This is a genomic window from Sulfitobacter pontiacus, from assembly GCF_040790665.1.
Classification (GTDB): Bacteria; Pseudomonadota; Alphaproteobacteria; order Rhodobacterales; family Rhodobacteraceae; genus Sulfitobacter; species Sulfitobacter pontiacus.
On record NZ_CP160849.1, the window covers coordinates 1,193,646 to 1,249,669 of the forward strand.

The following is a 56,024-nucleotide window of genomic DNA, read 5'->3' on the forward strand; positions in this document are numbered from 1 at the left end:
CAGATGTCTTGGCCGCAGGCTTGGGCTTGGCCGTTGATGGCTTCGCCGTTGTCCCAGCCGGTTTTGTCGCCGTTGACGATCCGGTTTTCTTGGCTGTGGTCTTCGGCTTGGCGGCGGCAGCAGACGCCCTTGATGTCGAAGATGTCTTCGGGGTGTCGTCACCTGAGCTGGGTGTTTTCGCTTTCGCCACGCTTAAAAACCTTTCCGATTCTGACCTGATATCAGACGTATTGCACAACCTTAGACGGCATCTAGGTCGACCTTCAAGCTAACCTGTTCCAATCCACCGCAGTTTCAAGCGTAAAACGCAGTGACGTGGCGGTTGGTTCAGGGGCGATGAGTATCTGCTGAACCACTGTGCGGTCCAGCGCCTCGGCCACTGCGGGGCTCAGGGCGATGATGGTGGACCGTTGCAAGTCATGTGCCTGATCAGCGAATTGGGCGGCGGTGCGCGGAGAAAACAGCGGCACGATCGACGGGCCATCTGCCAGCGCGGCTTGGGCGTCGCGCGTCAGGGGCAGCGCCTGCTGGTCATAAAGCACCACAGCGCGTGTCGGCAGACCGCCCTGCGTTAACCGTTCGGCAATATCCCCGCGCTGGTGCGTGCCGCGCAGATGCAGCAAGGGCGTTGCGGGGCGATGTGCCATGATCATCGGCAGCAAACGTGCCGCATCGGGGGCGTGAAACGCGACCTGCCAGCCCTTGGCCGCAGCCGCCTGCGCCGTCGCCTCGCCCACACAATAGGCCGGCAGGGTGCCCCCCTTCGGGCCATGCGCCACCCCATTGGCCGAGGTAAAGATCACCCCGCCGATACCGCCCAGATCAACAGGCGCGGCGGTCGGTAGAATGTGCAGTAGCGGGCTGGTCACCAACCGCACCCGCGACAGCAGCGCATCCGGCAGGCTGGCCGCAAACGCCGCGCAGGCGGGCGCAGGGCGGGTCAGGATCAACGCTGGTTTTGTCATCTGACGCTTGGGCCCCAAGGATTGTTCCACCTGCCCCAAGGTGTTACTTGGCCCCTGTCACCCTTGCAACGGAAACAGCCATGTTACTTCTTGGATTGGAAAGCAGCTGCGATGATACCGCCGCCGCGCTGGTGCGTCAGCTGCCGGGGCAACGCGCCCAAGTACTGTCCTCCGTTGTTGTGGGGCAGACCGAGCTTCACGCATCTTTCGGCGGTGTCGTCCCCGAGATCGCAGCCCGCGCCCACGCAGAAAAGCTGGACCTTTGCGTCGAAAAGGCGCTGGCCGAGGCGACGCTGACCTTGGCGGATGTTGACGGTTTCGCCGTGACCGCGGGACCGGGTCTGATCGGGGGCGTGCTGTCGGGGGTGATGTGCGCCAAGGGGCTGTCGGCCGCGACGGGCAAGCCGATGTATGGCGTGAACCATCTGGCGGGCCACGCCCTGACGCCACGGCTGACCGATGATGTGCCCTATCCCTATCTGATGTTGCTGGTGTCCGGCGGGCATTGCCAGTTCCTGCTGGTGCATGGGCCGGACCGGTTTGAGCGCTTGGGCGGCACCATCGACGACGCCCCCGGCGAGGCTTTTGACAAGGTGGCGCGCCTGATCTCTTTGCCACAACCGGGGGGCCCCGCGATTGAGCAAGCCGCCAAGGCGGGCGATCCGAAGCGTTTTGCCCTGCCGCGCCCGCTGCTGGACCGACCCGATTGCGACATGTCCTTTTCGGGGTTGAAAACGGCGGTGCTGCGCACGCGGGACAAGGTGATCGACGAAAAAGGCGGGTTGAGCGTTCAGGATCAGGCCGATCTGGCTGCCGGTTTCCAGGCTGCCGTTACCGATGTACTGGCCGAAAAGACCCGCCGCGCCTTGCGGAAATATTTGGATCACGCACCTGCTGTGCGCAGCCTTTGTGTTGCGGGTGGTGTGGCCGCGAACAAGGCAATAGGCCGCGGATTAGAGACTGTTGCCGCCGAAGTAGACTGCGCCTTTATCGCGCCGCCGCTGTCGCTGTGCACCGATAATGCCGCGATGATAGCCTTTGCCGCGATTGAGCAAAGCCATCTGCGCGCGCCCGATGATCTGACCCTGTCGGCTCGCCCGCGTTGGCCGCTGGACACAAGCCAGCCCGCCATGTTGGGCAGCGGCAAAAAAGGAGCGAAAGCATGAGCATTGCCGTTCTGGGAGCCGGTGCCTTTGGCACTGCGTTGGCGATCTCTTTGGCGGGTAAGGGCGCGGTGACGCTATGGGCGCGGGATGCGCAGGGCATGGGGCAAAGCCGCGAAAACACCGCTCGCCTGCCCGGTTGCCCACTGCCCGAGGGCCTGTTCGTGACCGAGGATCTGGCAGAGGCCGCCAAGGCGCAGACATTGCTCGCCGCTGTTCCGATGCAAAAACTGCGCGGGTTTCTGCGCGATCACGCTGCCGCATTGGACGGCAAGACCATCGTCGCCTGTTGCAAGGGGATCGAGCTAAACACCGGCCTTGGCCCTGTCGCCGTGATCCGCGAGGTGCTGCCCCATGCGACCGCAGCGATCCTCACGGGGCCAAGCTTTGCCGCGGATATTGCGCGGGGGCTTCCCACGGCGCTGACCATCGCCTGCGCCGATAAAACCACCTGCGCGACCCTACAACAGAGCCTAACAACGGCAAACCTGCGTCTTTACCGCACCTCTGATACCGTGGGTGCGGAATTGGGGGGCGCGCTGAAAAACGTTGTGGCCATCGCTTGCGGTGCGGCGATCGGGGCGGGTCTGGGCGAAAGCGCGCGGGCTGCGGTGATGACCCGTGGCTTTGCCGAAATGCAGCGGCTCGCCGCGCATCACCACGCGGATCCGGTGACCTTGGCGGGCCTGTCCGGTTTTGGCGATCTGACGCTGACCTGCACCTCGACCCAATCGCGGAACTACCGGCTGGGGCTGGCCCTCGGCCGGGGGGAGCCCTTTGACAGCGCCACCACCGTCGAAGGTGCCGCCACCGCGCGGGCGGTCGATGCGCTGGCCCATGACAACGGGCTGGATCTGCCGATCACCGCCGCCGTTGCAGGTCTGGTCGAGAACCGCTTAGATGTAGCAAGCGCGATGAAAGCGCTTTTGACCCGCCCTTTAAAGGAAGAATAACATGCTGGTTGCCCTTATTGCCAAAGACAAAGCTGGCGCGCTTTCCGTGCGTCAGGAAAACCGCCCCGCCCATGTGGAGTATCTGAAATCCACTGGCGTCGTTGCCCAGGCCGGTCCGCTGCTGGATGATGCCGGCGATATGATCGGGTCTTTGGTCATTCTGGATGTCGCCGACAAAGCCGCGGCTCAGGATTGGGCCGACAATGACCCCTATGCCAAGGCCGGGTTGTTCGCCGATGTGCAGCTGATCCCGTGGAACCGGGTGATCGGGTAATGGCCTACTGGCTGTTCAAATCCGAACCCTCGACCTGGGGCTGGCCGGATCAGGTCGCCAAGGGGGACGCGGGCGAGGAATGGGACGGCGTGCGCAACTATCAGGCGCGCAACTTCATGCGCGAGATGGCGGTTGGCGATCTGGGGTTCTTCTACCATTCGCAAGGCGAGCGCGCGATTGTCGGCATTGTCGAGGTCTGCGCCGCCGCGCATCCCGATCGCTCGACCGAGGATGCACGCTGGGAATGTGTCGATATCAAAGCCGTGCGCCCGTTTGAAAAACCGGTGACGCTGGACGATATCAAGGCCGATGGCCGGTTCGATGATATGCCGCTGGTCAAAAGCCCGCGTCTGTCTGTCCAGCCTGTCACATCAGAGCAATGGAGCGCGATCTGCGCCCTTGGAAACACCAAACCCTAGAGCCTACTACACGATTTAGGCACACACTTTGGACATAAAAACGCCCGCTGAACCAAGCGGGCGTTTTCAGTTCGACAGGGACAGATTTACGCGTAAACGGATTCTTTGCCGAAGTGTTTGGTCAGCATATAATAGACCACCGCGCGGTATTTGTTCCGCTCGGATTTGCCGTAGGTCTCTACGGCTTTGTGGATACCGTCCATCAGCTCGGGGCTATCCGAGAGACCAAGCTTTTTGATGAGGAAGTTGTTCTTGACCAGCTCAAGCTCGCTTTCCTGCGACGCGGCGATGGTCTGCGCGTCAGCGTTATAGATCGACGGACCGCAGCCGATGGTCACTTTCGTCAGCAGGTCCATATCTGGCGTCATGCCGCATTTTGTTTGCAGATCGTCGGCATATTTCGCGATCCATTCATCTCTTTTGCCCATTCGTGGTCTCCAACCGTTGATTTGACCGATGTTTCCGGCCTTGTTTCAGACCCTAAAGCGGTTTTGACGCGCGCAAAAGAAATTTTTCCCCCCTGCGTTTGTCTGTGCGGTTTTCGGCATGTCTTGATTGCGGCTCGCCCCGCGTCAAACGCTTGTACCGAAGCGATTTTTCCGCAAAACTACGAGGATGAAGACCGCCCTTGTCACCGCTTTCGCCCTTTGTCTTGCGCCGTTTCCTGGCGCCGCGGGTCCGCTGCCCGACCCCGTTGATCCGGCCAGCTTTGCGCCCGTCGATCTGGACGAGGCGATCCTCGGGCAGTTGCTGTTTTACGATCCGATCCTGTCGGGCAACCGCAATATCGCCTGCGCCACCTGTCACCACCCTGATTTTGCCACCAGCGATGGCGTGTCGCTAGGTCTGGGCGAAGGTGGGGTCGGGCTGGGGCTGGAACGACGCGGGGATCCCGACAACATGCCGCCCCACCGCATCCCGCGCAATTCGCCCGCGTTGTTCAATCTGGGCGCAAAGGAATTCACCGTGCTGTTCCACGATGGCCGGATCGAGGTTGACGCCGAGATGCCCTCGGGTTTCCGCACGCCGCTGGACGACGATATGCTTGACGGTTTTGCGTCTTTGCTCTCGGCCCAAACCATGTTTCCGGTGCTCAGCCCCGACGAGATGGCCGGCCAGAACATGGAGAATGACGTGGCCAAAGCCGTGCGTCAGGGTCTGATCACGGCGCAGGATGGGGCGTGGGATATTCTGGCGCGACGGGTGGCGGGTTTGCCCGACTATGCGCAGCGGTTCCAATCGGTCTATGATCACATCAACAGCCCTGACGACATCGGATTTACCGATATTTCAAACGCTATTGCCGTGTTTGTGGCCCATGAATGGCGGTCAGACAGCTCTGCCTTTGATGCCTATCTGCGCGATCCGTCAGCCCCGTTGGACGCCGATGCGCAACAGGGCATGGCGCTGTTTTATGGCGCTGCGGGCTGTAGCACCTGCCACGCGGGGGCGTTCCAGACTGACCATAGTTTTCATGCGATGGGGGCACCGCAGCTTGGCCCCGGCAAGGCGGCCGTGTTTGAAACCCATACCCGCGATACGGGGCGCATGGGGGTGACCGGCAATGGGGCCGATGCCTATGCCTTCCGCACGCCGTCCCTGCGCAATGTGATGCAGACCGGCCCTTGGGGGCATGCGGGCGGGCACAGCCAGATAGAGAAGTTCTTGCGCGATCATATGGATCCGGCCCGTGCGGCGAAACGCTTTGCCCCCGGCGCGGCTGACAGAAACGGGGTCCGCCTGCCGCCGCTGGACGGGGATGACTGGCGCGAGATGGATGACCCCGCCGCCCGCGATGCCATCACCCAAGCCGCGATGATCCGCACGCCCAAAGGGCTGAATCCGGGTGATATCGCCGCGTTAGTGTCTTTCTTGCGCAGTCTGGATGACCCGCAGGCGCTGTCGGGGCGCTTGGGTATCCCTGACACGGTGCCAAGCGGGCTGGCCGTGGGCGGTGCGCCCTGATCAATCGGGCTGCGTCACCGTGATCTGATCGCCTGCCGTCACGCGCATGGGGTCGCTTTGCGTGCCATCGGGCCAGCGGACCTGCACCGTTGCTTCTGCCGCATCGCCGATGCCGAAATGCAGCGGTGCCAGCACCGCCCCCGCATGACCGCCGCCGATGGTGACTTGCTGGCTTTGCACGGCGTCGCCCACCGTCACGATCACCCGCGCGCCCACGGCAAAGCGATTGCCGCCCGCGCCCCGCACCGCGATGCGCACAAAGCGGCCTGCCTCGGGCGTCACATTGCGATACATACGCATCGGCGCGCGCCGGTTCACCACGGCAAGATCCAACAGCCCGTCGCCATCAAAATCCGCCAGTGCCGCCCCCCGTGACCGCGCGATATCGGCCACACCTGAGGTGTCGCCAACCTCGGTAAAGCGGCCATCGGCCCCTTGGATCAACAGATTATTCGGATCGCGCATCGCCATGCCGGGCATCTGGTCGACATTGCCCTTGGCGATAAACAGATCGGCGCGGCCATCGTTGTTCACATCGGCGAAACTGGCGTGCCATCCGGTAGACGGGCGGCCATCGCCGGGCACATAGGGGCGCTGCGCATAGGTGCCGATGTCATAGGGCGCGCCGCGATAACTCCCGTCCGCTTGCGCCACCTGCATCAGCTGGTCCCCCATAGAGGTGAGCATCAGCTCGTCCCGTTGGTCGCCCGTCAGGTCACGGCTGGCGATCCCCATCCCCCAAAGCGAAACTTTGGCCCAGCCATCCGCTTCGGTCAGGAACCGCTGTTCGGCGATGTCCCACATCTGCTCGGCCCCGCCGGAGACATAATAGTGTCTATCATTGGAGATTCGCAGCGATTTGAGCCCACGCGCATCCTCTGCGGCAAGCATCGACAGGGCGCAATACCCCGGCGACAGCTCTTGCGCGGTATATCGGGGCGAGGTGCCGCCCTTGGGCGCGAGCAGCGTGTTGCTATCACAAGCACCAAACGGCCCGTCGGGATTGGCGCGGTCAACATAATGGCCGACAGCAAGCGTGGGAAAGGATGCGCCATCCTCCCACCAGGCGGTGAAGGCGGTGGTCCATTGATCGGTTTGCGGGATGCCCCATGCCTCTGTCACATCGGTGAACTGGCAATCCGCGCCGCCCTGAAGTACGCGGTCCGGCCCGACGCGCATGACATATAGATCAAGCAGCCCGTCGCCGTTCATATCGACAGGATAGGCCCCGGTGGCCCCCGTAATCTCGGGGTCGATCACAGCTCGTTCAAAGGCGATTTTCCCCGTGTCAGAGACGTTTTTGAGCAGCAAAAGCGGTGCAGTGCCACCTGCGGCCACCAGATCGGGCAGCCCGTCGCCCGAACAGTCAAACGCCGACACACCGCCGCCGACAAAATGTTCCCACCCGCCGGTATAATGGTGGTCCGGCAGGCCCGCGCTGATGTCCTGAAACAACGGATCGGCATGGGCAGCAGAGGCAAAAACACAGGCTGCCGCCATCAAACGATGGATCACGCAGCATTCTCCCCCAGCAGGGCGTCGGTCACATCGGACAGAGCCAATGCAGCGGCCCCTTTCGCCCAGACGGACCCGCCCCAAGCGTGGATATCGACAGGGGTCGGCGCGCGGCCTGCGGGGAGGATCATAGAGTTCATCTCGCTTAACACATCGTCAACGTTCAGATAGTCATAGCGCATCCGTTCGCCGCTGAGAATGATCCGTTCGGGGTCAAACAACTGCACGATATTGGCAAGCCCGACGCTCAGGAACCGTCCGGCGCGGTTAAAGATCGCCAGCGCGGCCTCGTTGCCTGCGTTCGCTTCGTCATACAGGGTTTCGATCATCGACACGGCAGAGCTTTCGGCGCGCGGATCGCGTTCAAATGCTGTGCCTGCCTCGCGGATAATGGCGTAATCGGCGACATAGGCCTCAAGACAGCCGCGCTGCCCGCAACGGCACAGGGCCCCGTCCAACTGCACCTTGGTGTGGCCCAGCTCCATCCCCGGGCCAAGGGCGCCGCGGAACAGTCGGTTGTTCAGCACCAGCCCCATGCCGACGCCGCGTTCAATGGTCACCACGGCAAAATTCGAAATCCCCCGACCGGCCCCGAACCACAGTTCTGCGAGCGTCAACAGGTTGGTGTCGTTGTCCAAGGACACAGGCAGCCCCAGCGTTTTCGACAGCAGATCGCGCAGCGGCATGTCCGTGTCCAGCATCACCGGCGACCATTTCACGATCCCGAGGCTCGCATCCACCAGCCCGGGCAAGCCGATTCCCACGGCGCTGATGTCGGACATCACGCGTCCCGATTTCTGCAACAGCCTGTCCATGAGGGAACTGACTTCGGTCAACATATCCTCGGTAGACTGACGCAGCGACGCACTGGCGACATGGGCCTCGGCGATGATCGTGCCCGCAAGGTCCAGCAATACCGCGGTATGGCGTTCGTCCGACAGCTTCATGCCCACGACGAAACGGCTTTGCGGGGCGACCCGCAGGGCAATGGGCGGACGGCCACGGCTGGGGCCGCGCTGGCTGTCCTCTACCTCTTGCAACAGACCGCGCGCGATTAGATCAGAGGTGATGGTGGTCACCGACCCGGGGCTGATATTGAGCTTGCGCGCCACATCCATGCGCGGCATCTGCCCGTTCGCGCGGACCTGTTCAAACACCTGTTGGCGCAGCGGGCGTGTATCATCCTGCGGCAAGGCCAGCAGCGGGCCACAGCCTGAAGACACAAGTTTTGACCCCTCCGACCCAAGGTCGCGAATTAGTTCGCTCGCCAAACTTTATCCTCCCGATGTATTTTGAAATTCCCCTGCAACAGGTTAATCCCTCTGTCTCCCACAGGAAATAAGCCGTGTTTTGCCAATCTGTGTCAAATTCTTTGTGTCATAATGTAAAATTTATTTTGACAACTGAATTAAAGTGCGCAACCTCATACTACGACGTCACCGATGCCACCAAGGACATCGGATCATTTCATCTGGGAGGAAAGAAATGCGTAAACTCTTTATGGCAGCGGCCGTCGCCACTGCTGGCTTCACTCAGACCGCAGCAGCCGAGGATATCACCGTCGGCGTGAGCTGGTCGAACTTCCAAGAAGAGCGCTGGAAAACAGACGAGGCCGCGATCAAGGCCGCGCTGGACGCTGCCGGTGCGAAATATGTCAGTGCCGATGCGCAATCGTCGTCGGCCAAGCAACTGTCGGATGTGGAAAGCCTGATCGCCCAAGGCGTTGATGCGCTGATCATCCTTGCCCAAGACAGCCAGGCCATCGGCCCCGCAATCACCGCAGCCGCGGACGAAGGTATTCCGGTTGTGGGCTATGACCGCCTGATCGAGGACCCCCGCGCCTTTTACCTGACCTTCGACAACGTCGAGGTGGGCCGTATGCAAGCGCGTGCCGTGCTGGAAGCGATGCCAAAGGGCAACTATGTGATGATCAAGGGCTCGCCCACCGATCCGAACGCCGACTTCCTGCGCGGCGGCCAGCAAGAAGTGCTGCAATCCGCGATTGATGCGGGCGATATCACCATCGTTGCCGAAGCCTATACCGACGGCTGGCTGCCCGCCAACGCGCAGCGCAACATGGAGCAGATCCTGACCGCGCAAGACAATAACGTTGATGCGGTTGTTGCCTCTAACGACGGGACAGCAGGCGGCGCCGTTGCCGCGCTGACCGCGCAAGGCATGGAAGGCACGCCCGTGTCCGGCCAGGACGGCGACCACGCCGCGCTGAACCGTGTTGCCAAGGGCACGCAGACCGTCAGCGTCTGGAAAGACGCCCGCGATCTGGGCAAGAACGCCGCCGAAATCGCTGTTGCCCTTGCCGGCGGCACCGAGATGGCAGACGTGGACGGCGCGCAGGAATGGACATCCCCTGCGGGCACAGCCCTGTCGGCCAAGTTTCTAGCCCCCGTGCCGGTCACCATCGACAACCTGAACGCGGTTCTGGACGCCGGCTGGATTTCGAAAGAAGCCCTGTGCCAAGGCGTGACAGACGTCGCGGCCTGTAACTAAGACCAAAACGCACACCCCGCCCCTGATGCGGGGTGTGCCACCCGTTTGCTTCAGCCCGGCTGCCGCGCTTTGCGGCCCCGCTGATTGACATTGCGACCCAATCCGGAAGCCAATCACATGACAGATACGACCACCGAAACCGGGGCAGATGTACATCCGTCGCCGACAGCGCCCAAGCGCTCTTTTCTTAGCCAGCTCGAAATCGATACCCGTCTGTTAGGGATGATCGGTGCGTTCATTCTGGTCTGCCTCGTGTTCAACGTGCTGACCGACGGGCGCTTTCTGACGCCGCGCAATATTTTCAACCTCACGATCCAGACGGTCAGCGTTGCCATTATGGCGACCGGTATGGTCTTTGTGATCGTGACCCGTCACATCGACCTGTCGGTCGGCGCGATGCTGGCCACCTGCTCTGCCGCGATGGCGATGACCCAGACCGATATCCTGCCGCGTATGCTGGGCATGGGGCTGGGGCATCCGATGATCCCCTGGATCGCCATCGTCGTCGGCCTGCTGTTCGGCACCATCATCGGCGCGTTTCAGGGCTGGCTGATCGGGTTCCTCACGATCCCTGCCTTTATCGTGACCCTTGGCGGCCTGCTGATCTGGCGCAACGTGGCGTGGTATATGACCGACGGTCAAACCATCGGGCCACTGGATGAAACCTTCCGCAAGTTCGGCGGAATCAACGGAACCTTGGGCGAGACGTGGTCTTGGGTCGTCGGGCTGATCGCCGTGGTTCTGGCGCTTTGGGCGCTGTGGTCGTCACGCCGCAACAAGGTCAACCACGGGTTTCACGTGAAACCGGTTTGGGCCGAGGTGCTGGTCGGTCTGATCATCGCCGTGGGCATTCTGGGCTTTGTCGCGATCCTGAACGCCTACGAGGTTCCGACCGCGCGTCTGATGCGCGAGTTCAAGGCCCGTGGCGATGTGATGCCCGAAGGCTATACCGCGTCTTACGGCATCCCCTATTCGGTGTTGCTGCTGATCGCGCTGGCGATTGGCATGACCGTGATGGCCAAACGCACGCGGCTGGGGCGCTATATCTTTGCCACGGGCGGCAACCCCGACGCGGCAGAGCTGTCGGGCATCAACACCCGTCTGCTGACGGTCAAGGTTTTTGCCCTGATGGGGGCCTTGGTGGCGCTGTCCGCGGTTGTTGCCTCTGCCCGTTTGACCAACCACTCGAACGACATCGGCACTTTGGACGAACTGCGTGTCATCGCGGCGGCTGTCATTGGCGGCACGGCTCTGGCAGGCGGTATAGGAACGATCCACGGGGCTATTCTGGGTGCCTTGATCATGCAATCGCTGCAATCGGGCATGGCTATGGTGGGCGTTGACGCACCGCTGCAAAACATCGTCGTCGGTGCGGTTCTTGTCTTCGCCGTCTGGATCGACATCGTCTATCGCCGCCGTATGGGAGGGAAATCATGACACCGCTTGTAGAGCTCAAGAATATCTCGCTGTCCTTCGGGGGGGTGCGTGCCGTCGATAACGTTACGCTGGACCTGTATCCGGGCGAGGTCGTCGGCCTGTTGGGGCACAATGGCGCGGGGAAATCCACGCTGATCAAGATCCTCGCTGGAGCCTATCAGATGGACGAGGGCGAAATCTGGATCGAGGGCAAGAAAGCCAGCATCCATTCGCCCCGTGACGCCCGCCGCCACAACATCGAAACCATCTACCAGACACTGGCGCTGGCCGATAACCTTGATGCGCCCAGCAACCTGTTTCTGGGGCGCGAACTGACCAATAAACTCGGCCTCGTGGATGATGCGCGGATGGAGGCAGAGACCCGCAAGATCATGGCGCGTCTCAACCCCAATTTTAAGAAGATAAGCGAGCCTGTTTCAGCGCTTTCGGGCGGTCAGCGGCAATCGGTTGCGATTGCCCGCGCGGTCTATTTCAACGCCAAGATCCTGATCATGGACGAACCAACCGCCGCCCTTGGGGTGCATGAAAGCAAGATGGTTGCCGATCTGATCAAAGAGCTGAAGGCCCAAGGGCTTGGCATCTTCCTGATCAGCCACGACACCCGCGAGATGCTGGAGCTGTGCGACCGTGTGTCGGTGATGAAAAACGGCGCGCTGATCGGCACCGAAAAGGTCGGCGACGTGACCGAGGATGACATCCTAAGCATGATCATCATGGGCAAGGCGCGCGACGCCGCATAGGCGCTGACAAAGGGGAAAACCATGTTTCTGGGGCTTGATCTGGGCACCTCTGGGCTGAAGGCCCTGCTGGTGGACGACGCCGAAAACATCATCGCGGAAAGCGTGGTGCCCTTGCAGGTGTCGCGCCCCCACGATGGCTGGGTCGAACAGGACCCGCGCGATTGGTTCACCGCCTGCGCCGATGCGATTGCAGGGCTGGGGGTTGATCTGGCCGCCGTGCAAGGTATCGGGCTCAGCGGGCATATGCATGGCGCGACCCTGTTGGATGGTGCGGGCACGCCGCTGCGCCCCTGTATGCTGTGGAACGACACCCGCGCCGCAGCGCAAGCCGCCGCGATGGATGCTGATCCCCTCTGGCGCGCGGTCACGGGCAACATCGTATTCCCCGGTTTCACCGCGCCCAAAGTGGAATGGGTGCGCGACCATGAACCCGATATTTTCGCGCGGATCGACAAGGTGCTACTGCCGAAGGACGCGCTGCGCTTCTGGCTGACCGGCGAAGCCGTTTCAGAGATGTCCGATGCCGCAGGCACAAGCTGGTTGGATACCGGCGCGCGCGACTGGTCCGACGCTTTGCTGGAACGGTCTGGCCTGACGCGGGCGCAGATGCCATCACTGGTCGAAGGATCGCAGGTGTCAGGGCACCTAAGCGGCTCTATCGCTGCGCAACTGGGCCTACCTGCGGGGATCCCCGTTGCGGGGGGCGGTGGCGATAATGCCGCCTCGGCCATCGGGATGGGTGTGGTGAAACCGGGTCAGGCGTTTGTCTCACTTGGCACCTCGGGCGTGCTGTTTGCCGCAACGCCGGGCTATGCTGCGGCACCTGAAAGCGCGCTGCACAGCTTTTGCCACGCGCTGCCGGACCTGTGGCACCAGATGGGGGTGATCCTCTCGGCCACGGATTCGCTGAATTGGCTGGCCAGTGTTTTGAACGAGGACGCGCGGACGCTTACCTCTGATCTGGGCGCGTTGCAGGCCCCCGGCCGCACGATCTTTATGCCCTATCTGGGCGGAGAGCGGACGCCCCATAACGACGCCAATATCCGGGGCGGTTTCCTGCATCTGGCCCATAACACCGACCGCGCCGCCATGACCCGCGCGGTGCTGGAAGGGGTCACCCACGCCCTGCGCGACAGTTTCGACGCGATGCGGCACACCGGCACCCACATCGACAGCCTGATTGCCGTCGGTGGCGGGTCGCGATCCGATTACTGGCTGTCGGCCATCGCCACCTCGCTGAACATGCCGATCCAGCTGCCCGCCGCGGGTGACTTTGGCGGTGCCCTTGGGGCTGCGCGCTTGGGTCGTATGGCCGCCACCGGTGCCGGGGCCGAGATCGCCGTGCCACCCCCCATTTCCCGCGTGATAGAGCCTGTTCCGGCCCTAGTAGATGCCTTTTCGGAGGCCCACGCCCGATATTCAGACACGTATAGCGCCGTAAAACATTTGCGCTAAGACAAGAAGGACCATCCCCATGACCAGCTTTTTCGACGGCATCCCGACGATCTCTTACGACCCGCAAGCGGACCATGATTTCGCCTATCGCAGCTATAATCCCGACGAGATGCTGATGGGCAAGACCATGGCAGAGCATCTGCGCTTTGCCGTCGCCTATTGGCATAGTTTCGCATGGGAAGGCGGCGACCCTTTTGGCGGCCAGACCTTCCTGCGCCCGTGGTTCGACACCACGATGGACGCCGCCCGCGCCAAGGCTGACACCGCGTTTGATATGTTCAAGATCCTCGGTCAGCCGTATTTCTGCTTCCACGACGCCGATGTCCGCCCCGAGGGCGATACCTTTGCCGAAAGCACCGCGCGGCTGCACGAGATCACCGATTACTTTGGCGAGAAGATGGAGCAGACGGGCACCAAGCTGCTTTGGGGCACGGCCAACCTGTTTTCGAACCGCCGCTATATGTCGGGTGCCGCCACAAACCCCGACCCCGATATTTTTGCCTATGCCGCCGCGACGGTGAAGGAATGTATCGACGTCACCCATAAGCTCGGCGGCGAGAACTATGTGCTGTGGGGCGGGCGCGAAGGCTATGAAACGCTGCTGAACACCGACCTGAAACGCGAACGCGAACAGGCGGGGCGTTTCTTGCAGATGTCGGTCGAATACGCCCGCAAGATCGGCTTCAAAGGCGCAATCCTGATCGAGCCTAAACCGCAGGAACCGACCAAACACCAGTACGATTACGACGTAGCCACCGTCTATGGCTTCCTCAAGGACTATGGGCTTGAGAACGAGGTGAAGGTGAACATCGAACAGGGTCACGCCATTCTTGCCGGGCATTCGTTCGAACACGAACTGGCGATGGCCTCGGCGCTTGGGATTTTCGGGTCGATCGACATGAACCGCAACGACTACCAGTCAGGCTGGGACACCGACCAATTCCCCAATTCCGTCCCCGAAGTCGCGCTTGCCTATTACGAAGTGCTGAAAGCGGGCGGTTTCACCACCGGCGGCACCAACTTTGACGCCAAACTGCGCCGCCAGTCGCTGGACGCCGAGGATCTGATTTTGGCCCATGTCGGTGCGATGGATGTCTGTGCCAAGGGCCTGAAAGCCGCCGCCGCGATGCTGGAGGATGGCAAGCTCGAAGCGGCGCGTGACGCGCGCTATGCCGGTTGGGGCTCTGAACGCGGCCAAGGCCTGCTGAGCAGCGATCTGGAGTCGATCAACGCGCAGGTCAAAGCCGATGCGCTGAACCCGCAGCCCGCCTCGGGCCGTCAGGAAGCGCTGGAAAATCTGGTAAATCGCTATCTTTAAGCTGTTACATGGCGCTGTTAGGGGTCTAGGCTGACCGATAAGGGGGCCCAAGATGTTCAAACGCTACGCCATTTACTATACGCCGCCGCCGGGGGATTTCGCCCGGCGGGGCGCGGCCTGGTTGGGCTGGGATGTGCAGGCCGGCGAAGCTGTGGCACATCCCGATATCGCGGGGCTTGATATTGCCAAGCTGACCCAGCGACCACGCAAATACGGGCTACACGGGACGGTCAAGGCGCCGTTCTTTCTGGCCGATGCGACCAGCGCGGCCCAGTTGACCGATGGCCTCGCCGCCTTTTGCAAAGGGCAAGCGCCGGTGCAGTTGGACGGGCTGGAGCTGTCGCAGATCGGGCGGTTCCTGGCGCTGGTGCCGCAGGGCGACATGACCGCGCTTGGCAGTCTTGCGGCCTCGGCCAATGTGGTGCTGGACGCCTTCCGCGCACCGCTGTTAGAGGCGGAGTTCACGCGCAAGAACGCCCCCTATCTGACCGATCAGCAGCGGATTTACCTCAAAACCTACGGATACCCCCATATTATGGAGTATTTCCGCTTTCACATCACCCTCACCGGACCGCTTGCGCCCGATCAGATCGACCCCGTAAAAACGGCTCTGCACCGCTATTTAGGGGCGGATACCCCTGCCCCCTTCACCATCGATAGTCTGACGCTTTGCGGCGAGGATGCGCAGGGACGTTTTCACGAGGTCGAACGTTTCGCGCTTGGCAGCTGACCCACGAAAAACGCCGCCCTGCATTCCTGCAAGGCGGCGTTTTGTCAGACGGTATGCACCGGCTTAGTAGCGGTAATGCTCCGGTTTGAACGGGCCTTCGGGTGTGACGCCGATATAAGCGGCTTGTTCACTGCTCAGCTGGGTCAGTTTCACGCCGATACGATCAAGGTGCAAACGGGCGACTTTTTCGTCCAGATGCTTGGGCAGGATATAGACCTTGTTCTCGTATTTGCCGGTGTTTTCCCACAGTTCGATCTGCGCCAACACCTGATTGGTGAAGGACGCGGACATGACGAAGGACGGGTGACCGGTGGCGTTGCCAAGGTTCAGCAGACGGCCTTCGGACAGCAGGATCAGACGGTTGCCCGAAGGCATCTCGATCATGTCGACCTGTTCCTTGATGTTGGTCCACTTGTGGTTCTTCAGCGCGGCAACCTGGATTTCATTGTCAAAGTGGCCGATGTTGCCAACAATCGCCATGTCCTTCATCTCGCGCATATGCTCGATGCGGATCACGTCCTTGTTGCCGGTGGTGGTGATGAAGATGTCGGCGGTGTCCAGCACGTCTTCCAGCAGGACAACCTCGAACCCGTCCATCGCCGCTTGCAGCGCGCAGATCGGGTCGGCTTCGGTCACTTTCACGCGGGCACCGGCACCGGCCAGCGATGCAGCAGAGCCTTTGCCAACGTCGCCATAGCCACAGACAACAGCGACCTTACCGGCCATCATCACGTCTGTCGCGCGGCGGATACCGTCGACCAGCGATTCACGGCAGCCGTATTTATTGTCGAACTTGGACTTGGTGACGCTGTCGTTGACGTTGATCGCGGGGAAAGGCAGCTGGCCTTGCTTAACCAGATCATAGAGACGGTGGACGCCTGTGGTGGTTTCCTCGGACACGCCCTTGATCTGGTCGCGCATCTTGGTGAACCAACCGGGAGATTGCTCCATCCGCTTTTGGATCTGCGCCTTGATCGCGACTTCTTCTTCCGACGATGGCACGGGGATCACATCTTCGCCAGCTTCGGCACGGGCGCCCAGCAAGATGTACAGCGTCGCATCGCCGCCATCATCAAGGATCAGGTTCGGGCCGTCGGGGAACTGGAAGGATTTATCCAGGTAATCCCAATGCTCTTCCAGCGATTGCCCCTTGATCGCGAAAACAGGCGTGCCGCCTTCGGCAATCGCCGCCGCCGCGTGATCCTGGGTCGAGAAGATGTTGCACGACGCCCAACGGACATCGGCCCCCAACGCGACAAGCGTTTCGATCAGAACAGCGGTCTGGATCGTCATGTGCAGAGAGCCCACGATGCGCGAACCGGACAGCGGTTTGCTGTCGCCGTATTCCGCGCGCAGGGCCATCAGGCCGGGCATTTCGGTTTCTGCGATATCAAGTTCCTTGCGGCCATAGGCGGCAAGGCTAATGTCTTTAACGATGTAATCGTTGGCCATCGGGGCATCCCTTTTCAAAAGATCGGCTATGTATCGTATATTTGAAAAGGGCCGTAGCACTTTGATGCGGTGATCTCAACGGTGGCGGTCAAGCGCCACACGAAACGGTTACTCTGCCGAGGCGACGATCATCTCGTCCGTGGTCATCCCCGCCATCCAGTTTGCCCCCTGCGCGGTGACGCAGGCCATGCCGTTCGACAGGGTTTTTACAGCAGACCATGTGCCTGTGTCATCCGAGGCCCAGATTTGCACCGCGCCGCCGTCCTGTCCTTCAACCGGCGTTTCGCCGTACCAATCCACCAGCGACGCCTTAAGCTCTTGCGCGGGCATGCAGACATCGCTTGCCAATGCGGGTGCGGCCACGGTCCCGAGGCCAAGTGCGAGTGTGAGAGCAGAAATAACAGGTTTCATGATCGTCTCCTTCGTGGGAAGAACACCGCGAAACCCGCAAATGTTCCACGTGTCAAAGGCAGAGCAATAGAATGGCGCAGCAATCCCGTGCATGGCAACGTATGTTATCCGGCCGCAGGCTTGACCTGCTGGACCCGACGCCGGTCGATATAGAGATCGAGGATATCGCCCATGGGCTGGCCTTTGTCGCGCGGTGGAACGGGCAAACGCGGGGGGATTTTGCCTATTCCGTGGCCGAACATTCGCTGCTGGTCGAGACGATTTACGGCCGGATGAACCCCAAGGCCCCGCCAAAGTGGCGGTTGGCCGCGCTGCTGCACGATGCACCGGAATACGTGATCGGCGATATGATCTCTCCGGTGAAGGCGGCGGTCGGGCCGGAATATGGTGCGCTGGATGACCGGTTGATGTCCGCGATCCATATCCGCTTTGGCCTGCCTGCGGCGCTGCCGAAATCGGTCAAGCAGCAGATCAAGCGCGCCGATAAGGTCAGCGCCTGGATGGAGGCGACGCAGATCGCCGGTTTCTCGGAGGCCGAGGCGTCCAAGTTCTTTGGCCGGCCCAACCCCGATCTGATGGAGGGGTTGTCGATCGTGCTGCGCCCGCCGGTGGACACGCGCAATGACTTCACCGCGCGGCATCTGGATTTGCTGGGCGCGCTGTGATGGTCAAGGTCCGCCCGCCAATCGCGCTGGATGCCGGAAATATGGCGCAACTGCTGAACGAGATCATCACCATCGGGGGCACCACTGCGATGACCCGCCCTGTCACCGGCAAGGATCTGACCGAATGGATGGCCAGCAACGCCGATCAAAGCGCGTGGCATGTGGCGCTGGACGATCAGGAAAACGTCGTGGGGTTCCAGTGGATCAGCCCGCATCCCGATCTGCCGCCCGAGGCCTGCGACATCGCGAGCTTTGTGCAGGTTGGTCGTACCGGTCTGGGCATCGGGTCGGCGCTGTTTGATGCCACCGCGCAGGCAGCGGCACGGCTGGGCTATGTCTGGATCAACGCCACGATCCGCGCCGACAACCACGGCGGGCTGACCTATTACCAAAGCCGCGGATTTCGCGACTGGCACTATGACGAAGGGGTCTCGCTTGCCTCGGGTCAGGTCGTGGACAAGATCAGCAAACGCTACGACGTGTAACGCGTTACTGCGGGGACCGTTTGGCCAGGATGCGCTGCAAGGTCCGGCGGTGCATGTTCAGCCGCCGTGCCGTTTCGGACACGTTTCTATCGCAAAGCTCGTAGACACGCTGGATATGTTCCCACCGCACACGATCCGCGCTCATGGGGTTTTCCGGTGGCGGCGGCATGTCATCGCCCGTGGCCAGCAGCGCGTTCACGATGTCATTAGCATCAGCGGGTTTTGACAGGTAATCTGTCGCACCGATCTTGACCGCGGCGACGGCGGTGGCGATGGCACCGTAGCCGGTCAGCACCACAACCCGCGCATCGGGGCGTTTGTCGCGCAGCACCTCGACCACATCCAGCCCGTTGCCGTCCTGTAACCGCAGATCGACCACCGCATAGGCCGCGGGCCGCGCGGTCGCGATGGCCACACCGGCGGCGACGGAACCTGCGGTTTCTACGTCAAAGCCGCGCTTCTCCATCGCCTTGGCAAGGCGGCGCAGAAACGGTTCGTCATCATCCACCAGAAGGAGGGACCGATCCTCGCCGAGATCAAGCGCATTTTCCTGAACCATATCATGCTCCGCTGGTTGAATGTTGTACCGGGACTTTATCCAGATATGTGGCGGTGGCCTAGCTTGGTCAAACTTTTACTGATGTTCCACAAAGCAGGCGACCTTGTCGGCCAGCTGCTCTGGCGGGACATCGCGGCGGAAGAAATCGACGAAACCTTCGCCCGGCATCACCAGATAACTAAAGGTCGAATGGTCCACGAGGTAGTCATCGCCTTCATCCTCATGCGCCTTGTAGTAGGTGCGGTAGGCATCGCTTGCCGCTTTGACCTGTGCGGGCGATCCGGTCAGCCCGATCATCTTGGGGTGCATGTTGGCGGCAAAATCTCCAACAACTTCAGGGGTATCGCGGGCAGGATCGACGGAAATGAACACCGGCGTCACGGACATACCACGCGCCTCCAGCTCATCCACGGCGCGGGCGTTCCGGTCCACGTCCAGCGGGCAGACGTCCGGGCAGAAGGTATAGCCAAAGTAAACGAGGCTGGGTTCGGTGATCACATCCGCGTCCGTCACGGTCTGGCCTTGGGCATTCACCAGTTCGAACGGCCCGCCCAATTCGGCACCACCGGCCACGGCAGAGTTCTTGCACTGCGCGTATTTGTCGCTGTCGCCATCGGTCCGGTATACCAGCATCAGGGATACCGCCAAAAACGCCAGCACGACCAACACCGCGCCAATTGCCAACACTCTTCTCATATTCATTCTCCTGCGCGGTTAGGCGCTCTTGATCCCGGTCGGACACAGACCTACGCTTTCCCTTTATCAACGTAACCGACATTTTGAAAAGGTGCGCCGATGACGCAGGCCGCTAACATTCCCGTGGGTAAAGGCCTGGGCAAGGGCGCGCGTGCCAACTGGATCCGCCTGCGCACGATGATCGTGCTGCGGTGGGTGGCGATTGCGGGGCAACTGACGGCGATCACCGTCGCGCAACGCATCTTTGGCCTGCAGTTGGAACTGGGGCTGTGCTATTTCGCGATTGGCGTGTCGGTGATCGGCAATCTGATCGCCATTCTGGTGTTTCCCGAAAACAAGCGTCTGTCTGAGTATGAAAACCTGCTGATGGTGCTGTTCGATCTGGTGCAGCTGGCCTTTCTGCTGTTCCTGACGGGCGGGCTGCATAATCCGTTTTCGCTGCTGTTGCTGGGGCCGGTGACCATCTCTGCCACAGCGCTGAGCCTGCGGTCGACCATCGTGCTTTGTGGTACAGCCATTGGGCTGGCGACGGGGCTGGCGCTGTTTCACCTGCCGCTGATCACTCAAGATGGGGGCGTGCTTGAGCTTCCGGGCATCTTTATCTTCGGCATCTGGATCGCGCTGGTGATCGCGATTGTGTTCTCTACCGCCTATTCCCGCCGCGTCACGACCGAGATCCATTCGATGGCAGACGCCTTGGCCGCCACTCAGATGGCGCTGGCGCGCGAACAGAAGCTGACCGATCTTGGCGGCGTAGTTGCCGCTGCCGCGCATGAACTGGGCACGCCCCTTGCCACGATCAAACTGGCCAGCAGCGAGCTGTGGAATGAACTGCAAGACCAGCCCGATCTGGCCGAGGATGCCGCGTTGATCCGCGATCAGGCCGACCGGTGCCGCGATATTCTGCGCGACATGGGGCGGGCGGGCAAAGACGATCTGCATCTGCGCCAAGCCCCCTTGATGACGGTACTTGAAGAAGCCGCCGAACCGCACCGGATGCGCGGCAAGACGTTTACCTTTACCCTCGGCCCTGATGCCGGGGACGCCGCCGACCAGCCCGCGATCCTGCGCCGGCCGGAAGTTATTCACGGCCTGCGCAATCTGATGCAGAACGCAGTAGATTTCGCCGCCACAACGGTCTGGGTAGAGGCAAACTGGTCTGACACGGTGATCTCGGTCCGCATATTTGACGATGGTACGGGCTTTCCGCCGCATATCCTTGGCCGCATCGGTGACCCCTTCATGCGGCGGCGCCCTTCGGACCGCAGCAACGCGCGGCGCCCCGAATACGAAGGCATGGGGCTGGGGCTGTTCATCGCCAAGACCCTGCTGGAGCGGTCCGGTGCCGAATTGCGCTTTGCCAATGGCCCCGACAGCGCCCCCAAGACGGACACCCCCGTGGGTGCAGTGGTCAAGGTCACATGGCCGCGTGCGAAACTTGACGCCCATCACGGGGAAACGCCCCTACCCACCGGAGAGAACACGCGCTTCACGTGATCCCTGCGGCAGCGGCGTGGGGGCACCAAAGACGATCTCGGCGATTTTCCGCGGTAGGTCTCACGGCCATTCACACGGCGGTTAATAAACTGTTAACTATTTGGGCGCTTAACTGAGTGGAACCCTAAAGAATTGAGTCCCGCTGTGGCTTCCACCTTCGACATTGCGCTCGTGATCTTTGCCATTCTTTCGAGTGGCTATATCGCGTATCTCTGGCTCGATAACGCAGAGACCGCCGACAAGGCCGATCCGCGGGGGGAGCCCGAGCTGTCCTATCTTTTTGACCACGGGGTGCTGCAGCACGCCTCTGGTACGACAGCGCAGTTTTGCCCGCTAGAGGCGGGGTTTCACGAATGGTCCGACTTGCATCACAACGTGTCAGGTCGCTTTGCGATGTTCCCCGACAAACCCCCTTCGACGCCTGAAGGCCAGTTGATCGTCGCGGCCACCGACCCCAAGATTCACACGCTGATCCGCATCACCTGGGAAAAGCATCTGTGCCGCGTGGTGGTGCTGGACCCCAATGATATGGGCGTCGATCTGCGGTCAGAGGCAGAGGTCACGCTGACGCGGCTACGCTCTACCGTGTCGGTGCCGCTTTGGCATACGGACCATGCAAACCGGCTGCTTTGGTACAACGATGCCTATCACGAGTTGTTTAACGCCTGTCACCCCGGTCAGGCGATTGAAACCCAGCGGCTGTTTCCCAGCGATTTCAGCAACGCGACCCACCGTCTGTCCTTGCGCGACCAGATCACGGGGGTGAAAGACTGGTACGCGGTCACCCACAGCCAATCGCGTAGCATCAACTGCTATCAGGCGACCTGCATCACCACATTGGTCCGCGCCGAAGAGGCGCAGCGCAATTTCGTGCAAACGCTGACCAAGACCTTTGCCCAGCTGTCCATTGGTCTTGCGATTTTTGACCGCAAAAGTCAGCTGGTGCTGTTTAACCCCGCGTTAATCGACCTGACCGGATTAGGGGCGCAGTTCCTGAGCGCGCGCCCTGCGATCCAGACCTTCTTCGACAAGCTGCGCGAGGCGCGCAAAATCCCCGAGCCCAAGGATTATGCCACCTGGCGCACCACCGTGTCCGAGCTGATCAGCGCCGCCCATGATGGCCGCTATGAAGAGATATGGTCGCTTGAGTCAGGGCAGACCTTTCGGGTCAAGGGCAGGCCGCATCCCGACGGAGCCACGGCCTTTCTGATAGAGGATATTAGCGCCCAGGTCAGCCTGACCCGCACCTTCAGGGCAGAGCTGGAACAGGGGCAGGCGATGCTTGATACGCTGGACGATGCCATCGTCGTCTTTTCGTCGTCGGGTATCCTGACCTTCTCTAACACCGCGTATAAAGACCTTTGGGGTGTCGATCCCGACATGACTTTTGCCGATATCTCTATCCACGATGCCATTCAGGGCTGGCACCGCCGGTCCGCCCCCAATCTGCTGTGGCAAGAGATAGAGGATTTCGTGACCAACCGCGAAGATCGCATGAAGTGGAGCATGCCGCTGTATCTTGCCAATGGGACAGAGCTGACCTGCCTGTTTTCCCCCATCGTGGACGGGGCCACGCTGATCCGGTTTCACCAGCCGAAAAAGCCGGTGGCAGAGATTGAAAACCCCGAAGCCGAGAAACCGCCGCAAGACGCCTGACGCCCCGCTTTCGCCTTGCGGCGCACCACCACGCCCAAGTAACCTTGGCGCATGGCATCACACGCACTTGATCTTACGCTGCATGACGCAGACCAAACCGCCCGATTGGCCGTGACCCTCGGGCGCGCGCTCACTGCGGGCGACGTTGTTTTACTGACCGGCGACGTTGGCGCGGGCAAGACGCATTTCGCGCGGGCGCTGATCCAGTCGCTGCTGGCGGTGCCCGAAGACGTGCCCTCGCCCACGTTCACGCTGGTGCAGACCTATGACGCCCCCGCCGCCGCGATCTGGCATGCGGATCTGTATCGCCTCACCTCTGTCTACGAGATCGAAGAGCTGGGACTGACCGATGCGTTCAGCGATGCCATCTGCCTTGTGGAATGGCCCGACAGGCTGGGTGATCTGCGCCCCGAAGACGCGCTTGATCTGACGTTGACGGTCACCGGCGACGACACACGGCGGCTCTCTGCTACGTGGAACGACGATAAATGGCCCGAAAAGCTGGGGGCCTGGCGCAAATGAACGACCGTATGACCGCTATGGACCGCTTTCTTGCCGATGCGGGTTGGGCACAGGCGCGGCGCGATCTGCTGGCCGGGGACGCATCGAACCGCCGCTATGACCGTCTGACCCGTGATGATGGCCGCACCGCCGTGCTGATGGACGCCCCTGCCGACAAGGGTGAAGACGTGCGCCCCTTTGTCCGCATCGCCGATTGGCTGCGCGCCCAAGGGGCCAGCGCGCCCGAGGTTTACGCGCAAGACGCAAGCAACGGCTTTCTGCTGATCGAGGATCTGGGCGATGACCTGTTTGCGCGGCTGATGGTCCAATCGCCCGCGATGACGCGGCAGCTTTATACCGCCGCGACGGACTGTCTGCTGGACCTGCACAAGGCCCCGCCCCCCGATCTGCCGCTCTGCGATGCCGATTGGCTGACAGAAGCGGCACAGATGGTGTTTGACTGGTACGCCCCCGACAGCGGCGCCGCGGCGGAGTTTAATGCCCTCTTCACCCCGCTGGCCCGTGCGCTGGACAATAGCCCCCGTGTGATCATCCTGCGCGATTACCACGCTGAAAACCTGTTGTGGCGACCCGAGAGGACGGGCTCTGCCCGCGTGGGGCTGCTGGATTTCCAAGACGCGCTGCAGGGCCACCCCGCCTATGATCTGGTGTCGATCCTGCAAGATGCGCGGCGCGATGTGACCCCGCAGATCGAGGCGGCGATGATCGCCCGTTACATCCGGCAAAGCGGACAGGATGATGCCGCCTTCCGCAGCGCCTATGCCTTGCTTGGCCTGCAACGCAACCTGCGGATCTTGGGGATCTTTGCACGGCTTTGCCTGCGCGACGGCAAGGCGCATTACGTCGATTTCATCCCCCGTGTTTGGGGCTATGTGCAGCGTAACCTTGATGATCCGGCGCTTGCACCCTTGGCCGATGTGCTGCGTCCCTCCCTCCCCGCACCGACCCCCGAGTTTCTGAAGGATTTGAAAGCCAGATGCGCCACGCCCCAGATGCCGTGATGATGTTTGCCGCCGGCTTCGGCACGCGGATGCAACATCTGACCAAGGACCAGCCCAAGCCGATGATCCCTGTCGCGGGCAAGCCGTTGATCGACCACGCGCTTGATCTGGCGCGCGGTGTCGTGCTGCGGCGGATCGTCGTGAACCTGCACTATAAGCCCGACCCGCTGCTGGACCATCTGGCAGGGCGCGACGTGCAGACGATTGTGGAACAGCCCGATATTCTGGAAACCGGCGGCGGGCTGCGCAATGCGTTGCCGCTTTTGGGCGACGGGCCGGTGTTTACCATGAACACCGATGCGATCTGGGCGGGCCCCAACCCGCTGTCCTTGCTGGCGGACGCATGGGACCCCGACAGGATGGATGCGCTGCTGATGGGCGTGCCGGTGGCGCAGGCCGTGGGGCATGGGGGCGACGGAGACTTTACGATGGGCACCGACGGCGCGTTGAAACGTGGGCCGGGGGTTGTCTATGGCGGGGTGCAAATCATCAAAACCGGTTTGTTAGAGACGATTTCAGAGCGTGCATTCTCTCTCAACCTCTTGTGGGACGTGATGCTGGACCGCGGGCGGATGTACGGGCTGTCCTATCCCGGGCGCTGGTGCGATGTTGGCCACCCCGGCGGGATCACCCTTGCCGAAGACATGCTGGACGCCGCCGATGTTTGAACCGCAGGACGCACCGCGCGTTTTCGGGCTGGCCCCGGGCGTCGACTTCCCCAAGGAACTGGTGCGGGGTTTGCTTTCGCGGCTGGAAGGGCAACCCGCCCATGCCATCGGGCGGATCGATCTGGTGGTGAACACCCGCCGGATGCAGCGGCGTTTGCGCGATATCTTTGACGCGGGCCCGCCCAGCCTACTGCCGCGCATCCATCTGATCGACAACCTTGATACCCTTGGCAGCGGCGTTGATCTGCCGCGCCCCGGTCCGGCTCTACGCCGCCGGTTAGAGTTGATTACGCTGGTGTCAAAGCTGCTGGATCAAGCGCCTGAACTGGCCCCGCGCGCGTCGCTTTATGACCTGTCGGACAGTCTGGCGCAGTTGATCGACGAAATGCAGGGCGAGGGCGTGCCGGTCGAGGCCGTGACCGAGCTGGATGTGAGTGACCAATCGGGCCATTGGGAACGCGCGAAACAGTTCCTCGCCATCGCGCACCAGTATCTGGGGGAAAGCGTCACCCGCCCCGATCCGCGCGCGCGGCAACGTCAGGTCGCACAGCGCCTGATCGCAGAGTGGGAGCAGAACCCGCCTCAGCATCCGGTGATTGTCGCAGGCTCTACCGGATCGCGGGGCACCTCTGCCCTGCTGATGGAGGCGGTGGCAAAGCTGCCGCAAGGCGCGCTTGTGCTCCCCGGTTTCTGTTTCGACATGCCGCAAGCGGTCTGGACCGATCTGGGCGAGGATCAGGAAAAGATATCGCAGGATCATCCGCAATACCGGTTCCGCGACCTGCTGCGCCAGCTTGAGATGTCGCGCAGCAAGATCGAGGCCTGGACCGACACGCCGCCGCCCTCTGCCGCGCGCAATGCGTTGGTGTCGCTGTCCCTGCGCCCTGCCCCTGTGACCCACGTCTGGCTGACCGAAGGGCCGAAACTGCCCGATCTGCATCAGGCCACCGAAGGGTTAACCCTGATACAGGCGCCCACCCCGCGTGCCGAAGCGCTCGCGATTGCGCTGCGCCTGCGCCAAGCGGTCGAGGACGGCAAAACCGCCGCGCTGATCACCCCGGACCGGATGCTATCGCGTCAGGTGACCTCGGCGCTGGACCGGTGGAACATCCTGCCCGACGACAGCGCGGGCCTGCCGCTGCACCTGTCGCCTCCGGGTCGGTTCTTGCGTCACGTGGGCGATCTGTTCCTGCGCAAGCTGGATTCCGAAGCCTTGCTGACCCTGCTGAAACATCCGCTGACCCACAGCGGCGGGGATCGCAATTTTCACCAGCTCAACACCCAACGGCTGGAACTGCAACTGCGCCGCGACGGGCTGCCCTATCCGGATGCGGAAGGTGTGTTGAAACTGGCGCGCAAGACTGTATCGCGGTCGAAAGACCCCGCGCAGATGGATGTCTGGGCCGATTGGGTCGGCACCCATCTGACTGATTGCGAACTGACCGGCGACCGGCCGCTAGAGGAATGGGTCGCCCTGCATATGGCGCTGGCCGATGCCATCGCCGACGGTGCCACGCCAAGCCAGCCCAACGGGTTGTGGCAGCATCACGCGGGCGAAGAGGCGGCGAAGGTGATGAACGACCTTGCCGAAAACGCGCCCTATGGTGGCGAGATGTCGGCGGCGGATTACACCGATCTGGTGGGTGCCCTGCTGCAACAGGGCGAAATCCGCGATCGCGATGCGCCGCATCCCAACGTCATGATCTGGGGCACGCTCGAGGCCCGCGTGCAAGGCGCCGATCTGGTGATCCTTGGCGGGCTGAATGACAGCACTTGGCCCGAAGCCCCGCCGCCCGACCCCTGGCTGAACCGCCAGATGCGCCTGAAAGCCGGTTTGCTGCTGCCCGAACGGCGGATCGGCCTGTCGGCCCATGACTATCAACAATCCATCGCCGCGCCCGAGGTCTGCCTGACCCGCGCGATCCGGTCGGACGAGGCGGAAACCGTGCCTTCGCGTTGGCTGAATCGTTTGGGCAACCTGCTGAATGGCTTGCCCGCACAGGGTGGTGATGCGGCGTGGAAGGCGATGATCAAACGCGGCGACCACTGGCTGGATCAGGCCCGTGCGCTGGAAACCGTGACCCGTGTGCCCCCCGCGCCGCGCCCGTCGCCGCGCCCGCCCCGTGCCGCGCGCCCCCACGCGCTGTCGGTGACAGAGATCAAGCGCCTGATCCGCGACCCCTATGCGATCTATGCCAAACACAGCCTGAAACTGCGTGCGCTGAACCCGCTGGTGCAATCGCCAGACGCGCCCGTGCGCGGCATCATCGTGCACGAGATCATGGAACGGTTCATCAAATCGGTGACAGCGGAGCCTGCGCTTTTGACGAAAAGCCATTTGTTAGAGACGGCCCGCACCGTGTTAGAGGCTGAAGCCCCCTGGCCCGCCGCCCGTGTCATGTGGCTGACCAAGATCGAACGGATTGCCGATTGGTTCATCGAAAACGAATTGCAGCGACAAAGCTACTCCACCCCCGCCGCTTTTGAAAAAGCCGCCAAGGGCAGTCACGCATTCCCCGATCTGGGCTTTACCCTTATGGGATTTGCCGACCGGATCGACCGGACGGAAGATGGCGATATTCTGATCTATGACTACAAGACCGGCACGCCGCCCAGTGTGGCCGAGCAGAAAGCCTTTGATAAGCAGTTGCTGCTCGAAGCCGCGATGGTCGAGGAAGGCGGGTTTAAAGAAATCGGCCCCGCCCCCGTTGCCCAGGCCGCCTATATCGGGCTTGGCAGCAAACCGGTGGAACGCCCAGCGCCGCTTGAGGATGAACCCCCGCACGAGGTGCTGGCCAAGCTGCACGCGCTGATCACCAGCTACCTGTCGGATGAACAAGGCTTTACCGCGCGCCGTATGGTAAAAACCACCGATTTCGCGGGCGATTACGACCAGTTGGCCCGGTTTGGCGAATGGGATGCCACGACCGAACCCACGCCGGAGGATCTGACATGACCGCCCCCTTTGACGACGCCACCCGCGCCCAGATCGATGCGGCGCGGCCCGATGCCTCTACGTGGTTGGGGGCGAATGCGGGGTCGGGCAAGACCCGTGTGCTGACCGACCGCGTGGCGCGGCTGTTGCTGAACGGGGTCGAACCGCAGCATATCCTGTGTCTGACCTACACCAAGGCCGCCGCGTCAGAGATGCAGAACCGGCTGTTCAAGCGGCTCGGTGCCTGGGCCATGCTGACCGACGCCGATCTGCGTCATTCACTGTCGGAGCTGGGGGTCGAGGATGGCTTTACCCCCGAAAAGCTGCGCATGGCCCGCACCCTGTTTGCCCGCGCCATCGAAACCCCCGGCGGGCTGAAAATCCAGACGATCCATTCGTTCTGTGCGTCTCTATTACGGCGCTTTCCGCTGGAAGCAGGGGTCAGCCCGCAGTTCACCGAGATCGAAGACCGCGCCGCCGATCTGCTGCGGGCCGAGATCGTGGATACCATGGCAGAGGGGCAGGATGCCGCGCTGACCACCACGCTAGCGCGGATGTACACGGGCGAGGATTTCAGCAAGCTCACCCGCAGTATCGTCGGGCAGCGCGAAGGCTTTGCCACTGTGCTGTCATGGGAAGATGTGCTGGCGCTGTTCGATCAGCCCGCCGATCTGACCGAAGAGAAGATCACGGCTTCGGTGTTTCTGGGATCAGAGGCGATGATCCTTGAACAGATGATCCCGCCGATGCGGGCCAAGGGCGGGCTGGACGGCAAAGCGGCGGAAAAGCTGGCGACGATCCAGACAATGGATATCTCTGCCCTGCCCGTTCTGGAAGACGTGATGCTGACCGGTGCGGGTGCCAAGGAACCCTTTACCGCCAAGGTCGGCAGCCTGCCCACGAAACCAACGCAAAAGCTGCTGTTTGATCTGATGCCGCAGGTCGATGACCTGATGCGGCGGGTCGAAGATGCCCGTGACGCGCGGCTGGCGCTGCGGGCGGCGCAGAAGACCCATGTGCTGCATCAATTCGCGCATCGTTTCCTTGAAATCTATGCCCACGAGAAACAGAAACGCGGCTGGCTCGACTTTGATGATCTGATCCTCAAGGCGCGGGCGCTGCTGACCAACCCTGCGGTCGCGGCTTGGGTGCTTTATCGGATCGACGGTGGCATTGATCATATTCTGGTGGACGAAGCGCAGGACACCAGCCCGCGCCAATGGGATGTGATCGAACGGCTGGCAGATGAATTCTACAGCGGCGACGGTGCCCGCGAAGAGGAAGACCGCACGCTGTTTGTCGTGGGCGATAAAAAACAGTCGATCTATTCGTTTCAGGGGGCCGACCCGCGCGAGTTTGATCACAAACAGGATCTGTTTGAACAAAAGATCTCCCAAGCCGGTCAGATCTTTCAACGGCGCAGTCTTGAATATTCGTTCCGATCGTCCTCGGCGATCCTGCACCTAGTGGATACAACGCTTGCCCCGCATACGGATGCAGGGTTTCAGGCCGATGCGGCGCATAAGGCGTTTAAATCCGCCCTGCCCGGCCGTGTTGATCTTTGGCCTGTGGTCGAGAAAACCGATGAACCCGATGACCGTGAATGGTCCGATCCTGTCGATCAGAAGTCGGCGCATCACCATACGGTCGTTCTGGCCGATCAGGTTGCGTCGCAGATCAAGGAGCTGATCGAGGGCGAACATTATCTTCCCGTCGATACCGATACCCCCGGTGCCTTTGCGCGGCGGCGTATTCGGGCGGGTGACTTTTTGATCCTTGTGCAGCGGCGCAGTGATCTGTTCTCGGAAATCATCCGCGCGTGCAAAACCGCCGGTGTGCCGATTGCGGGCGCGGACCGGCTCAAGGTCGGGGCCGAACTGGCGGTCAAGGATCTGGCGGCGCTGCTGTCGTTCCTTGCCACGCCCGAAGACAGCCTGTCGCTGGCGACGGCGCTGAAATCGCCTTTGTTCGGGTGGACAGAGCAGATGTTGTTCACCCTGTCCCACTACCGCAAGGAAGATCACCTGTGGCAGGCGTTGCGCAGCAGCGATGCCTACCCCGAAACCGTTGCCATCTTGCGAGATTTGCGGGCGCAGGTCGATTTCCTGCGGCCCTATGACCTGATCGAACGTATCCTGACCCGCCATGACGGGCGCCGCAAGCTGCTGGCGCGGCTGGGGTCAGAGGCAGAGGACGGGATCAACGCCATGCTCTCGCAGGCGCTATCGTATGAACGCGGCGCGATCCCCAGCCTCACGGGGTTTCTGGTGTGGATGCAGACCGACGACCTTGAGATCAAGCGCCAGATCGACAATGCCTCGGATCAGGTGCGGGTGATGACCGTGCACGGGGCCAAGGGGCTAGAGGCGCCGATTGTGATCCTGCCGGACACGGGCAAACGCCCTTTGGTGATCCGGGACGAGATCATCAAGATCGGTGACACGCCTGTGTGGAAACTGTCCGAAGGGGATATGCCCGCTGCCATGCGCGGCGCGCTGGACGACCGCAAGGCGCGCGAGATGGCCGAACGGCTGCGGCTGCTCTATGTGGCGATGACGCGGGCCGAAAAATGGCTGATCGTGGCCGCGGCGGGGGAGCTGCCCAAGGATGGCAACAGCTGGTATCAGATGGTCGGTGCCGCGATGGGTCAAGCCGGTGCCAAGCCGGTCGGCAGCTCGGGCGGGATGCGGTTTGAACATGGCGACTGGGATGCGCTGCCGGTAATCGACACCGCCCCCAAAACCCACACCACGCCAGTGTTAGAGCCTGTTTTTAACACCCCTCTTACCAATATCCCATTGCGCGCCAAAACGCTGGCCCCCTCTGATCTGGGCGGTGCCAAGGCCCTGCCCGGCGATGATGGCCAATCGGAAGATGCGGCGAAATCATACGGCAATCTGGTGCATAAGATGCTGGAAACCCTGCCGATGATGCACAGCGACCGCTGGAACGGCGTGCTGCACACGCTGGCGCAGGGGTATGATGAAACCGTCGCCCAAGCCGCCTTGAGAGAGGCGATCGCCGTCTTGGATACGCCCGATCTAGCGCATGTCTTTGACAAGGACGCCTTGGCAGAGGTACCGATCACCGCGCCCTTGGGCACCGAACGGCTGCACGGGACAATCGACCGGCTGCTGGTGTCGGATACGGATGTATTGCTGGTGGATTACAAAACCAACCGCGTGGTGCCCGATACGCCTGATCGCTGCCCCGAAGGGCTGTTGCGCCAGATGGGGGCCTATGCCGCAGCACTGGCGCAGGTGTTTCCCGATCACCGCATCCGCACCGCTATTTTATGGACCCGTACCGCCACGCTGATGGAACTGCCCGACGCGCTGATCACAAACGCCCTATCGCGGGTGCGCGATCTTGACGGGACGCATGGGGCTACATAGGTTCCCACTCTAACCAACCCCGTGCAGGAGCAGCAACATGGCAACCGTCGCAGTCACAGACGCAACATTCGACGCAGAAGTTAAGAATTCCGATATCCCCGTTGTGGTGGATTTCTGGGCTGAGTGGTGCGGCCCCTGTAAGCAGATCGGCCCCGCGCTCGAGGAACTTTCCTCCGAGATGGACGGCAAGGTAAAGATCGTCAAAGTCAACGTTGACGAGAACCCGAACAGCCCAGCCCAGATGGGTGTGCGCGGCATCCCTGCCCTGTTCATCTTCAAGAACGGCGAAGTCGTATCGAACCTGGCCGGCGCCCGCCCCAAGGCCGCGCTGCAAGGCTGGATCGAAGAGTCGATCTAAGCTGCCGCACCCGCAGCAAGCACAGTCAATGGCGCGTCAGGCAAAGGCCTGGCGCGCTATTTTTTTGATCCGCTCGAACCGCATGACATTGGCGATAGATCCATGTTCTTGGATCCGGTTCCAGTCGGTCAGGATCTGCACCCGCGTCAGGAAGTGCACCGTGGGATCATCCGGCGGCACCAGCGTGTATCCTTCAAAGAACGCGTCCCAGGCGGCGGGGGGAACGCTATGGCCTTTGGGCAAGGCATCAAGGTCGCCTACCATCTGGGTATAGCTTTGCAGCAGCCGCGCGATGTCATAGCCCACGGGCGACGGTGTGGTCGCTGAAAAATCGAACGCTGCCGTCTCGTCGGGCGCCATCACCAGATTATACCCGTTCAGGTCGCCGTGTTTCGCCGCGATCTGGCCCGCGTGCCCTTGGGCCTGCGGCGCGTAGTCCGCGATACGGCCCACAAAGGCCGCAAATCGTTGCTTGCCGTTGATCCGACGTGCACCGCTTTCAACACGCGCCACCAGACGGTGCAGGTGATTGACCATGAACCGCGGCTGAAACGGATGGGTGCCCTGCAAAGTGGCCCCGTGAAACGCCGCCAGCCAGCCGCCCGCCCGTCGCAGCAAGGGGGCGTGATCCTCTGTCTGCCGACACAGGTCCAGAAACGTGTCGCCCTTGGCAAAGCGCATCAGATAGGCCTGCTGGCCCGCCTCCGCCGCGAGGATCTGCGGCACGCTATAGCCGGGCACGCCGTCGAGTGCATCACAGGCTGCCTGATGGGCCGCAAGCATCGCGGTGAACCTGTCGGTATCCCACGGACGGGCCACGTGCTTGAGCACGACAGAGCCCCCGTCACGCCCGTCATAGCGCTGCACGATCTGGCGCTGGTTGCTGTCATCCTTGATCCACTCGGCCCCGCAGGTAAAGGTTTCGGGCGCAATCCCTGCCTTGGCCGCTAATCCCTCAAATATCTGAAATGCCTGCACTTTCAGGTCGTCTACCGGGGGCATTCAAATCCTTTCGGGACATTAGCCTTGCGAAACAGCGGCGGGGTTTTCATATAGGTTTGAACTATGGAGGCTACATGTCAAAGCAAGAATTCCCCGGCTGGCACGGGACCACCATCATCGGTGTGAAGAAAGACGGCGAAGTCGTGATCGCGGGCGACGGTCAGGTCAGCCTTGGCCAAACCGTGATCAAAGGAACCGCACGGAAGGTGCGCCGGCTTAGCCCTGGCGGGTTTGACGTTGTGGCGGGCTTTGCCGGATCGACTGCTGATGCTTTCACGCTGCTGGAACGGCTTGAAGCCAAGCTTGAAGCCACGCCCGGGCAGTTGGCGCGCGCCAGTGTCGAGCTTGCCAAAGACTGGCGCACCGACAAATACCTGCAAAAGCTCGAAGCGATGCTGATCGTGTCAGACGGGCGCGAGCTGCTGGTGATCACCGGCGCGGGTGACGTGCTGGAGCCTGAACATTCTGTCGCGGCCATCGGGTCGGGCGGGAATTACGCGCTGGCCGCGGCGCGCGGCATGATGGACAGCGACCGCGACGCTGAAACCGTCGCGCGGGATGCGATGAAGATCGCCTCGGACATCTGCGTTTATACCAATGGTAACCTCACGGTGGAGAAAATCACACAATGACCGATCTGACCCCCCGCGAAATCGTCTCTGAACTTGACCGTTTTATCATCGGCCAAAACGACGCCAAACGCGCCGTGGCCGTGGCGCTGCGCAACCGCTGGCGCCGCAAGCAGTTGGGTGATGATCTGCGCGACGAAGTCTACCCCAAGAACATCCTGATGATCGGGCCCACCGGCGTGGGTAAGACCGAGATCAGCCGCCGCCTGGCAAAACTGGCGCGGGCACCTTTCCTCAAGGTCGAGGCGACGAAATTCACCGAAGTCGGCTATGTCGGCCGCGATGTGGAACAGATCATCCGTGATCTGGTAGACAGCGCCATCGTCATGACCCGCGAATACATGCGCGAAGACGTGAAGGTCAGCGCCCATAAGGCCGCCGAAGAACGCGTTGTTGATGCGATTGCCGGCAAAGACGCCCGCGAAGGCACCCGCGATATGTTCCGCAAGAAGCTGAAAGCGGGCGAGCTGGACGATACGATGATCGAGCTTGAAGTCGCCGATACCTCTAGCCCGTTTCCGGCTATGGATATCCCCGGACAACCCGGCGGCGGTATGGGGATGATGAACCTTGGCGATCTTTTTGGCAAAGCCATGGGCGGCCGGACGGTCAAGAAACGTCTGTCAGTCGCCGAAAGCTACGAGGTGCTGATCAGCGAAGAGGCCGACAAGCTGCTGGATGACGAAACCGTCAACCGCGCCGCGATCGAGGCGGTAGAGCAGAACGGCATCGTCTTTCTGGACGAGATCGACAAGGTGTGCGCCCGCTCTGACGCGCGTGGCGGCGATGTCAGCCGTGAAGGCGTGCAGCGCGACCTGCTGCCCCTGATCGAAGGCACCACCGTATCGACCAAACACGGACCGGTGAAAACGGATCATATCCTGTTTATCGCCTCGGGCGCCTTCCATATTGCCAAACCGTCCGACCTGTTGCCCGAATTGCAGGGCCGCTTGCCCATCCGCGTCGAGCTGCGCGCGCTGACGGAGGATGATTTCGTTCGCATCCTGACCGAGACCGACAATGCGCTGACGCTGCAATATACCGCGTTGATGGGCACCGAAGAGGTCGAGGTCACATTCACCGACGAAGGTATCAAGGCGCTGGCCAAGATCGCCGCCGATGTGAACCAGTCGATCGAAAATATCGGCGCGCGGCGGCTTTACACCGTGATGGAGCGTGTCTTTGAAGAGCTGTCGTTCAGCGCGCCGGATCGCACCGGCGAAAAGATCACCGTCGACGGCGATTTCGTCGAAAAGAACCTGGGCGAACTGACACGATCCACCGATCTGTCACGCTACGTTCTTTAGGGCTTTTCAATCTGCCATGCGCCTGAGAATGATGGCGCATGGCATACTTCAGATTTATCCGCGCCAATTGGGTGTTCTTGTTGGCGGGTTTCCTGCTGACATTTACCTCGGCCTATGGGCAGACCTATTTCATCTCGCTTTTCGCGGGCGAGATTAAGGGCAGTTTCGGGCTGTCTGACGGTCAATGGGGCGGGATCTATACCATCGGCACGACGCTCTCGGCGATCACGATGATCTGGGCGGGTGTGCTGACAGACCGGTTTCGGGTGCGCCGTCTATCCTTCTGGGTAATGGTCGCGCTGGCGGGCGCCTGTCTGGCGATGGCCGCTGTGCCGAACTGGATCGCGCTGATCTTTGTCATCTATGCGCTGCGTCTGACCGGGCAGGGGATGATGTCTCAGCTTGGGGCCGTGGCGATGGTGCGCTGGTTCGAAGCCGCACGGGGCAAGGCGCTGTCGCTGTCGTCTATGGGCTTTGCGGCGGGTCAGGCGATTTTGCCTGTCGTCTTCGTCGCCCTTTTCGCAAGCTTTCACTGGCGCAGCCTTTGGGTGCTGGCGGCTGCTTTGGTGCTGATCACCATGCCGGTGATGCTACTGCTGTTGCGGCAAGAGCGTACGCCGCAATCCATGGCGCAAAGCACCCAATCGGCGGGGATGGACGGGCAGCACTGGACGCGGATGCAGATGATCCGCCACGGGTTGTTCTGGTTGATGATCCCGCTGGTGATCGGTCCTCCGGCTTGGGGGACGGCGCTTTTCTTTCAGCAGGTCCACCTGACAGAGGTGAAGGGCTGGACGCTGGTCAGCTTTGTCGCGCTGATGCCGCTTTATACGGTGACATCCGTGGTCTCGACCTTTGTGTCGGGCTGGGCAATCGACCGGTTTGGCGTGACGCGGGTCACGCCGGTGCAAATGCTGCCTTTTGCGCTGTCTTTCGCCGTGCTCGCCTTTGCCGATACGATTGCGATGGCGGGGGTCGGGTTGATGATCTTTGGCGTGGGGCAGGGGATGCAGGCCACCGCGACCTCTGTTTTCTGGGCCGAATTCTATGGCACGCGCTATATCGGGTCGATCAAGGCCGTGGGCGCCGCGCTGATGGTGTTCGGGTCGGCCATCGGGCCGGGTGTGACGGGGCTGTTCATTGATCTGGGCGTTGATTTCCCGCAGCAGATGATCCCGATTGCGATCTACTATGCCGTGGCCGCGATCATGGCGACGGTCGGGGTGCTACGCTATCGCAAGCGGTTGGTCGCGCCTGTCACGGCCTAACGGTGACGCCGCAGATAGACGTAATAGGCGCCGCCGCCGCCGTGGCTGATATGCGCCTGACTGACCTGAAGCACCGCTGACGACAGCGGCGGCATCGCCAGCCATTGCGGCACCTGATGACGCAGCACGCCGTGGCGCACTGGGATCGGGCCGCCTTCGTCGCGCATCTTGCCTTTGCCAGTAATCACCAAGACAAGGCGCCGCCCCTTGGCGTGCGAGCCCAGAATGAACTTGGTCAGCGCAGGATGAGCGCGGTCCAGCGTCATACCGTGAAGGTCGATGCGACCCTCGGGGCGCATCTTGCCCCGCTTGAGCTTGCCAAACGCCTTTGAATCCATCTGCACCGGTGCCTGACGCAGCTGATCGGGCAGGGAGGGCATCAGGTCATGGGTGTTTCGCCGCGGCTTGGGATCGGGCTTGCCCATGACAACAGAGCTGCGCTTGCGGATTTGCGGCGGTGTTGGCGTGGGGCCGTGGATCGGGGAGGTGCCGTCAATCTCGGCGCGGAACAGCTTGTCAACATCAAGCTTTTCCGTCCGCTCTGTCACCTTTTTCCAAAGTGATAGATCATCCTTATCCAGACGCTTGCGGCTCATAGCAGCGGCTCCGGCAAAAGCGCATAGGCGCGCTGGATCGGCATCAGGACCATCATCCGCCCCGGATCACGCAGCTTGCCCGCGGCACGCCCCGCCTTGTCGCCGGTGCCAAAGAACACATCCGCCCGTTGCGCGCCCTTGATCGCCGACCCGGTATCCTGCGCGATCATCAAGCGGTGCATCGGTTCCTTGCCCTGTTTTTCGATCCAGACAGGGGCGCCGAGCGGTACAAACTTGGGGTCCACTGCAACGGTGCGCAGGGTGGTCACCGACCGGTTCATCGCGCCAAGCGGCCCCTGATCGGCGGGCACCTGATTGACCTCGCGAAAGAACACATAGGACGGGTTGTGGTACAGCAGCTCGCGCCCGTCTTCGGGGTTACGACGGACCCAGTTCTTGATCACCTCTGCGCTGACCTGATGCGGGTCATAGACGCCGCGGCGCACCAGTTCGACGCCGATCGACCGGTACGGGTGGCCGTTCGCACCACGGTAGCCGACGCGCAGATAATTGCCATCGGGCAGCCTGATGCGGCCAGAGCCTTGGATTTGCAGAAAGAAAAGTTCTACCGGGTCGTCAACATAGGCGATTTCAAGGCCGCGGCCCTTCATCACGTCGGTATCCAGAATATCGCGGCGGGTCAGCCACGGGTTGTTCGCCTTCGCCTCTGGCGGCATGGCATAGACCGGATAGCGGTAGCGGTCGGAGGGGTAGAGATCGCCATCAAGTTCAGGTTCGAAATAGCCCGTGAACATCGCCTCGTTTCCGTCCTCGATCAACACAGGCCGGAACAAAAGTTCAAAGAACTGGCGCGGATCGGGGTCGGATCTGGCATAGGCGCAGATGTTGCGCCAATCGACATCCTTCATATCACCGCAGGTATTCAGAAACGCGCGCAGGGCGGCGGCGTGATCGTCGGTTTCCCACCCCTCAAGCTGGTCGAACGACAGGATCGAATAGGACACATCTGTCGCAGAAGCGGGCGGCGCCATCAGGCCCGCCCACAGCAATGCACCCGCACAGGCACGTTTTAACCGTCTGTAGAAACGAGCAGCCAATTTGGATCATCCGAGCCCATGACACGGGCAAACACCCATGTGTCTTTTTGACGATTGACCTCTGTCGTGCTGCCTTCGACGATTTCACCATCGCGGTCTTTCACGACCGACGTCAGCTCGGCCACGAAACGGATCGTCAGCTCTGCCTCGTTGGTGGTCTTGTCCATCGTGGCGTTCTCAAGCTCCATCTCGCGGATGCCGATAAAGTGGCTTTCCACGGTCAGGCCCTGATCTTCGCGCGCGGCGACGCCTTCGACAAAGCTTTCGTAGATGTCTTCCGAAAGGAAGGGTTTGATCTCGTCCAGATTACCGTGTTCGTAGCCCATCACGATCATCTCGTAGGCGCCGCGGGCGCCGCCCAGAAAGTCGCTGACCCCAAAGGACGGCTCGACACGCTTCATTTCGGCGAGTGCGAGCGCGGTATCGGACCCTTCGGGCGCGTGATCGGTGATATCCAGATCAGGGCCACCTTCGATGACTTCGAACGCGGGGCCGCTGGGGCGTTCGGGTTTCTCGCTGACCTCGGCCGGTTTTTCAAAACCGGTGCGTGTGCCAAGCACATTCTTGAGCCGCAGGATCAGGAACACGGCAATAGCGGCCAGTACCAGAAGCTGTATCATGGGCGAATTCATAGGTACCTCGTGCTGAGAAACATGGAAACGTCGGTCTAGTGCCCCTATGTAGGGTGTGAACCGGGCCAAGTCCACTCTGGCCCATAGGAAAGGACGCATGCCATGTGGCTGTTTTTGGCTTTTATTGCCGTACCGTTGATAGAAATAACGTTGTTCATTCAGGTGGGTGGGGCAATTGGCCTCGGCTGGACGCTGGCGATTGTTGTTTCTACCGCAATCATCGGCACCTATCTGATGCGCGCTCAGGGTGCGCTGGCGCTTGGCCAGATCAAATCGTCCCTGTCCGAAGTCCGTGATCCGACCGAACCGCTGGTGCATGGCGCGATGATCCTGTTTGCCGGCGCGTTGCTGCTGACACCGGGGTTTTTCACCGATGCCCTGGGCTTTGCCCTGCTGATCCCCGGCGTGCGTACCGCTGCGTTCAAAGCCGCACGCAGCAAGGTCAACGTGAGCAGCGTCCATATGGGCGGCACCGCAGGGCCACGACGCCCGCAACCCCATCGTCCGATGCAGGGGGATGTGATCGATGGCGAATACCACGAGCTGTCGGAACAGGACCGCGGGCCCAAACGCCCCTCTGGCTGGACCGATCATTGACGACGGGGCATTGACTGCGAGCCACTGACTTCAGGCCATTTGATGCGGGCCATTGAGCGCGGCAAGGCGATCTGATAAGCCCGACTAAATGAGTTTATTGTCTTAAGGAGCCTTTAAATGGCTGAAGAAGAAGCAACACAACCGACCCAGGCCGCACAGCCGCAGATGCGCATTCTGGGTCAGTTCATCCGTGATATGTCCTTTGAAAACATCATGGCGCAAAAAGGCGCGCCGACAGATGTACAGCCCGACGTTCAGGTTCAGGTCAATCTGGATGCGAAAAAGCGGTCGGCCGAGAACCAGTATGAATCCGCGATCAAGCTTCAGGTCACGTCAAAAGCCAAAGGCGGCGACGCGACGCTGTTCCTGCTGGAAATCGACTATGTCGGTATCTTCCACGTTGAAAACGTGCCCGAAGACCAGATGCACCCATTCCTGCTGATTGAATGCCCGCGCATGATCTTCCCGTTCCTGCGCCGCGTTGTCAGCGATGTGACCCGCGACGGTGGCTTCCCGCCGCTGAACCTAGAAAACATCGACTTTGTTGCGCTGTATCGCAACGAGATCGCGCGCCGTCAGGCCGAGAATACGCAAAAAGCGGACGCCTAAAGCGTCTTCCACACAGCGCTGTCGCCCAGTTTATCGACAAATTCGGTATGGGCGGCGGCCTCTTGCGGGGTAATCCGCGAGGGCAGGGGCGTCGGGCGCGGTTTTGGCGTCCAATCGGGGGTGGTGTCGCCCTCTTTCTTTTCCGGTTTGGTCGACAGGCCAAAGTCCGGTTGCCGCCCGCCGATCAGCTCTAGATAGACATCCGCCAGAATTTCACTGTCAAGCAAAGCACCGTGAAGCGTCCGCGACGTGTTGTCGATGCCAAAGCGGCGGCACAGCGCATCCAGCGATGCGGGCGAGCCCGGAAAGCGTTTGCGCGCGATGGCCAGCGTATCAAGCGCCTGTTCCCACGGGATCTGGGGCAGCCCCATCCATTTCAATTCCGCGTTCAGAAACTTGATATCGAAGGCGGCGTTGTGGATCACCAGCTTTGAATCACCGATGAAATCCAGAAAATCCTGCCCGATCTGCGCAAACTTGGGTTTGTCGCGCAAAAACTCGTCGCCCAGCCCGTGCACCTCGAAGGCTTCGGCGGGCATGCTGCGTTCGGGGTTGATATATTGGTGATAGGTATTGCCGGTCGCCACGTGACCCATCAGTTCAACCGCCCCGATTTCAACGATCCTATCGCCGCTTTCAGGGTCGAATCCGGTGGTTTCCGTATCCAGTACGATTTCACGCATGGGACAGCTTTCCTTTGATATCCTCGATGACAGCCTCCACCTGCGCGCGGGCGTGGGGCAGGGTGTCTGTTTCAATCACATAATCGGCCAAAGCGCATTTTTCATCGTTTGGCATCTGTTTGGCGCGGATGTTTTCGAACTGTTCCAGCGTCATCGTCCCGCGCGCCATCACGCGCTTTTGCTGGATGTCGGCCGAGACCGTGACACAGGCCACCGCGTCCATGCGTTTGTCACCACCGGTTTCAAAAATCAACGGGATGTCGAGCACGACGATCTTGGCCTTTGTTTCCGCCAGAAACGCCGCGCGATCTTCGCCGACCAGCGGATGCACGATGCTTTCGATCGTTTTCAATACGGTGGGGTCCGCATCGATCAGGCTTTTGAGCGCGGGCCGCGACACTTCGCCCGCAACGACCGCATCAGGTAGCGTTTCCTGAAAGGCCGCGACGGCGGCCCCCCCCTTGGCATAGAGCCGATGCACGGCGGCGTCTGCGTCCCAGACGGCGCAGCCAAGATCAGCGAACATTTGTGCGGTGGTCGATTTCCCCATACCGATCGACCCGGTCAGACCCAGAAGAAACATCAGCGCAACGCCGCCAGACGTGTTTCATGGTCCACCGTCGGCCGCGCGCCAAACCACCGTTCGAACCCCGGCACCGCCTGATGCAAAAGCATGCCTAAACCGTCAACAGTGACGCATCCTGCCGCCTCTGCGGTTGCCAGAAGCGTGGTTTTCAACGGCGCATAGACCAGATCTGTAACCACGGTATCGGCGCGCAGCCCATCAAGCGGCACGCGCAGCTCGGGTTTTCCGATCATCCCCAGCGACGTCGTGTTCACCACGAGGCCGGCATGGCTGACCATCGTCCCCGCCTGCGACCAGTCATAGACCGTCACACGGTTGCCAAAGACCGACCGCAACCGTTCGGCCCGCACACGGGTGCGATTGGCGAGCAGGATCTCGGGCACGCCGGCGTCCAGTAGCGAAGAGATCACGGCCCGCGCGGCGCCACCGGCACCAAAGACGCAGGCGGGGCCATTACCCGGCACCCAATCCGGCGCGCCTGCCTTGAGATTTTCAATAAACCCGTAACCGTCCGTATTATCGCCCTGAATTTTACCGTCTGCGCGGAAGGTGATCGTATTCACGGCCCCAATCATCGCGGCGCGGTCTGTGATGATATCTGCGATCTCGATCACCGCTTCTTTATGGGGGATCGTGACATTGGCCCCGATGAACCCCATTTTCGGCATCGCCTCAAGCACTTGGCGGAGGTCTTCGGGTTCGACGTGTAGCGGGATATAGGCCCCCTGCAGGCCAAGCGTTTTCAGCCAATGGCCATGGATCTGCGGGGATTTTGAATGGGCAATCGGCGACCCGATCACACCTGCTAACGGTATTTTAGCCAAGCTCATGCGGATAGATCCCCCCGTAGCGTCAGATAATTCAACAGTTCAAGCAGGGGTAACCCTAGGACATTAAAGTAATCGCCTACAATGCCGCTGAACAGCCTGACGCCTTCCTCTTCCAGCTTATACGCGCCGACCGCATGTTGGATACTATCCCAGTTCCGCGCGACATACTCCTCTATATAGCTGTCGGACGCGTCGCGCATGCGCAGCCGCACCTGACCCACGTGACGCCAGATCGGTTTGCCATCCTCGACGATCACGGCGGCGGATAGCAAGCTATGGCGATCGCCGCGCAGGGATTTCAGCTGGGCAATCGCCTCGTCTGGCGTGGCGGGTTTTGACAGCAGCGTTCCGCGATGGTCGAGCACCTGATCACAGCCCATCACCAAGGCGCCCGGGGTCTTGTCGCTGACTTTGCGGGCTTTCATCTCGGCCAATGTATCGGCGATGTCGCGAGGGGGTGCCTGCTCTGCCAGCAGGGCCATCTTAATCATTTGTTCATCTATTCGCGCCACGCTCACCTCATGGGGGACGCAGGCCTGTTGCAGCAGTTGTGACCGGATCGACGACCCGGAGGCGAGGATGAAACGTTGGGGCATGGGGATAAACCTGTGTGCGACGCTAGGAAGTTCTTAGGGATTTTTCCCCCGAATGGCGAGAGTGCGCGAAAGCGTCGGGAAAACCCCTGCCTGCCAGCGGGAAATTCCAGTTTTATACGGGGCGGCATAAGGATAAAACGCAAACCCCCTGAACGGAGTTAATCCCAAGCTTATCCACAAAGCTACACAGTTTATCCCCTGAAATTTTTTTATTTAAGTATTTGAAAAAGGGTGAATTTATCCGCGCGGCGCCGAGTTATCATCGATACGGGATTCACAACATGCACAGGTGGATAAATCGAGGTACAAAACAGTAATCCACAGAAAATGATCCCCCTACTTACATCATCATCTTTCTTCTTTTCTTATTTATATTAGTAAGAAGGCACCAACCGGAGTGTGACATGACCGACTTGCTTGCCATCGCCTATCCTTGGGTAAAATCGCTTCATATCATCTCGGTCATTTCGTGGATGGCGGCGCTGTTCTATCTGCCGCGGCTTCTCGTGCATCATACAGAGCAGGTGGGCCAAAGCGGCAAGACCCACGATCTTTTCAAGATGATGGAGTTCAAGCTTGCCACCGTGATCATGCGCCCGGCGATGATCGGCACCTGGATTTTCGGGCTCGCGCTGGTGTTCACACCGGGCATCGTCGACTGGGCCGCTGTGTGGCCCTGGACGAAGGGGGCAAGCGTATTTGCGATGACAGGGTTCCACGGGTGGCTTGTCGGGCGTGTGAAGGCCTTTGCAGCGGGGGAGAACCGGCTGAGCGGTAAACGTTACCGGATCATGAACGAGGTCCCGACGCTGCTGATGATCATCATTGTAGTCTCGGTCGTCGTGAAATTCTAAGCTGATTGACGAAACCCGCCATTCTGAGTATGTGTTTCCTGCACCCCGTCCGGGGACCGTATACATCTGCCCATTTTTATGACACGACCCGCCCGCATTCCGGGATCGGAACAGGATATTTTCATGACAACTGAAACACTTAACCTTGCCGATCTAAAGGCGCAGACGCCCAAGAATCTTCTGGCGATGGCCGAAGAGCTTGAGATCGAAAACGCATCGACCATGCGTAAAGGCGAAATGATGTTCCAGATCCTGCGCGAACGTGCGGATGAAGGCTGGGAAATCTCGGGCGATGGTGTGCTGGAAGTGTTGCAGGACGGGTTTGGCTTCCTGCGGTCGCCCGAAGCGAACTATCTGCCGGGCCCCGACGACATTTACGTCTCGCCCGAGATGATCCGCCAGCACTCGCTGCGCACCGGCGACACAATCGAAGGTCTGATCAAGGCGCCAGATGATGCGGAGCGGTATTTCGCGCTGACAGATGTCACCAAGATCAACTTTGAAGAGCCGGAAAAAGCGCGCCACAAGGTGGCCTTTGAAAACCTGACGCCGCTTTACCCCGATGAACGTCTGACGATGGAAGTCGATGATCCGACGATCAAGGACCGGTCGTCGCGTATCATCGATCTGGTATCGCCCATCGGTAAGGGACAGCGCTGCTTGATCGTGGCGCCGCCACGGACCGGTAAAACGGTTCTGCTGCAAAACATCGCGAATTCGATCGAACAGAACCACCCCGAGTGCTACTTGATCGTTCTGCTGATTGACGAACGCCCCGAAGAAGTCACTGATATGCAGCGTAGTGTCAAAGGGGAGGTTGTTTCTTCGACCTTCGACGAGCCTGCAACGCGCCACGTGGCCGTGTCGGAAATGGTCATCGAAAAGGCGAAACGTCTGGTCGAGCATAAGCGCGACGTTGTGATCTTGCTGGATTCGATCACCCGTCTGGGCCGTGCGTTCAACACTGTTGTGCCGTCGTCGGGTAAGGTTCTGACCGGTGGTGTTGATGCCAACGCGCTGCAACGCCCCAAACGTTTCTTCGGCGCCGCGCGGAACATCGAAGAGGGTGGGTCGCTGACCATTATCGCCACCGCGCTGATCGACACCGGCAGCCGCATGGACGAGGTGATCTTTGAAGAATTCAAAGGGACTGGTAACTCTGAAATCGTGCTGGATCGCAAGATTGCGGACAAGCGGGTCTTCCCTGCGATTGATATTCTCAAGTCCGGTACGCGGAAAGAGGATCTGCTGGTCGACAAAAACGATCTGCAAAAGACCTTTGTATTGCGTCGCATTCTGAACCCGATGGGCACGACGGATGCGATTGAATTCCTGATCGGGAAGTTGAAGCAAACCAAGACGAACTCCGATTTCTTCGACTCAATGAATAGCTAAATATTCACTTAAATCAGTGGGTTAACTGATATGGATACGATATTCGCCCAAGCCACAGCGCAGGGGCGGGCCGGTGTTTGCGTCATTCGTATCTCGGGCCCGCAGGCGTTTTTTATCGCTGAAACCATCGCGCAGCCATTGCCCGCCCCGCGGCTGGCCGCCGTGCGGGCAATTAGTGACGCCGATGGGCAGGTCATTGATCGTGCCCTTGTCCTGACTTTCGAAGGCCCGAACAGCTTTACCGGCGAAGATACGGTCGAGCTTCATTTGCATGGCAGCATCGCGGTGGTGCGTGCGGTGCTGTCGCTGCTCTCTGGTTTTAACGGCACGCGCCTTGCCGAGCCGGGCGAATTTACCCGCCGTGCGATGGAGAATGGCAAGCTGGATCTCACGCAGGTTGAAGGCTTGGGTGACCTCATCGAGGCAGAGACCGAAGCCCAGCGAAAACAAGCATTGCGCGTTTTGTCCGGGCACTTGGGTCAAAAGGTCGATATCTGGCGCGAAAAACTGATCCGAGCGGCCGCTCTGCTTGAGGTGACCATCGATTTCGCGGATGAAGACGTTCCCGTCGACGTCTCGCCCGAGGTTACGGAACTGCTGAATGCGGTGAACGCCGATATTCTGGCTGAAATCGCCGGTACCCATACGGCCGAACGTATCCGAACGGGTTTTGAGGTCGCGATCATCGGCCGACCCAATGCCGGGAAATCGACTTTGTTGAACGCATTGGCGGGGCGCGATGCAGCGATCACCTCTGCCGTGGCGGGTACGACGCGCGACGTGATCGAGGTCCGGATGGACCTTGGTGGCCTGCCGGTGACCTTGCTGGATACGGCAGGCTTGCGCGAGGGGGCGGACGAGGTCGAATCCATCGGGATCGACCGCGCGAAAACCCGCGGCGAGCAAGCTGACCTGCGCGTGTTTTTGAGTGAAGAGGGTGAGGATCTGCCTGTTGCCGCAGTTGCGGATGATATCGTCCTGCGACCAAAGGCTGACTTACGCGATAGCGCGGACGACGCTATATCTGGTGTGACAGGGCAGGGCGTACCGCAGCTGATAGAAAGAATACAGGCCATCCTTGGCGCGCGAAGTCTGAATGCCGGCCTTGCGACGCACGAACGTCACCGCGTTGCATTGCAGAAATCAGCCGAGGGATTAGCCGCTGCGATGTTGGTTCTGGATCACGGGCCCGATCAATATGATATAGCATCAGAAGAACTGCGCCATTCGATTCGCGCACTTGAGGCGCTGGTAGGCCGAATTGACGTTGAGAACCTGCTGGATGTAATCTTTTCGAGCTTTTGCTTGGGAAAATAGATGGAGTGTTTCACGTGAAACATTTTGACGTGATAGTTATCGGTGGCGGCCATGCCGGAGCCGAAGCGGCCCACGCATCCGCGCGTATGGGCGCGAATACTGCTTTGATCACGATGTCGCGCGATGGGATCGGGGTGATGTCCTGCAATCCGGCTATCGGTGGGCTGGGTAAGGGGCATTTGGTGCGCGAGATTGACGCGCTGGATGGCGTTATGGGGCGTGTCGCGGATAAAGCCGGCATCCAGTTCCGTCTTTTGAACCGCCGCAAGGGGCCCGCTGTTCAAGGACCGCGGGCGCAAGCGGACCGTGCGATCTATCGGAAAGAAATGCTGGCCGAGACCGAACGTCAGAAAAATCTGACCATCGTAGAGGGGGAGGTGACCGACTTCATTCTCGACAATGGCAAGGTTTCTGGTGCCGTTCTTGCCGATGGTGAACAGATCGCAGCGGCTGCGGTTGTTTTGACCACGGGTACTTTCTTGCGCGGGGTCATCCATATTGGAGATGTGTCGCGCTCCGGCGGTCGGATGGGCGATAAAGCCTCCGTCGACCTGGCAAACCGCATTGATTCGTTCAACTTGCCACTCGGACGATTGAAAACGGGGACGCCGCCGCGCTTGGACGGACGGACGATTGACTGGGAGAAGCTGGAATCGCAACCCGGGGATGATGAGCCTGTCTTGTTCTCTTTCTTGTCAGAGACGACGTCGGCCCCGCAAATCTCCTGCGGCATTACGCATACCAATGAAGAAACACATCAAATTATTCGCGATAACCTGTCGCGCTCCGCGATGTACGGGGGGCATATCGACGGGGTAGGGCCCCGATACTGCCCATCGATCGAAGATAAAGTTGTCCGCTTCGCTGACAAAACCTCGCACCAAGTTTTCCTGGAGCCTGAGGGTGCCGATGACCACACCATCTACCCCAATGGTATTTCGACCTCGCTGCCTGAGGATGTTCAGCTTGCCTATGTGCGGTCGATGGTTGGGTTGGAAAATGTAGAAATCATCCAGCCCGGTTATGCGATTGAATATGACTATGTCGACCCCCGGGCCCTTGATCTGGCCCTTTCCGTGAGGACTGTGGCTGGCCTATATCTCGCTGGTCAGATCAACGGGACCACCGGCTATGAAGAAGCTGCAGCACAAGGTTTGGTTGCCGGATTGAACGCGGCACTTGCAGCACAGGGTAAAGAGCCGGTGACGTTCAGCCGCGCCGATAGCTATATTGGCGTGATGATTGATGACCTGACCACCCGGGGTGTGACAGAGCCCTATCGCATGTTCACCTCTCGCGCCGAATTCCGGTTGTCGCTTCGTGCTGATAACGCTGACCAGCGCCTCACGCCATTGGCGATTGCCTTGGGCTGCGTATCGCAAGAACGGATTGCGCATTTTAACGCCAAAATGGCCAAGATCGACGCGGCGATGGCAGAACTCACGAAAACGCCCTATGCATCAAAGGCGATCGAGGCGGCAGGGATCAAGGTCAGCCAAGACGGAACGAAGCGGACCGGTTTCCAACTGTTGGCATTTCCGGATGTGACATTCGAGCAGATCGTTTTGATTAATCCAGCGCTTGAAACGGTAGAACCCGAAATTCGCCGTCAGGTCGAGCGGGATGCGCTATATGCAAACTATATCGCGCGTCAGCAACGGGATATCGACCTCCTCCAGAAGGACGAGGCGCATGTTATTCCCGCGAATTTTGATTATGAAGCCATCGACGGGCTGTCAAATGAGCTTACCTCGAAGCTTTCGCTGACACGCCCGACCAACCTCGCACAGGCGGCCCGAATTGACGGTATGACGCCCTCGGCCTTGACGCTGCTTCTGTCTCATCTCAAGCGCGGCAGCCAGAAGAAGTCTGCATGATGAGCACCTTTGAAGAGGATGTTTCACGTGAAACATTGGAGAAGCTTCAGCATTTCTCGCAATTGGTCGAGAAATGGACCGCGAAGATTAATCTGATTTCCAAGCCGAGCGTCCCCGAGATGTGGGAGCGTCACATTTTGGATTCTCTACAAGTCTATACCCACGCGCCCAATGCGGGCCATTGGGTAGATCTTGGAAGCGGTGGCGGTTTTCCGGCAATTGTCGTAGCGCTGATGTCGCAGCAAGACGAGCGTGCGACGAAATTTACCTTGGTCGAAAGCGACCAGCGTAAATGCGCGTTCCTGAGAACAGCCATTCGGGAGCTTGAGCTGAACGCAACAGTGGCGAACGCGCGGATTGAAGCGATTGAGCCCTTGGAAGCAGACGTTCTAAGCGCGCGGGCGCTGTCCGACTTGACTGCTTTGCTCGGCTTTGCAGATCGCCATCTGTTACCCTCCGGCACTGCGCTTTTCCCGAAGGGGGAGAACTGGCGCGCAGAGGATGCCGCAGCGAAAGAGACGTGGGCATATACCTGCGACGCGATCCAAAGCCAGACGAACCCATCCGCCGCAATTCTTAAGATCAAGGAAATCAAACATGTCTGATCTGTCTCGACCTTCGGGGCCCAAAATTATTGCGATAGCGAACCAGAAGGGTGGGGTGGGCAAAACCACGACGACGATCAACCTCGCGGCGGCTCTGGTTGAGCAGAAGCAGCGCGTTTTGGTGATTGACCTTGATCCGCAGGGCAACGCGTCAACTGGTCTGGGTATTGAACTGGATGATCGGGAATTTACAACCTACGAGCTTTTGCTTGAGGATATCGACCTTGATCAAGTGATTATGACGACCGAGACAGAGGGCCTGCATATCGTTGCCGCCACTGTCGATCTCAGTTCCGCAGATATGGAATTGATCGCCAATGAGAAACGTAGTTTTCTTCTTCACGACGCCCTGCGGCAGACGCAGATGGACAGCTACGCCTTCGACTACATTCTGATTGATTGCCCGCCATCGCTGAACTTGCTGACAGTGAACGCGATGATTGCGGCGCATTCTGTGCTTGTCCCGCTACAAAGCGAGTTTTTCGCGCTTGAAGGATTGTCGCAGTTGATGCTGACCATCCGCGAAGTGCGCCAGAGCGGGAACAAGGATCTGCGGATCGAAGGAATTTTGCTGACGATGTATGATCAGCGGAACAACCTGTCGCAACAGGTTGAGCAGGACGCCCGAAGCAATTTGGGCGAACTGGTATATAGGACCGTTATTCCGCGCAACGTACGGGTCAGTGAGGCACCCAGTTACGCGATGCCGGTTCTAAGTTACGATAGCGGGTCGAAAGGTGCCAAAGCGTACCGCGATCTGGCGAAAGAAGTACTGGCAAATAGTGCCGTATAAATAAGGGGTCAGGCAATGGCAGATAAAGACAAACGGCGCGGCTTGGGTCGAGGATTGTCGGCTTTGATGGCGGACGTAGCGGAGACACAAACGGTGGCATCAGAAGGCGCGGCGGAACAGTATGTTCCTATTGAAAAGATTTCTCCCAATCCGGAGCAGCCGCGCAAGCGGTTTGATCCGCAGGACTTGGATGATCTTGCAAGCTCTATCCGCGAAAAGGGCGTTATCCAGCCGCTGATCGTACGCCGCCGTGATGATGGGACGTTCGAGATTGTCGCGGGTGAACGCCGTTGGCGCGCGTCGCAGATGGCACAGCTGCATGAACTTCCGATCATCGTGCGCGAGTTCACCGATGTCGAAGTTCTCGAAGTTGCGATTATCGAAAACATCCAACGGGCGGACCTCAATTCAATCGAGGAAGCGGCGGGCTATCGTCAGCTGATGGACCGTTTTGGCCACACGCAAGAGAAGATGGCCGAAGCCTTGGGTAAAAGCCGCAGTCATATCGCGAACTTGCTGCGCTTGCTGAACTTGCCCGAAAATGTTCTGGAAATGGTGCGTCAGGGGGACCTGACAGCGGGTCACGCCCGGACCTTGGTGCCGTCGAAGAACCCTGAAAAGCTGGCCAAACAGATTATCGCCGGTGGCTTGTCGGTGCGCGCGGCCGAGGCGCTGATCAAGAAAGAGCAGCAAGCCGAGAATGAAGGTCCAAACAAGCGGGCGGCCAAATCCTCGAGCGAAAAAGACGCGGATACCCGCGCGCTTGAAGGGGATCTGTCAGCGAACCTCGGTTTGAAGGTAACCCTGAACCACAAGCCGGGGCAGGAGGCGGGCCAGATGGTGCTGCACTACACAACGATGGACGAGCTGGACGAGCTTTGCCAACGTCTGTCGGCCTCTTAATCCGACAAAAGCTCGGCCAGGATCGCGTTTAGCACCATAAAGCCCTGATCCGTCACATAAAGCTGGTCTTTATCCCTAGAAATCATCCCGATGTCCTGCATCTGGGTGATTTTTTTTGTCGAAAGCGGTGCGCCGGAAAGCGCCTCGTACCGGCGCAGGTCCACGCCTTCTTTCAGACGAAGCCCCATCATCAGAAACTCGCTCCCCTGATCTTCGGTCGTCAAAAGCTCGCGGGGCTTTTCGGTGGCGCCGCTGGCAGCAGCGTCAAGCCAGCGTTTGGGGTTGCTAAAACATTCGGTCGCAAAGCGATTGCCATTTTGGGTCAGGCGTCCGTGGGCCCCCGGACCGATGCCAAGATAATCACCATAGCGCCAGTAGATCAGATTGTGCCGCGACTGCGCCCCGTCGCGGGCGTGGTTCGATACCTCGTAAGAGGGCATCGCCATCTCGCCGCAAATATCCTGAGTGGCCGCATACATATCGGCACCAAGATCATCGCTGGGCAGTCCGCGTAGTTTTCCCACCGCATAACGATCGCCAAATGCGGTGCCTTGTTCGATGGTCAGTTGATACAGCGACATATGGTCTATCGCTAGCGTTAGGGCCTGTTTCAGCTCGGTCTGCCAGTCGGGCAAGCTCTGGTTCTGGCGGCCATAGATCAGATCAAAGCTGACGCGTTCAAAGGTGTTGCGGGCGATGTCAAAAGCGGCAAGCCCTTCGCCAACCGTATGGATGCGGCCCAGACGTTTCAGGTCCGCGTCATTCAAGGCCTGTATCCCCATTGAAATACGGTTGACGCCCGCCTGTCGGAAGGCCGCAAAACGGTCGGCTTCAACCGAACCGGGGTTCGCCTCGAGCGTGATTTCCAAATCATTGGCCGTGGGCCACAGTCGACGGATCGCGGCGATGACATCAGCGACGACATCGGGGTCCATCAGACTGGGGGTGCCACCGCCGAAAAAGACGGCGTTCAAGACGCGTCCTTGGGTTTCGGCGGCGCCGCGTTCAAGCTCTGCCAGATAGGCATCGCGCCAGGCCCGTTGGTCGATTGTGCGACTAACATGGCTGTTAAAGTCACAATAGGGGCACTTCGCCTCGCAAAACGGCCAATGGATATAAAGGCCAAAGCCCCCCTGGCGCCAATCCTCAGTCAAAGCAGGCAGAGATCAGTTTGGCGAAAGCGTCCGCACGGTGGCTGATTGCGTTCTTGGCGACGGCGGACATTTCGCCAAAGGTCTGCTCGTGCCCGTCGGGTTGGAACATCGGGTCATAGCCGTGACCGATGTCGCCGCGGATCGGCCAGACAAGCGTGCCGTTCACGCGGCCTTCGAAAACCTCTTCATGTCCGTCGGGCCAGACCAATACCAATGTCGCGCAGAACCGCGCGCGGCGCGGGTGGGGGGCGTTTGCCTCTTCCAGCAACCTGTAGGTCTTGGTCATTGCCATGACGAAATCGCGGCCGTTGGGCGTTTCGGACCAATCGGCGGTATAGACGCCGGGGGCATTGTCCAGCGCTTCGACCTCGATCCCGGAGTCATCTGCCAGCGCGGGAAGGCCCGTCGCCGCGACCGCCGCACGTGCTTTGATGCGGGCGTTGCCGATGAAAGTGTTTTCGGTTTCCTCCGGCTCGCCTAGATTCATCTCGGCGGCACCTTTGACGGCGACGCCGAAGGGGGCGAAAAGCTCGGTCATTTCCTGCAGCTTGCCAGCGTTGTGGGTGGCGACCAGGATCTGGTCGCCGGTGAATTTACGGGTCATGCGGTGGCTGCCTTCTGCTTCTCGACCAGCTCTGCCACGCCCTTTTCGGCGAGGTCCATCAGCTGGTTCATCTGGTCGCGCGAATAGGTGGAGCCTTCGGCGCTCATCTGGATCTCGATCAATTTGCCGGTGCCGGTCATAATAAAGTTACCGTCCACGCCTGCTTCGGAATCCTCGGGGTAATCGAGGTCAAGCACGGGCTGGCCCGCATAGATGCCGCAGCTGATCGCGGCGACCGGATCGACCAGCGGGTCGCTGACCACGTCGCCCGCCTTCATCAGCTTGTTCACCGCCAGTTTCAACGCGACCCAACCCCCCGTGATAGAGGCACAACGCGTGCCGCCGTCGGCCTGCAGCACGTCGCAGTCGATGGTGATCTGACGTTCGCCCAGGGCGCTACGATCCACGCCGGCGCGCAGGGCGCGACCGATAAGGCGTTGAATTTCAACGGTACGCCCCCCTTGTTTGCCCATTGCCGCCTCGCGGCGCATACGGGTGTTGGTGGCACGGGGCAGCATGCCGTATTCCGCCGTGACCCAGCCCAGACCGGAGCCTTTGATGAAGGGCGGCACGCGGTCCTCGATCGTGGCGGTACACAGCACATGGGTGTCGCCCATCTTGATCAGGGCCGATCCTTCGGCGTGTTTGGTGAATCCCGTTTCAATCGATACGGCACGCAGTTCGTCAAGTTTCCGACCAGAGGGGCGCATAGCTATTTCCTTTTCCATTTGCCATTGGGGATAACTCTGCGTTGCGGCGCGATGCAACCCCGATTGACGTTTGCCCCCTGTCGCACATACTTCTCCCACTATGGACAAAACACCGACAGTTTTAGACGAGATGAACGACCGCTCGCGCGAGGTGTTCCGCCGCGTGGTCGAAGGCTATCTGGCGAATGGCGATCCCGTGGGGTCGCGCACGCTGACCCGGGATTTCAGCGAAAAGGTCAGCGCGGCGACGATCCGTAATGTGATGCAGGATCTTGAATATATGGGCCTGCTCGGCAGCCCCCATGTCAGCGCGGGTCGTATCCCGACGCAGATGGGCCTGCGCATGTTCGTCGACGGCATGATCGAGATCGGCGATCCAACCGAGACGGACCGTGAAAAGATCGACGCGACCGTTGGCAGCAACAACGCCGATGTCAGCGGCATTCTTGATCGGGTGGGGTCGGCGCTGTCCGGCGTGACCCAGGGTGCCTCGCTTGTGCTGACGCCCAAACACGAGGCGCCGATCAAGCATATCGAATTTGTTTCACTGTCTCACGATAGAGCGCTGGTCGTTCTGGTCTTTTCCGACGGTCACGTGGAGAACCGGTTGTTCACACCGCCGCCGGGCCAGACCCCCAGCAGCATGCGTGAAGCCGCGAATTTCCTGAATGCGCTGGTCGAGGGGAAAACCATCTCGGAATTGCAGCGCACCATCGCGCATGAGATCAGCCAGCGGCGCCAACAGATCGACGTTCTGGCGCAGCAGCTTGTCGAAAGCGGTCTAGCGCTGTGGCAGGGCGAAGGGGAATCCCCCGAGCGGTTGATCGTGCGCGGACGGTCGAATCTGATCAACACCGAAGGCGAGGCCGAGAACGTCGAATTGATCCGCCAGCTGTTTGACGACCTTGAACGCAAGCGGGACATCGCGGAATTCCTCGAATTGGCCGACGCGGGCGACGGTGTGCGCATTTTTATTGGTTCTGAGAATAAACTTTTTTCACTTTCGGGTTCCTCTCTGGTCGTTTCCCCTTATATGAACGCTGATCGTAAGGTGATCGGGGCAGTCGGTGTGATCGGCCCCACGCGCCTTAATTATGGACGTATCGTGCCGATTGTGAATTACACGGCGCAGCTGGTTGGAAAGCTGATTTCGAACCGCAGCTAGAGGTGAATTATGGCAGAGCCGAAAGAGAACGAATTTCTGGATGATATCGATGACGCAGAGGCCGAAGCCTATGCCGACGAGATGTCCGAGATTGACGACGAAGCGCTGGAACTGGACGAATTGCGTGCCGAGCGTGACCAGCTGAAAGACCGTTTCATGCGGGCCCTGGCCGACGCAGAGAACGCGCGCAAACGGTCTGACAAGGACCGTCGCGAGGCGGAAAACTATGGCGGGTCGAAACTGGCGCGCGACATGCTGCCGGTCTACGACAATATGAAACGCGCCCTGGAAGCCGCTACAGAAGAGCAGCGCACCATTTCCGGCCCATTGCTGGAAGGGATCGAACTGACGATGCGCGAGTTGCTGAGCGTGTTCAAGAAGCACGGCATCGAAGTCATCTCGCCAGCAGTGGGTGACAAGTTCGATCCGCAGCATCATCAGGCGATGTTCGAGGCGCCCGTGCCAGATACCAAAGCAGGCGATATCATCCAGGTCGCCGCCGAAGGTTTCATGTTGCACGACCGTCTGCTGCGTCCGGCGCAGGTCGGCGTTTCCTCTACCCCCGCAGGGTAAACGCTCGGGATAGAGCGGCCCTTCGGGGAGGATTTAACACCATTTGGAAGCGAGGGAGGCGGTCAGTTTTTGGCCGCCTCTTTCAATTTATAGAGCAGGTCGAGCGCTTCACGTGGAGAGAGCTCGTCGGGGATAATCTCGGCCAGCGTTTCTTCGAGCTTGGAGCTTTGTTTGGGTTGGGGCGCAGGTGCCGGTGCCACGGCAAACAGGGGCAGGTCGTCGATCAGGGTTTTCTGCGTCGCGCCGCCTTCGCGTTCGCCCTTTTCCAACGCTTCAAGCACGACGCGTGCGCGCGCGATGACGGAAGGCGGCAGGCCGGCCAATTGCGCGACCTGCACACCGTAGGACCGATCGGCGGCGCCTTTGCGGACCTCGTGCAGGAAGATCACCTCTCCGTCCCATTCCTTGACCGCGACGGTGGCGTTATCGACCCCGCCCAGCTTGTTCGAAAGCGCGGTCATTTCATGGTAGTGTGTGGCGAACAATGCGCGAGAGCGGTTGATATCGTGCAGATGTTCCAGCGTGGCCCAGGCGATGGACAAGCCGTCATAGGTCGCCGTGCCGCGCCCGATTTCATCCAGGATCACAAGCGCACGGTCATCCGCCTGATTGAGGATTGCGGCGGTTTCGACCATTTCGACCATAAACGTGGAACGGCCCCGTGCCAGATCGTCAGAGGCGCCGACCCGGCTGAAAATCTGGCTGATCAGGCCGATGTGCGCGCTGGCGGCAGGCACGTAGCTGCCCATTTGCGCCATCAGGGCGATGATCGCATTCTGCCGCAGGAAGGTCGATTTACCCGCCATGTTAGGGCCGGTCAGCAGCCAGATATTCGCGTTGTCGCCATCGGCCGACAGGGTGCAATCATTGGCGATAAAGGGGCTGCCGGATTGCTGGGCCAAGGCGCGTTCCACGACCGGATGGCGGCCCCCCTGAATGTCGAAGGCACGTGAATTATCGACGCGGGGTTTCACCCAGTTCTCGGACTGCGCCAGATCGGCCAGACCGGTGGCCAGATCAATCTCGGCCAATCCAGCCGAGGCGACACCGATCGGGCCGGAGTGATCCAGAATCGCGCGTTTCAACGTTTCATAGAGCCGCTTTTCAATCTCCAGCGCGTGGTTGCCCGCGTTGAGGATCTTTGTCTCCATCTCGGACAGGTCCACGGTTGTGAAACGGACCTGATTGGCGGTGGTCTGACGGTGGATAAAGGTATCGGACAGCGGCGCCGACAGCATTTTCTCGGCGTGGGTCGCTGTGACTTCGGCGAAATACCCAAGCACGTTGTTGTGTTTGATCTTCAACGTCGAGATACCGGTGAGCGTGATGAAATCCTGCTGCATCTGGGCAATGACGCTGCGGCCTTCGTCCCGCAGGGTGCGCACCTCGTCCAGCTCGGCGTCATACCCCGGCGCGATAAAGCCGCCGTCGCGGGCCAGCAGGGATGGTTCGGCGATCAGCGCATCGTCGAGCAGATCAATCAGGCTGTCATGGCCGGTAAGCCCTTTGGCAGCCTGGGCCAGCAGATCGGGCAGGGCGGCGGTTTGCATCTTGTCGGCCAGATGGCTGGCTTCGGTCAGGCCGTTGCGGATGGCGGCAAGGTCACGGGGGCCGCCACGGTCCAGCGACAGGCGCGACAGGGCGCGGTCCAGATCAGGGACGTTGCGCAGATGCTGGCGGATGTCATTGCGGATCGACGGTGTGTCATAGGCAAAGCTGATCGCGTCCAGACGGGATTGAATCGTCTCTAACACCCGGGAAGGTGATGAAATGCGCCGTTCCAGCAGCCGGGCGCCACCGGCGGTCACCGTCTTGTCCATAACGGACAACAGCGTGCCGGCGCGACCACCGGTCAGCGCATGTGTCAGTTCAAGATTGCGACGTGTGGCAGCGTCGATCTGCACGCTGCGGGCCTCGGCCTCTTTCTGCGGCGGGCGCA

The 56,024-nt window shown here is 60.5% G+C and carries 56 protein-coding genes (2 of these 56 cut by a window edge); 36 read left to right on the plus strand and 20 right to left on the minus strand.

What is annotated here, in order from left to right; genetic code table 11:
• Nucleotides 1-272: the final stretch of a hypothetical protein gene (locus AB1495_RS05845; RefSeq protein WP_244268962.1), read on the plus strand. It extends 460 nt beyond the left edge of the window; 272 of the gene's 732 nt are visible here — the last part of the coding sequence; its start codon lies off the left edge, out of view; it ends in the stop codon at nt 270-272.
• Here the strand turns inward: AB1495_RS05845 and AB1495_RS05850 are convergent.
• Nucleotides 264-965 (minus strand): uroporphyrinogen-III synthase, encoded by a 702-nt coding sequence (locus AB1495_RS05850; RefSeq protein WP_244268964.1) that lies wholly within the window; start codon nt 963-965, stop codon nt 264-266. The genes AB1495_RS05845 and AB1495_RS05850 overlap by 9 nt on opposite strands.
• A gap of 80 nt (nt 966-1,045) precedes the next feature.
• Here AB1495_RS05850 and tsaD point away from each other — a divergent pair, with 80 nt between their 5' ends.
• From tsaD to AB1495_RS05870, 4 genes are read left to right on the plus strand one after another with little or no spacing between them, the layout of a single operon-like run.
• On the plus strand, nt 1,046-2,131 hold the full coding sequence (gene tsaD / locus AB1495_RS05855; RefSeq protein WP_074636623.1) for a tRNA (adenosine(37)-N6)-threonylcarbamoyltransferase complex transferase subunit TsaD: 1,086 nt from the start codon (nt 1,046-1,048) through the stop codon (nt 2,129-2,131).
• Entirely contained in the window at nt 2,128-3,081 is a 954-nt protein-coding gene (locus AB1495_RS05860; protein WP_074636624.1) for an NAD(P)H-dependent glycerol-3-phosphate dehydrogenase, read from the plus strand. The genes tsaD and AB1495_RS05860 overlap by 4 nt, the downstream gene beginning before the upstream one ends.
• A gap of 1 nt (nt 3,082) precedes the next feature.
• A complete protein-coding gene (locus tag AB1495_RS05865) occupies nt 3,083-3,355 on the plus strand; it encodes a YciI family protein (RefSeq protein WP_005850688.1) in 273 nt (90 codons plus the stop codon).
• Nucleotides 3,355-3,774: an EVE domain-containing protein gene (locus AB1495_RS05870; protein ID WP_074636626.1), complete on the plus strand. Its 420-nt coding sequence runs from the start codon at nt 3,355-3,357 to the stop codon at nt 3,772-3,774. The genes AB1495_RS05865 and AB1495_RS05870 overlap by 1 nt, the downstream gene beginning before the upstream one ends.
• Nucleotides 3,775-3,860: 86 nt before the next feature.
• Here AB1495_RS05870 and AB1495_RS05875 read toward each other — a convergent pair whose 3' ends face one another.
• A complete protein-coding gene (locus tag AB1495_RS05875) occupies nt 3,861-4,202 on the minus strand; it encodes a DUF2853 family protein (protein ID WP_005850691.1) in 342 nt (113 codons plus the stop codon).
• A 187-nt stretch (nt 4,203-4,389) separates the two neighbouring features.
• Here AB1495_RS05875 and AB1495_RS05880 point away from each other — a divergent pair, with 187 nt between their 5' ends.
• Nucleotides 4,390-5,739, plus strand: coding sequence for a cytochrome-c peroxidase (locus AB1495_RS05880; protein ID WP_074636628.1), 1,350 nt, complete (start codon nt 4,390-4,392; stop codon nt 5,737-5,739).
• Here the strand turns inward: AB1495_RS05880 and AB1495_RS05885 are convergent, their stop codons facing one another.
• Nucleotides 5,740-7,239, minus strand: a complete 1,500-nt coding sequence (locus tag AB1495_RS05885; RefSeq protein WP_074636630.1) for a CRTAC1 family protein — start codon at nt 7,237-7,239, stop codon at nt 5,740-5,742.
• A gap of 11 nt (nt 7,240-7,250) precedes the next feature.
• Nucleotides 7,251-8,477 carry an ROK family protein gene (locus AB1495_RS05890; RefSeq protein WP_009825683.1) on the minus strand — a complete coding sequence of 409 codons (1,227 nt, stop codon included), beginning with the start codon at nt 8,475-8,477 and terminating at the stop codon, nt 7,251-7,253.
• A 262-nt stretch (nt 8,478-8,739) separates the two neighbouring features.
• On the opposite strand from AB1495_RS05890, the gene xylF reads away from it, so the two are divergent.
• From xylF to AB1495_RS05920, 6 genes are all read left to right on the plus strand, one after another.
• A complete protein-coding gene (xylF, locus tag AB1495_RS05895; RefSeq protein WP_037942471.1) occupies nt 8,740-9,762 on the plus strand; it encodes a D-xylose ABC transporter substrate-binding protein in 1,023 nt (340 codons plus the stop codon).
• Nucleotides 9,763-9,879: 117 nt separating this feature from the next.
• Nucleotides 9,880-11,199 carry a sugar ABC transporter permease gene (locus tag AB1495_RS05900; RefSeq protein WP_005850703.1) on the plus strand — a complete coding sequence of 440 codons (1,320 nt, stop codon included), beginning with the start codon at nt 9,880-9,882 and terminating at the stop codon, nt 11,197-11,199.
• Entirely contained in the window at nt 11,196-11,939 is a 744-nt protein-coding gene (locus AB1495_RS05905) for an ATP-binding cassette domain-containing protein (protein WP_074636631.1), read from the plus strand. Before AB1495_RS05900 ends, AB1495_RS05905 begins: the two co-directional genes overlap by 4 nt.
• Nucleotides 11,940-11,960: 21 nt before the next feature.
• The gene (xylB, locus tag AB1495_RS05910) at nt 11,961-13,394 is read left to right on the plus strand and encodes a xylulokinase (protein ID WP_074636633.1); all 1,434 of its coding nucleotides are present in this window, start codon (nt 11,961-11,963) and stop codon (nt 13,392-13,394) included.
• Between the two features lie 19 nt (nt 13,395-13,413).
• Nucleotides 13,414-14,712, plus strand: coding sequence for a xylose isomerase (gene xylA, locus AB1495_RS05915; RefSeq protein WP_074636635.1), 1,299 nt, complete (start codon nt 13,414-13,416; stop codon nt 14,710-14,712).
• A gap of 52 nt (nt 14,713-14,764) precedes the next feature.
• A complete protein-coding gene (locus AB1495_RS05920) occupies nt 14,765-15,442 on the plus strand; it encodes a DUF1045 domain-containing protein (RefSeq protein WP_074636636.1) in 678 nt (225 codons plus the stop codon).
• Nucleotides 15,443-15,505: 63 nt separating this feature from the next.
• Here AB1495_RS05920 and ahcY read toward each other — a convergent pair whose 3' ends face one another.
• Nucleotides 15,506-16,894, minus strand: coding sequence for an adenosylhomocysteinase (ahcY, locus tag AB1495_RS05925; protein ID WP_005850713.1), 1,389 nt, complete (start codon nt 16,892-16,894; stop codon nt 15,506-15,508).
• Between the two features lie 108 nt (nt 16,895-17,002).
• Entirely contained in the window at nt 17,003-17,305 is a 303-nt protein-coding gene (locus tag AB1495_RS05930; RefSeq protein WP_074636638.1) for an S-adenosyl-L-homocysteine hydrolase, read from the minus strand.
• 71 nt (nt 17,306-17,376) lie between these two features.
• Between AB1495_RS05930 and AB1495_RS05935 the strand changes: the two genes are divergently transcribed.
• Together AB1495_RS05935 and AB1495_RS05940 are read left to right on the plus strand one after the other, a co-directional pair.
• Nucleotides 17,377-17,970, plus strand: coding sequence for an HD domain-containing protein (locus AB1495_RS05935; protein WP_037965663.1), 594 nt, complete (start codon nt 17,377-17,379; stop codon nt 17,968-17,970).
• Nucleotides 17,970-18,455: a GNAT family N-acetyltransferase gene (locus AB1495_RS05940; RefSeq protein WP_037942458.1), complete on the plus strand. Its 486-nt coding sequence runs from the start codon at nt 17,970-17,972 to the stop codon at nt 18,453-18,455. Before AB1495_RS05935 ends, AB1495_RS05940 begins: the two co-directional genes overlap by 1 nt.
• Nucleotides 18,456-18,459: 4 nt before the next feature.
• Here AB1495_RS05940 and AB1495_RS05945 read toward each other — a convergent pair whose 3' ends face one another.
• Together AB1495_RS05945 and AB1495_RS05950 are read right to left on the minus strand one after the other, a co-directional pair.
• On the minus strand, nt 18,460-19,014 hold the full coding sequence (locus AB1495_RS05945; RefSeq protein ID WP_037942457.1) for an ActR/PrrA/RegA family redox response regulator transcription factor: 555 nt from the start codon (nt 19,012-19,014) through the stop codon (nt 18,460-18,462).
• Nucleotides 19,015-19,089: 75 nt separating this feature from the next.
• Nucleotides 19,090-19,710 carry an SCO family protein gene (locus AB1495_RS05950; RefSeq protein WP_174226592.1) on the minus strand — a complete coding sequence of 207 codons (621 nt, stop codon included), beginning with the start codon at nt 19,708-19,710 and terminating at the stop codon, nt 19,090-19,092.
• Between the two features lie 99 nt (nt 19,711-19,809).
• Here AB1495_RS05950 and regB point away from each other — a divergent pair, with 99 nt between their 5' ends.
• From regB to trxA, 8 genes are all read left to right on the plus strand, one after another.
• Nucleotides 19,810-21,207: a sensor histidine kinase RegB gene (gene regB / locus AB1495_RS05955; RefSeq protein WP_074636640.1), complete on the plus strand. Its 1,398-nt coding sequence runs from the start codon at nt 19,810-19,812 to the stop codon at nt 21,205-21,207.
• A 144-nt stretch (nt 21,208-21,351) separates the two neighbouring features.
• The gene (locus AB1495_RS05960) at nt 21,352-22,863 is read left to right on the plus strand and encodes a PAS-domain containing protein (protein WP_074636642.1); all 1,512 of its coding nucleotides are present in this window, start codon (nt 21,352-21,354) and stop codon (nt 22,861-22,863) included.
• Nucleotides 22,864-22,914: 51 nt separating this feature from the next.
• Nucleotides 22,915-23,385 (plus strand): tRNA (adenosine(37)-N6)-threonylcarbamoyltransferase complex ATPase subunit type 1 TsaE, encoded by a 471-nt coding sequence (gene tsaE / locus AB1495_RS05965; RefSeq protein ID WP_005850727.1) that lies wholly within the window; start codon nt 22,915-22,917, stop codon nt 23,383-23,385.
• Nucleotides 23,373-24,386, plus strand: a complete 1,014-nt coding sequence (locus tag AB1495_RS05970) for an aminoglycoside phosphotransferase family protein (RefSeq protein ID WP_074636764.1) — start codon at nt 23,373-23,375, stop codon at nt 24,384-24,386. The genes tsaE and AB1495_RS05970 overlap by 13 nt, the downstream gene beginning before the upstream one ends.
• The gene (locus tag AB1495_RS05975; protein WP_074636644.1) at nt 24,362-25,054 is read left to right on the plus strand and encodes a nucleotidyltransferase family protein; all 693 of its coding nucleotides are present in this window, start codon (nt 24,362-24,364) and stop codon (nt 25,052-25,054) included. Before AB1495_RS05970 ends, AB1495_RS05975 begins: the two co-directional genes overlap by 25 nt.
• On the plus strand, nt 25,047-28,010 hold the full coding sequence (addB, locus tag AB1495_RS05980) for a double-strand break repair protein AddB (protein WP_074636646.1): 2,964 nt from the start codon (nt 25,047-25,049) through the stop codon (nt 28,008-28,010). Before AB1495_RS05975 ends, addB begins: the two co-directional genes overlap by 8 nt.
• The gene (gene addA / locus AB1495_RS05985) at nt 28,007-31,384 is read left to right on the plus strand and encodes a double-strand break repair helicase AddA (protein WP_074636648.1); all 3,378 of its coding nucleotides are present in this window, start codon (nt 28,007-28,009) and stop codon (nt 31,382-31,384) included. Before addB ends, addA begins: the two co-directional genes overlap by 4 nt.
• A gap of 37 nt (nt 31,385-31,421) precedes the next feature.
• Nucleotides 31,422-31,742 (plus strand): thioredoxin, encoded by a 321-nt coding sequence (gene trxA / locus AB1495_RS05990; protein WP_005850739.1) that lies wholly within the window; start codon nt 31,422-31,424, stop codon nt 31,740-31,742.
• Between the two features lie 36 nt (nt 31,743-31,778).
• On the opposite strand, the gene AB1495_RS05995 is transcribed toward trxA, so the two are convergent.
• A complete protein-coding gene (locus AB1495_RS05995; protein WP_074636650.1) occupies nt 31,779-32,744 on the minus strand; it encodes a phosphotransferase in 966 nt (321 codons plus the stop codon).
• A 74-nt stretch (nt 32,745-32,818) separates the two neighbouring features.
• Here AB1495_RS05995 and hslV point away from each other — a divergent pair, with 74 nt between their 5' ends.
• The 3 genes from hslV to AB1495_RS06010 are packed head-to-tail and all read left to right on the plus strand — an operon-like array spanning nt 32,819 to nt 35,948.
• Nucleotides 32,819-33,376: an ATP-dependent protease subunit HslV gene (gene hslV / locus AB1495_RS06000; protein ID WP_005850743.1), complete on the plus strand. Its 558-nt coding sequence runs from the start codon at nt 32,819-32,821 to the stop codon at nt 33,374-33,376.
• A complete protein-coding gene (gene hslU, locus AB1495_RS06005; RefSeq protein ID WP_009825703.1) occupies nt 33,373-34,680 on the plus strand; it encodes an ATP-dependent protease ATPase subunit HslU in 1,308 nt (435 codons plus the stop codon). Before hslV ends, hslU begins: the two co-directional genes overlap by 4 nt.
• A gap of 38 nt (nt 34,681-34,718) precedes the next feature.
• Nucleotides 34,719-35,948, plus strand: coding sequence for an MFS transporter (locus tag AB1495_RS06010; protein ID WP_074636652.1), 1,230 nt, complete (start codon nt 34,719-34,721; stop codon nt 35,946-35,948).
• Here the strand turns inward: AB1495_RS06010 and AB1495_RS06015 are convergent.
• Genes AB1495_RS06015 through AB1495_RS06025 form a run of 3 tightly spaced genes read right to left on the minus strand, consistent with a single transcriptional unit; the run spans nt 35,945 to nt 38,234 of the window.
• Entirely contained in the window at nt 35,945-36,544 is a 600-nt protein-coding gene (locus tag AB1495_RS06015) for a Smr/MutS family protein (protein ID WP_074636654.1), read from the minus strand. The genes AB1495_RS06010 and AB1495_RS06015 overlap by 4 nt on opposite strands.
• On the minus strand, nt 36,541-37,536 hold the full coding sequence (locus AB1495_RS06020) for a murein transglycosylase A (RefSeq protein ID WP_074636766.1): 996 nt from the start codon (nt 37,534-37,536) through the stop codon (nt 36,541-36,543). The genes AB1495_RS06015 and AB1495_RS06020 overlap by 4 nt, the downstream gene beginning before the upstream one ends.
• A gap of 38 nt (nt 37,537-37,574) precedes the next feature.
• Nucleotides 37,575-38,234 (minus strand): Tim44/TimA family putative adaptor protein, encoded by a 660-nt coding sequence (locus tag AB1495_RS06025; protein WP_005850752.1) that lies wholly within the window; start codon nt 38,232-38,234, stop codon nt 37,575-37,577.
• A 102-nt stretch (nt 38,235-38,336) separates the two neighbouring features.
• Here AB1495_RS06025 and AB1495_RS06030 point away from each other — a divergent pair, with 102 nt between their 5' ends.
• Both AB1495_RS06030 and secB read left to right on the plus strand, forming a co-directional pair.
• Complete coding sequence (locus tag AB1495_RS06030) at nt 38,337-38,831, plus strand: FxsA family protein (protein ID WP_064217231.1); 495 nt, start codon at nt 38,337-38,339, stop codon at nt 38,829-38,831.
• A 117-nt stretch (nt 38,832-38,948) separates the two neighbouring features.
• Complete coding sequence (gene secB, locus AB1495_RS06035; RefSeq protein ID WP_005850756.1) at nt 38,949-39,440, plus strand: protein-export chaperone SecB; 492 nt, start codon at nt 38,949-38,951, stop codon at nt 39,438-39,440.
• Here secB and dnaQ read toward each other — a convergent pair.
• Genes dnaQ through AB1495_RS06055 form a run of 4 tightly spaced genes read right to left on the minus strand, consistent with a single transcriptional unit; the run spans nt 39,437 to nt 42,135 of the window.
• Nucleotides 39,437-40,123, minus strand: coding sequence for a DNA polymerase III subunit epsilon (dnaQ, locus tag AB1495_RS06040; RefSeq protein WP_009825707.1), 687 nt, complete (start codon nt 40,121-40,123; stop codon nt 39,437-39,439). The genes secB and dnaQ overlap by 4 nt on opposite strands.
• Nucleotides 40,116-40,706: a dephospho-CoA kinase gene (coaE, locus tag AB1495_RS06045; protein WP_005850759.1), complete on the minus strand. Its 591-nt coding sequence runs from the start codon at nt 40,704-40,706 to the stop codon at nt 40,116-40,118. The genes dnaQ and coaE overlap by 8 nt, the downstream gene beginning before the upstream one ends.
• Nucleotides 40,706-41,539 (minus strand): shikimate dehydrogenase, encoded by an 834-nt coding sequence (locus AB1495_RS06050; RefSeq protein WP_074636656.1) that lies wholly within the window; start codon nt 41,537-41,539, stop codon nt 40,706-40,708. Before AB1495_RS06050 ends, coaE begins: the two co-directional genes overlap by 1 nt.
• Nucleotides 41,536-42,135 (minus strand): nucleoside triphosphate pyrophosphatase, encoded by a 600-nt coding sequence (locus AB1495_RS06055; protein WP_074636658.1) that lies wholly within the window; start codon nt 42,133-42,135, stop codon nt 41,536-41,538. Before AB1495_RS06055 ends, AB1495_RS06050 begins: the two co-directional genes overlap by 4 nt.
• A gap of 404 nt (nt 42,136-42,539) precedes the next feature.
• Between AB1495_RS06055 and AB1495_RS06060 the strand changes: the two genes are divergently transcribed.
• From AB1495_RS06060 to AB1495_RS06090, 7 genes are all read left to right on the plus strand, one after another.
• A complete protein-coding gene (locus tag AB1495_RS06060; RefSeq protein ID WP_074636659.1) occupies nt 42,540-42,989 on the plus strand; it encodes a CopD family protein in 450 nt (149 codons plus the stop codon).
• 123 nt (nt 42,990-43,112) lie between these two features.
• A complete protein-coding gene (gene rho / locus AB1495_RS06065) occupies nt 43,113-44,384 on the plus strand; it encodes a transcription termination factor Rho (protein ID WP_005850767.1) in 1,272 nt (423 codons plus the stop codon).
• Nucleotides 44,385-44,414: 30 nt separating this feature from the next.
• Nucleotides 44,415-45,701, plus strand: coding sequence for a tRNA uridine-5-carboxymethylaminomethyl(34) synthesis GTPase MnmE (gene mnmE / locus AB1495_RS06070; protein ID WP_074636661.1), 1,287 nt, complete (start codon nt 44,415-44,417; stop codon nt 45,699-45,701).
• Between the two features lie 14 nt (nt 45,702-45,715).
• On the plus strand, nt 45,716-47,578 hold the full coding sequence (gene mnmG, locus AB1495_RS06075; protein WP_074636662.1) for a tRNA uridine-5-carboxymethylaminomethyl(34) synthesis enzyme MnmG: 1,863 nt from the start codon (nt 45,716-45,718) through the stop codon (nt 47,576-47,578).
• Nucleotides 47,575-48,183: a 16S rRNA (guanine(527)-N(7))-methyltransferase RsmG gene (rsmG, locus tag AB1495_RS06080; protein WP_074636664.1), complete on the plus strand. Its 609-nt coding sequence runs from the start codon at nt 47,575-47,577 to the stop codon at nt 48,181-48,183. The genes mnmG and rsmG overlap by 4 nt, the downstream gene beginning before the upstream one ends.
• Nucleotides 48,176-48,976: a ParA family protein gene (locus AB1495_RS06085; RefSeq protein ID WP_005850775.1), complete on the plus strand. Its 801-nt coding sequence runs from the start codon at nt 48,176-48,178 to the stop codon at nt 48,974-48,976. Before rsmG ends, AB1495_RS06085 begins: the two co-directional genes overlap by 8 nt.
• Nucleotides 48,977-48,991: 15 nt before the next feature.
• On the plus strand, nt 48,992-49,879 hold the full coding sequence (locus tag AB1495_RS06090) for a ParB/RepB/Spo0J family partition protein (RefSeq protein WP_074636666.1): 888 nt from the start codon (nt 48,992-48,994) through the stop codon (nt 49,877-49,879).
• Here the strand turns inward: AB1495_RS06090 and hemW are convergent.
• The 3 genes from hemW to rph are packed head-to-tail and all read right to left on the minus strand — an operon-like array spanning nt 49,876 to nt 52,347.
• Nucleotides 49,876-51,033, minus strand: coding sequence for a radical SAM family heme chaperone HemW (hemW, locus tag AB1495_RS06095; protein WP_074636667.1), 1,158 nt, complete (start codon nt 51,031-51,033; stop codon nt 49,876-49,878). The genes AB1495_RS06090 and hemW overlap by 4 nt on opposite strands.
• A complete protein-coding gene (gene rdgB, locus AB1495_RS06100; RefSeq protein WP_074636669.1) occupies nt 51,026-51,637 on the minus strand; it encodes an RdgB/HAM1 family non-canonical purine NTP pyrophosphatase in 612 nt (203 codons plus the stop codon). The genes hemW and rdgB overlap by 8 nt, the downstream gene beginning before the upstream one ends.
• Nucleotides 51,634-52,347 carry a ribonuclease PH gene (gene rph, locus AB1495_RS06105; RefSeq protein WP_005850783.1) on the minus strand — a complete coding sequence of 238 codons (714 nt, stop codon included), beginning with the start codon at nt 52,345-52,347 and terminating at the stop codon, nt 51,634-51,636. The genes rdgB and rph overlap by 4 nt, the downstream gene beginning before the upstream one ends.
• 130 nt (nt 52,348-52,477) lie before the next feature.
• Between rph and hrcA the strand changes: the two genes are divergently transcribed.
• Both hrcA and AB1495_RS06115 read left to right on the plus strand, forming a co-directional pair.
• The gene (hrcA, locus tag AB1495_RS06110) at nt 52,478-53,512 is read left to right on the plus strand and encodes a heat-inducible transcriptional repressor HrcA (RefSeq protein ID WP_005850786.1); all 1,035 of its coding nucleotides are present in this window, start codon (nt 52,478-52,480) and stop codon (nt 53,510-53,512) included.
• Between the two features lie 9 nt (nt 53,513-53,521).
• A complete protein-coding gene (locus tag AB1495_RS06115) occupies nt 53,522-54,085 on the plus strand; it encodes a nucleotide exchange factor GrpE (RefSeq protein WP_005850788.1) in 564 nt (187 codons plus the stop codon).
• Nucleotides 54,086-54,147: 62 nt separating this feature from the next.
• Here the strand turns inward: AB1495_RS06115 and mutS are convergent, their stop codons facing one another.
• On the minus strand, nt 54,148-56,024 hold the 3' portion of the coding sequence (gene mutS, locus AB1495_RS06120) for a DNA mismatch repair protein MutS (RefSeq protein WP_074636767.1). Its footprint extends 745 nt past the window's final position; only the last 1,877 of its 2,622 coding nucleotides appear in the window; its start codon lies beyond the right edge, outside the window; the stop codon is at nt 54,148-54,150.

Bases quoted from the DNA above. Each gene is read 5' to 3' on its own strand.
- AB1495_RS06090 (WP_074636666.1), top strand. From the start codon at position 48,992: ATGGCAGATAAAGACAAACGGCGCGGCTTGGGTCGAGGATTGTCGGCT.
- hslV (WP_005850743.1), top strand. From the start codon at position 32,819: ATGTCAAAGCAAGAATTCCCCGGCTGGCACGGGACCACCATCATCGGT.
- AB1495_RS05975 (WP_074636644.1), top strand. From the start codon at position 24,362: ATGCGCCACGCCCCAGATGCCGTGATGATGTTTGCCGCCGGCTTCGGC.
- AB1495_RS05865 (WP_005850688.1), top strand. From the start codon at position 3,083: ATGCTGGTTGCCCTTATTGCCAAAGACAAAGCTGGCGCGCTTTCCGTG.
- AB1495_RS05930 (WP_074636638.1), bottom strand. From the start codon at position 17,305: ATGAAACCTGTTATTTCTGCTCTCACACTCGCACTTGGCCTCGGGACC.
- AB1495_RS05940 (WP_037942458.1), top strand. From the start codon at position 17,970: ATGGTCAAGGTCCGCCCGCCAATCGCGCTGGATGCCGGAAATATGGCG.
- mnmE (WP_074636661.1), top strand. From the start codon at position 44,415: ATGGATACGATATTCGCCCAAGCCACAGCGCAGGGGCGGGCCGGTGTT.
- AB1495_RS06025 (WP_005850752.1), bottom strand. From the start codon at position 38,234: ATGAATTCGCCCATGATACAGCTTCTGGTACTGGCCGCTATTGCCGTG.
- tsaD (WP_074636623.1), top strand. From the start codon at position 1,046: ATGTTACTTCTTGGATTGGAAAGCAGCTGCGATGATACCGCCGCCGCG.
- AB1495_RS05905 (WP_074636631.1), top strand. From the start codon at position 11,196: ATGACACCGCTTGTAGAGCTCAAGAATATCTCGCTGTCCTTCGGGGGG.
- rdgB (WP_074636669.1), bottom strand. From the start codon at position 51,637: ATGACCCGTAAATTCACCGGCGACCAGATCCTGGTCGCCACCCACAAC.
- AB1495_RS05995 (WP_074636650.1), bottom strand. From the start codon at position 32,744: ATGCCCCCGGTAGACGACCTGAAAGTGCAGGCATTTCAGATATTTGAG.
- trxA (WP_005850739.1), top strand. From the start codon at position 31,422: ATGGCAACCGTCGCAGTCACAGACGCAACATTCGACGCAGAAGTTAAG.
- addA (WP_074636648.1), top strand. From the start codon at position 28,007: ATGACCGCCCCCTTTGACGACGCCACCCGCGCCCAGATCGATGCGGCG.
- AB1495_RS05870 (WP_074636626.1), top strand. From the start codon at position 3,355: ATGGCCTACTGGCTGTTCAAATCCGAACCCTCGACCTGGGGCTGGCCG.
- secB (WP_005850756.1), top strand. From the start codon at position 38,949: ATGGCTGAAGAAGAAGCAACACAACCGACCCAGGCCGCACAGCCGCAG.
- AB1495_RS05850 (WP_244268964.1), bottom strand. From the start codon at position 965: ATGACAAAACCAGCGTTGATCCTGACCCGCCCTGCGCCCGCCTGCGCG.
- xylF (WP_037942471.1), top strand. From the start codon at position 8,740: ATGCGTAAACTCTTTATGGCAGCGGCCGTCGCCACTGCTGGCTTCACT.
- regB (WP_074636640.1), top strand. From the start codon at position 19,810: ATGACGCAGGCCGCTAACATTCCCGTGGGTAAAGGCCTGGGCAAGGGC.
- AB1495_RS06010 (WP_074636652.1), top strand. From the start codon at position 34,719: ATGGCATACTTCAGATTTATCCGCGCCAATTGGGTGTTCTTGTTGGCG.
- AB1495_RS05875 (WP_005850691.1), bottom strand. From the start codon at position 4,202: ATGGGCAAAAGAGATGAATGGATCGCGAAATATGCCGACGATCTGCAA.
- dnaQ (WP_009825707.1), bottom strand. From the start codon at position 40,123: ATGCGTGAAATCGTACTGGATACGGAAACCACCGGATTCGACCCTGAA.
- rph (WP_005850783.1), bottom strand. From the start codon at position 52,347: ATGCGCCCCTCTGGTCGGAAACTTGACGAACTGCGTGCCGTATCGATT.
- AB1495_RS06085 (WP_005850775.1), top strand. From the start codon at position 48,176: ATGTCTGATCTGTCTCGACCTTCGGGGCCCAAAATTATTGCGATAGCG.
- AB1495_RS05945 (WP_037942457.1), bottom strand. From the start codon at position 19,014: ATGGTTCAGGAAAATGCGCTTGATCTCGGCGAGGATCGGTCCCTCCTT.
- xylA (WP_074636635.1), top strand. From the start codon at position 13,414: ATGACCAGCTTTTTCGACGGCATCCCGACGATCTCTTACGACCCGCAA.
- hrcA (WP_005850786.1), top strand. From the start codon at position 52,478: ATGAACGACCGCTCGCGCGAGGTGTTCCGCCGCGTGGTCGAAGGCTAT.
- AB1495_RS05900 (WP_005850703.1), top strand. From the start codon at position 9,880: ATGACAGATACGACCACCGAAACCGGGGCAGATGTACATCCGTCGCCG.
- hslU (WP_009825703.1), top strand. From the start codon at position 33,373: ATGACCGATCTGACCCCCCGCGAAATCGTCTCTGAACTTGACCGTTTT.
- addB (WP_074636646.1), top strand. From the start codon at position 25,047: ATGTTTGAACCGCAGGACGCACCGCGCGTTTTCGGGCTGGCCCCGGGC.
- AB1495_RS06050 (WP_074636656.1), bottom strand. From the start codon at position 41,539: ATGAGCTTGGCTAAAATACCGTTAGCAGGTGTGATCGGGTCGCCGATT.
- AB1495_RS05920 (WP_074636636.1), top strand. From the start codon at position 14,765: ATGTTCAAACGCTACGCCATTTACTATACGCCGCCGCCGGGGGATTTC.
- AB1495_RS05880 (WP_074636628.1), top strand. From the start codon at position 4,390: ATGAAGACCGCCCTTGTCACCGCTTTCGCCCTTTGTCTTGCGCCGTTT.
- coaE (WP_005850759.1), bottom strand. From the start codon at position 40,706: ATGTTTCTTCTGGGTCTGACCGGGTCGATCGGTATGGGGAAATCGACC.
- AB1495_RS05885 (WP_074636630.1), bottom strand. From the start codon at position 7,239: ATGGCGGCAGCCTGTGTTTTTGCCTCTGCTGCCCATGCCGATCCGTTG.
- rsmG (WP_074636664.1), top strand. From the start codon at position 47,575: ATGATGAGCACCTTTGAAGAGGATGTTTCACGTGAAACATTGGAGAAG.
- AB1495_RS06020 (WP_074636766.1), bottom strand. From the start codon at position 37,536: ATGGCGCCGCCCGCTTCTGCGACAGATGTGTCCTATTCGATCCTGTCG.
- ahcY (WP_005850713.1), bottom strand. From the start codon at position 16,894: ATGGCCAACGATTACATCGTTAAAGACATTAGCCTTGCCGCCTATGGC.
- AB1495_RS06055 (WP_074636658.1), bottom strand. From the start codon at position 42,135: ATGCCCCAACGTTTCATCCTCGCCTCCGGGTCGTCGATCCGGTCACAA.
- rho (WP_005850767.1), top strand. From the start codon at position 43,113: ATGACAACTGAAACACTTAACCTTGCCGATCTAAAGGCGCAGACGCCC.
- AB1495_RS06030 (WP_064217231.1), top strand. From the start codon at position 38,337: ATGTGGCTGTTTTTGGCTTTTATTGCCGTACCGTTGATAGAAATAACG.
- AB1495_RS06115 (WP_005850788.1), top strand. From the start codon at position 53,522: ATGGCAGAGCCGAAAGAGAACGAATTTCTGGATGATATCGATGACGCA.
- AB1495_RS05950 (WP_174226592.1), bottom strand. From the start codon at position 19,710: ATGAGAAGAGTGTTGGCAATTGGCGCGGTGTTGGTCGTGCTGGCGTTT.
- AB1495_RS06060 (WP_074636659.1), top strand. From the start codon at position 42,540: ATGACCGACTTGCTTGCCATCGCCTATCCTTGGGTAAAATCGCTTCAT.
- AB1495_RS06015 (WP_074636654.1), bottom strand. From the start codon at position 36,544: ATGAGCCGCAAGCGTCTGGATAAGGATGATCTATCACTTTGGAAAAAG.
- xylB (WP_074636633.1), top strand. From the start codon at position 11,961: ATGTTTCTGGGGCTTGATCTGGGCACCTCTGGGCTGAAGGCCCTGCTG.
- AB1495_RS05860 (WP_074636624.1), top strand. From the start codon at position 2,128: ATGAGCATTGCCGTTCTGGGAGCCGGTGCCTTTGGCACTGCGTTGGCG.
- AB1495_RS05935 (WP_037965663.1), top strand. From the start codon at position 17,377: ATGGCGCAGCAATCCCGTGCATGGCAACGTATGTTATCCGGCCGCAGG.
- tsaE (WP_005850727.1), top strand. From the start codon at position 22,915: ATGGCATCACACGCACTTGATCTTACGCTGCATGACGCAGACCAAACC.